This window comes from Thermostichus sp. MS-CIW-34 (genome assembly GCF_054060435.1).
On record NZ_JBSSDE010000017.1, the window covers coordinates 1 to 56,188 of the forward strand.

Consider the following 56,188-nt stretch of genomic DNA (forward strand, 5'->3'; position numbering starts at 1 on the left):
GCGGGATACCGCCATTCTGTTTGGAAACAAACAGAATGCTATCGCTGCATAGTTGAACAGTGATGTTCAGCAGTGTTCAGCGTAAATGTATCAGGACGGCAGGCCAGAACTCAGCCAAAAGAGCACCCAGGGAGCTGCGGAAAGGAGGGGAATGAAGCGGATCCCACCCTGGGGATCCCCTTGAAGACAAGTGCTCCGCACCGCTGTCGCAACTGAGGATGGCAGGGTTGTGGCTACGCAACCGGATCTCTTTCTCCCCCTTGCTCTTCATGGATCAGCAGGGATCCACTCTTGAGCAACTGCTCGGCCAAACGGTGGTGCAGGGCATGGCCCGCCTTGTAGGCCACAATGTGCCCCTGCAGTCGGCAGCCCAGGAGGCTGAGATCTCCTAGTAAATCTATCAGCTTATGGCGCACCGGCTCATCTGGGTAGCGCAATGGCCCCAACCACTCGGTTTGGCTACAGACAATGGCATTTTCCAGGCTGCCCCCCTGGATTAGCCCCCGTTCCCGGGCCAGCTCCACATCCTGCTGGCGGGCGAAGGTGCGGGCCGGCGCAATGGACTGGACAAAATCCGGCCTGTTCTCCCTCCAGCTCAGCCACTGTTCTCCAATCGGGCAATCGGCAAAATCGATGCCATAGGTAAAGCGGGCTGTAGGATGGGGGAGGGCGCTGACAAAGGCTTCCCCCGCCCAGACAGTGACCGGTTCTTGGATCACCCCCAGCAGGGCTGGCTGATCTTGGGCCTGGATCCCGGCCTGGGCAATGGCCTCTACAAAGGGCAGGGCAGAGCCATCCAGAATCGGCAGCTCCGGCCCCTCCACCTCGATGCGGCAGTTGTCAATGCCCAGGATGTAAAGGGCGGCCAGCAGGTGTTCCACCGTCTGCACTTGAACAGAGGGGGATCCCTGCTGCAACAGGGTGCAGAGATGGGCAGGGGCCAGGGATCCCAACCGAGCCGGGATCTCAGGGGATCCCGGTTGATCCACCCGCACAAAAACCCGACCGCTGCCGGCAGGAGCTGGATGCAGACTGCAGCCAATTGGCAGGCCGGTGTGCAGGCCAACGCCTTCTAGGGCAATAGAGCTGGCTAAGGTGTGTTGCCGGCCTCTCATCGTGCTCCGCAGCGCTAGTGCAAACGCTCTTGGCCCTGGTCGAAAACGCGGTAATACAGCTCCCGATAGCCCACGCGCAGGTTGCTGCTGGCATCTGCCAACTTGGCTTTGTGGCTGCGGGTGCCGTAGGCGCTGAACACCTCGTAGGTATCTCCCTCAAAGAAAAAGGAAGAGACATCGGACACCTCTTCGCCCCCCAGCAACTGCCAGCGCCCCTGGCGAAACTGCAGCCGGTAGTGGGCTTTATCCAAGCTGCCGGAAGGACGGTCGATAATGGCGTCGATGCTGCCCTCGTAGAACGGCTCGGCACCACCATTGGGGATGGATATGTCCACAGGCCACACGTCCACAGCGATATCTCGGTAGCGGCAGTTGGGCCGGTTGCACAGGCGAATTGAGCGCATGGCCTCGGCAATGGCTTCCAGCCGCTGCCGCGCTACGGTCAGGGAAAGGTGCTCTATACCCCCATCGCGAGCGAGCTGGGGCGACACCTGAGCCGCCTCTGCCACTGTGGAGGGCAACGAATGGTCAGCCAACGCCGGGGATCCCCAGCAGCATCCCACCAACACCAGACAAATCAAGCTCAGCCAACAACGGTATGCGGATCCCATGGATGCAATCTATGACAAAATCAAGCTCCTCTTCTCTACTCTAGGCACTCTGGGGGATCCCAACCTGATGCCGATATTACCCCACTCTGGCCCTGAACAACTGGCGCAGGTACGGCTTGTATTGGTGCAGCCGGCTGGGCCGCGCAACCTCGGCGCCATTGCCCGCGTGATGAAAAACATGGGCTTCAGGCAGTGGGTGCTGGTGGATCCCCAATGCGATCCCCTCGATATGGAAGCGATCACCACAGCCGTGCATGGGGCAGACCTGCTCCATCAAGCCCAGAAGGTGCAAACTTTGCCCGAAGCCCTGCAAGGGTGTGTGCAGGTTTTCGGGACAACGGGGCGCAGCCAAACCTACCCACCCGAATGGCAAATTCAGTCCCCCCGCCAAGCCTTTCCCGCTCTGCTGGCCGCCGGCCCTGCCGCCCTCGTGTTTGGCCCCGAAGATCGCGGCTTGAGCAACGAGGAGCTGGCCCTTTGCCATCGCCAGATCCAGATCCCCACCGATGCGACCTATCCCTCTTTAAACTTGGCCCAAGCCGTGGCCATTTGTTGCTATGAGCTGTACACCCTCGTCTGCCAGAGCCCTTCCCCTGCTCCTCCTATGCCCTCGCCTCAAAGGCTTGCCCCCTTCGAGCTGCTGGAGGGATTTTTCGACCACTTAGAAGCGCTGTTGCTGCAAATTGGCTACCTGCACCCCCACACAGCCCGCCGCAAAATGCTCAAGTTTCGCGCCCTGTTCCAGCGAGCCGGCCTGACCGTAGCCGAGGTGGCCTTGTTGCGCGGGATCCTGCGGCAACTGCAATGGAGCCAGGGATGCTCTCGTCAGGAACCTCTGGAAGCAAATGCAGCTCCCGTCCCGCCGACGCAACCAGATTCCAGCAGGACCCCATCTTGACCCCAAGGCTGGGCCTCCAGCCCCGCCCTACCGCTACCGGAAGCAAGCTAGAAGGGCGGCTTCCTGCTTTCAGGCGGCGCGGAGCGCTTGTCAAGAATCTTGAGGCTTTGGCCGTGGGAGAATATCGGAGAATATCAATGCTAGAGCTTAAGGGTGGCGCGGGGATCGTAGGATTGAACCCGCTGCAGCCTTTCGTAAAGTTCTCGCTCTTCTTCGGAGATCTGGGTGGGCAAATGGATCTGCACCACCACGTAAAAATCCCCCCGTTCTCCGTTGCCTTTGGGAAATCCCCTTTCCGCCAGCCGCAACTTTCGCCCCGGCTGCATGCCAGGTGGGATCCGCAGCTTCACCACCCCATCCAAGGTGGGCACCTCCACCTGGGCGCCCAAAACCGCTTCGCTGGGGCTGATGGGCAGATCGCAGTAAACGTCGAATCCCTCTAGGCGATAGAAGGGGTGGTCTTTCAGCTCAATTTTAAGGTACAGATCACCGGCACCGCCGTTGGGGTTGGGGTGGCCTTGGCCGCGCAGGCGAATCCGCTTCCCTGGCGTAATTCCCGGCGGGATGTTTACCTCGAGCACGCGATCCCCGCCCACCCGCAGACGGCGCTTGCCCCCCTCAAAAGCTTCTGGAATGCTGATCTGGATGGTGGCCTCAGCATCGTAACTGGTGTTGCCAGTGGATCCCGAAAATCCGCTGCTGCGGTCTGTGGTTTGGCTGCGCACCCGGCCCAGCAGTTGATCGATGAAGTCTTGAAAATCATCAAATTGGCTGAAATCGACGCCACTCCCCCCAAATCCGCTCCCCCCAAAGTCTTGGCTGAAGGGGCTGCTGCTGTAGGTGTAGGCATCGCGGCTGGAGCGAAACCCGCCCTGCTGATAGTATTGGCCAAATTGGTCGTATTGCCTGCGCTTGCTGGGATCCGAGAGAACTTCGTAGGCTTCGTTAATGTCTTTGAATTTCTCTTCAGCCGCTTTGTCGTTGGGGTTGACATCTGGGTGATACTTGCGGGCTAGGCGCCGATAGGCTTGTTTCACCTCATCGGCAGTGGCCGTTTTGCTGACCCCCAAAATCTTGTAGTAGTCCTTAAAGTTTTGCATGGAGGCGTCCGCAGGCAAATCGCTGAGAGTGGGCAGAAAACCACGAGGCTAGGCGTCCCCGGCAAGGGCTCCTTCCCTCCGACCTACTGAAGAAAATGAGGAGGCGGGCTAGACGCCATCGCCCATCCCGTCCCTCCTCATTATCGGCGCTACAAGTAAGGGCGGGATCCGCCCTGGGCCCGCGGCCCACGGAGGGATCCCTGAGCAGTCACTTGCTCTCGGTGAAGTCGGCATCGATCACATCATCGCTGCCGCCGGAGGTTTTCCCTGAGCCGGGAGTGGAGCCAGAGGAGGCCCCCGGCTGTTGATACAGCTCGCTGCTCATGGCGTAGAGAGCCTCTTGCAGCTCCCGCTCTTTGCTCTGGATGGCGCTGTCGTCCTCCCGCTGGATGGCCTCCCGCAGTTCTCGCACCAGAGTCTCGATTTGGCTGCGTTTGCTGGAGGAGATCTTGTCGCCCAACTCCTTCAACTGCCGCTCGGCTTGGTAGGCCAGCGAGTCGGCCTTGTTGCGGCGCTCAATTTTCTCCCGGCGGGCCCGGTCTTCGGCAGCGTATTTTTCTGCCTCAGCAATCATGCGCTCCACCTCTTTGCTATCCAAAGTAGAGGCGCCGGTGATGGAGATGCTCTGCTCTTTGCCGCTGCCTTTGTCTTTGGCCGTCACCTTGAGGATGCCGTTGGCGTCGATGTCGAAGGTGACCTCGATCTGCGGCACACCGCGGGGGGCCGGCGGGATCCCGTCCAGCTTGAAGCGGCCCAGAGATTTGTTGTCGCGGGCCAGCTCCCGCTCCCCTTGCACCACGTGGATTTCCACAGAGGTCTGCCCATCTTCGGCAGTGGAGAAGATCTCCGACTTGCGGGTGGGGATGGTGGTGTTGCGCGGGATGAGCTTGGTGGCCACGCCGCCCAGGGTTTCCACCCCCAAGGACAAGGGGGTGACATCCAGCAGCAGCACGTCTTTGACTTCGCCCGCCAGCACACCCGCTTGGATGGCCGCCCCAACCGCCACCACCTCATCGGGGTTGACACTTTGGTTGGGTTCTTTGCCCAGCAGCTCCCTCACCAGCCGCTGCACTGCCGGAATGCGGGTGGATCCCCCCACCAGCACCACTTCGTTGATGTCGGCCTTGGTGAGCTTGGCATCCCGCAGGGCTTGTTCCACCGGCCCCTTGCAGCGCTCCAGCAGGTCGGCACAGAGGTGTTCAAATTGAGCGCGGGAGAGCTTCAGCTCCAGGTGTTTGGGCCCATCGGCAGTGGCAGTGATGAAGGGCAGGTTGATGGTGGTTTCGGAAACGCTGGACAGCTCGATCTTGGCTTTTTCCGCAGCTTCCGTTAGCCGTTGCAGCGCCTGCCGGTCTTGCCGCAGGTCGATCCCTTCCATTTGCTTAAACTGCTCGGCCATCCAATCGACGATCTTCTTGTCGAAGTCATCGCCGCCCAACTGCGTATCGCCGCTGGTGGATTTCACCTCGAAAACGCCATCCCCCACTTCCAGGATGGACACGTCGAAGGTGCCGCCGCCCAGGTCGAAGACGAGGATGGTCTCGTTGTTGCGCTTGTCCAAGCCGTAGGCCAAAGAGGCTGCTGTCGGCTCGTTGATGATGCGCAGCACTTCCAAACCGGCAATGCGGCCCGCATCTTTGGTGGCCTGCCGCTGCGAGTCATTAAAGTAAGCAGGAACCGTGATCACCGCTTGGGTGACCGGTTGGCCCAGGTAGCGGCTGGCATCATCCGCTAGCTTGCGCAGCACCATGGCCGAGATCTCTTCGGGCGCAAATTCCTTGTTCAGGCGGGGGGCGTACAGTTTGACATTGCCCCGCTCATCCCGCCGTACCTGGTAGGAGACCCGCTTGGAGTCGGCATTCAGCTCATCGTACCTACGACCGATGAACCGCTTAACGGAGTAGAACGTGTTTTCCGGGTTGAGCACCGCTTGGCGGCGGGCCATTTGGCCCACCAGGCGCTCTCCATCTTTGGTGAAGGCGACCACCGAGGGTGTGGTGCGAGTACCCTCAGCATTGGCGATGACGGTGGGGACACCCCCCTCCATTACGGCGACAACCGAGTTGGTTGTGCCCAGGTCAATTCCTACAACTTTTCCCATCGGCTCCTTATTCTCCTCTTCTTGAGTACATTGCTTCGGTTACCGCCGCCAGCCTGTGTGAAGTAGCTTGGGCAGCCAATCTGTGAAAATCCGGCAGATGCTTGGTCACTTCCTGGGTCGATCCTAACCAGCTGGTTGGCGAGGCCAGGGCGAGAATGCCGCCCATTTCTCGGGGCTGAAGGGCAAACCGGTTACGGATCTCCGTACCTGCAGCAGCCTTGCTTTCGGTGCCGCTTGGGGTATGGCCTGGGTTGGCAGCTATTGGCAACTCTTGGGGGACTGCTGCCAGGCTAGCTCTGGATAAGCTGCAGCGCCTCCAGGCCGCGGTTCACAACGGTTGCGGCCAGGGGCAGGTAGCCCATCTCCTCGGCCAGGGCTTGTCCTTCGGTAAGGGCCCAGCCGAGCACAGCTTGCAGGGCGGCGGCCATGGCGGGATCCGAGTACCGGCGGTAGGTCAGGATCCAGGTGTAGGTGACGATGGGATACGCTCCAGGGCCAGCGGGATCCGGCACAAAAGCCCGCAGGTTTTCCGGCAGCTCAATTTCGCTCAAGGCCAGGGCCGAGGCTTCCGGGGAGGGGAGAATGAACTCGCCGCGGCGGTTCTCCAGAGCTGCCACCGACAGATCCAGCTCGCGGGCATAGACCGACTCCACGTAGCCGATCACCCCTTCGCTGAGGAGCATTTGGGCGCTCATGCCCTCGTTGCCTTTCACCCCAATGCCCACCGGCCACTCCAGCGACATGCCAGCACCGACTTCCGAGGCCCAAGCCGGATCGATGGCCGCCAGGTGGCGGGTAAAGGTATCGGTGGTGCCGCTGCCATCGGAGCGGTAGCAGACGGTGATGGGCAGATCGGGAATGGTTAGCTCCGGGTTCAGGGCCAGGATCTCCGGATCCCGCCACTGGTCGATTTGGCCGCGAAAGATCTTCACCAAAACGGGTCGAGACAGCTTGAGTCCAGAAGGGATCCCCGGCAGGTTGTAGCCTACGGCAATGCTGCCTGCGGTCATCGGGATCATCACCACACCCCGCTTCACCTCGGCGATCTCGGCATCGGTCATGGCCACATCACTGGCGCCAAAGTCCACTGTCTGGTCAATAAATTGCCGGATCCCAGCGGCGCTGCCCACCGGTTGGAAATTGATCTCCACCTTGGGATCCACCTGGCGGTAATCGGAAAACCAGCGCAAGTAAAGAGGAGCCGGAAAGGTGGACCCGGCTCCGTTGATCAGCAAAACTTTGTCGGCGGGCTGGCTGCGGGAGGCAGGAACAGGATCCCTGCCGCTGGGTTGGTCAGAACGGGATCCCCTTTGGCAGGCGCTCAAGGTAGCGCCGGTGGCCAATAAAGAAAGCAACACTTCTCGGCGACGGAAGCGGGGCAGTTGAGCCATGGTTCAGGTTCTCCGAGGTCACCGCCCCGATCCTTGTCTTGCCCACGGGGCCCTGTCAAGGGTTGCCGGCGAGAGCTCTTGGGATCCCGTGCGTGGCCCACTTTCCCCAGGTGGCTGTCTTTTCCCTCTGCGCCATCCCCGTATTCCTCGCTACGCTTCCCAGCAAAAGTCGGGATCCGACCCAAGCTCAGAAAGGAGAGACGGAAAACGGAGAATTCAAGAGAAAAATCAAGAAAAACAGTGAAAACAAGAGATTGAGCGAGCTGAGTTCTGCGGCAGTTGCACAGAGATCCTCAAGCCAAAGCCTTGTCTGGCAAGGCTTAGCGGTTTTTGGGCCTGAGTCCCCCCGCACCAGAAAAATCTTGACATATTCTGGAATATGGCAATATATTGTGGATTCTGTGCAGAAATCCTGCGCTGTTCACATCTCGGTATCTGGGGGACTACTATGCCGACTTTGACTCGTTCTCCCTGGACACTGCGAGACAGCGAAAAGCTCTATCGCATCTCAGGTTGGGGGGATCCCTACTTCCGTATCAACGCCGCCGGTCATGTGGAGGTGACCCCACAGGGCTTACAGCAGCAGGAACCGGGCATTGACCTGTACCACTTGGTGATGGATCTGGTGGCGCGGGGCCTGCAGTTGCCCCTCTTGATTCGCTTTCCCGAGATCGTGGCCGACCGCATGCGGCAAATTTGCGAGAGCTTTCAGCAGGCCATCCAGCGCTTTGGCTACCCCAACGTCTATCGGGGGGTTTACCCCGTTAAGGTGAACCAGCAGCGCCACCTGGTAGAAGAAGTGGTGAAACACGGTCGCGCCTACCACTTTGGCCTGGAGGCGGGATCCAAGCCGGAGCTGTTGATTGCCCTAGCTTTGCTGGATACTCCCGGGGCTTTGCTGATCTGCAACGGCTACAAAGACCGGGATTTTATGGAGACGGCTCTCTTGGCCCAGCGGCTGGGGCGCACCCCGATCATCGTTTTGGAGCGGCTGCAAGAGCTGGAGCTGGTGCTGGAGGCTGCCGACCAACTGGGCATCGACCCCATCTTGGGGGTACGGGCCAAGCTCTCCGCCCAGGGCAGTGGACGCTGGGGCACCTCGGCTGGGGATCGGGCTAAGTTCGGCCTCACGGCCACCGAGATTTTGCAAGTGGTGGAACGGCTGCGGGAAGCGGGCAAGCTGCATTGTCTACGCCTGTTGCACTACCACATCGGCTCCCAGATCTCGATGGTGAGCGTGCATGGACGGGCCGTGCGGGAGGCCAGCCAAATCTACATCGAGCTGGTCAAGCTGGGGGCCCCCATGGGCTACCTGGATATCGGCGGCGGCTTGGGGGTCGATTACGACGGATCCCAGTCCCCCAATCCTTTTTCCCAGAGCTACAGCATGGAGGACTACGCCGCCACCGTGGTGCAGACCGTGCTGACCGCCCTGGAACCCCACGGGATCCAGCCGCCGGTACTGGTGACCGAAAGCGGACGCGCCCTCATGTCCCACCAGTCGGTGCTGGTGTTTGACGTGCAAGATGTCAACGCCGCCAGCCCCTACCCCATGCCCACCCAGCTTACTTCCGATGCAGAGGTGATCCAGAAGCTAAACCAGCTCTACTACCAAATCCAGCCCGATACTCTGGTGGTCAACTATCGCCGTTGTCAGGAGCTGAAGGAGGCCGCCCTGCGTCAGTTCACCGAGGGATCCCTCAGCTTGCAGGAGCGGGCCGAGGTGGAACGCCTGTTTTGGAACTGCTCCGACAAGATCTGCACCTTGGCCTACGAGCAGCACCAAGCGGGGCATCCGGTGGCGGTGGATCTCTTGGATCTGGACGAAATGTTGGCCAGCATCTACTACGGCAATTTCTCCCTGTTCCAATCCCTGCCGGATAGCTGGGCCATCGACCAGGTCTTCCCCATCATGCCGATTCATCGTCTGGATGAGGAGCCACGCCAATGGGCCACCCTGGCGGATCTCACCTGCGACAGCGACGGCAAGATCAACCGCTTCTTCGGCGAAGATGGGCAGATCACCTCGGTCTTGCCGCTGCACGACCCCAACGGACATCCCTACCTGCTGGGGGTGTTTCTGGGGGGCGCTTACCAGGAGATTCTCGGAGATCTGCACAACCTGTTTGGCGATACCAACGCGGTGCATATCCGCTCCCGCCCCGGCGGCTACCACGTTTCCCAAGTCATCAAGGGGGACACCATTGGCGAAGTGCTGAGCTGGGTGCAGTACAACAGCGAAGATCTGGTGGAGACCCTCCACCACGCCACCGAAGCCGCCCTACAACGGGGGCAGATCACGCTGGATCAAGCCCGCGCCTTGCAGCAGCACTTTGAAGACAATCTGCGGGCCTACACCTACTTGCACTGAAGGTGGTGTTCCTCGAAAAAATCCCTAAAACCAAACAGGGATCCCGGCCTAAAACCGGGATCCTTTTTGCTTCCAGATCAAACCAAATCAAAACCAGATCAAAAATTTGTCGATCACAGATGCACCGGACTGTCCAAAGCCAAGTTAATCGTTTGGTTAGGGCGCAACACCACGACTTGAGGTGCTGTGATATTGCCCACCGCCACTCCGGCTCCGGCTCCGCCAATAACCCCTAAAGCAGAAACGCCTCCTGTGAGCAAGCCCAGCACCGTACCCCCCACAGCACCAATGGCTGCATCTTGAGCAATCGCTTCGGCAGAATAGTGGCGCGGGTCTTTCTCAGTGTGGATCAAATCAGTGGATCAAATCAGAAGACATCTGCACCGAGTAAAGTCGCCCATTGGCAATCAAAGCTGTGCCGAAGAACCTGGCCCCTCCCTGAGTCGGTCGCAAGCTGCCTCGCACCTCGCTGCCTGCTGGAATCGCCAATTGGCCGCTGCCGTTGTAGATGTCCTGGGCTACCCGCAGGGTAAGTGGGTGGGTGCTGTTGGGAGTAAACTACCCGGCTCCGACCGCTAAGCGGTACGGAGCGGGCTTTCAGTAGCCCTGAGCCTGCTCTGCTCTACCAGAGAACAAAACAAGCCCGGACCTCTAGGCTGGTTTACGACAGCCCCCAAAAGCGCAATCACATTCGCACCATTCAAATCCGCATCCCCTTCCCATCCACAGTGCCCACACTTGAACGACTTGCCACTGCGGTAGGATTGCGCAGGATCGGGATGGATATGCAAACACTTGTGGCAGGTCTGCGACGTGTAGGCGGGCGGCACAAGAATCAGAGAAACCCCTGCAACCCTTGCCTTGTACTCCAGAAACTGACGTAGTTGGTAGAACGCCCAACTGTTGGTTCTGCGCCGCTCGGCTTTGCTGCGCGGCTGTTGATTGACCCTTTCCCGGATCCCTGTCAGGTCTTCCAGAGCAATAGCGCTGTTTGTGGTCTTTGCCCTAGAGACAATAGCTTTGGAGATGCGATGATTGACCCACACTTGAAAGCGTCTCTCCTTGCCAGACAGCCGTTGCAGCAGTTCTCTGCATCTGCGCCGCGAACTGCGTGTGCCCTTACTGGCTTTGCGTTGGAGTGCCGCCCTCAACCGGGAGTAGTGGTCGCGGACTCTGTTCAACTGCTGTCCATTCCAGTTGTCCCCGTCTGACGTATGGGCAATATCTGTCCTTCCAAAGTCCACCCCGATCACCTCGTCGGTATCTTGTTGCTTGGGTGGTTTTTTCTCTACGCAAATCTGGATGTAGTAGGAGCCATCTTTGCGCTTGACCAGCGTGGCAGATTTGGGGTTGGAACCAGCCAGCATTCCCCTCTGGTAGTTACCAATGGCTAGCTCAAAGCGTTCTCTCCCTTCCACCGTGGTCAGCGACACCGTCCAGTCTTTTTGACGGAACGAAAAGATGCGAGCGTCGTAGGTAACAAAGCCGCTCTTAAACTCCTTGACGGGACGCTTTTTCTGCTTAGCCACTTTGCGGGAACCCGCTACCCGTCTGCACACCTGTTGAGCCAAGTTACTGGACAAGCCAAACCGGGCTCGAATCTCGTAGTAGCAAAGGGATTGCAGCTTGACCGCGTTGACGATCTTCTCCGGCGTGTTCTGGTTGACCCAATTCAAGGCTTGGCCAAAAGCCTCCATCGTCGCGTCCAATTTGGCGGCTTGCGACTGGGCTACCTTGAGCTTGCAGGAGACGGTCAGGACTTGGGTCATGGTTCTATTGTAACCTCGCATTCCTCCCGGCACTGACCCTACGGGTACAGTGCGGGGCTCCTGCGATTTCTAGCTGACTCTATAGAAAAGAAGATGGGAATTTCATGAATGCTAGAAAGGGATCCCCCGCTCGCTGCGACTTCACAGCCCCCAGGCCCTAAACAAAAAAAGACTGGCAGTGTGAGGTCTACCAGTCTGAGTCAGTTCCCTGTGAGTGAGCTGATGCCGTCGTTGCCAACGTCTTCAACCCGATTCCCAGTTTGTGTTGCTTTTTGCCATTTCGAAGTGATTCAGATCACTTGAAACTTGAGGAGCCCGCAGCTTTGGCGAGCACTCCTGTCCTGATTTCTTCGTACAGGGCTCCCCCATCCCCACCCCTATGAACCCTGAGGCGACAAAGAGAGCATCTCAAAACAAAGGCAACTGCTCCTCTTCCACTGGGGCAAGGCTTGAAGATCCCAGCTCCTCCCAGTTGGGGGCCCAGTCTTGTAAAGGATCCACATATTCCTCCAACAACTGACGGGCCGCGGCCAGCAAATCGTTGTGCAAGGGGGCCAGATCGCTGCGGTCGGCCAGATACTGCTCCAGAGCCGTCAGGGGCTCAAGTCGGCTGGGATCCCATCCCGGCAGACGGATGCGGCTGGGGCTGACCACTTCTGGGGCGATGGTGTAGCTAAAAGCAGGGGCAAGAGCGTTGTGCAGAGCCCGCTCATCAATGCACTCTAGCTGGTCGGGCCGTATGCGGTAGATCAACCGCAGGATGGAGCCGGCCACGGGGGCCTTGGCGATGGCGGCCAGCAGCTTGGACTGCGCCTGCTGGGGTGGATCTGCGCTCAGATCCAGGCGAATGGTGTGAAAGGTACGGGTTGGCAGGGGCAAAAATTCATAGCTGGCCCCCGTAGGGGTGACTTCCACCAGCACACAGCCTTTTTCCTCTTTTTCTTCGCCAAAATCCACCCGCTCAATGCTGCCGGGATAGAGCATCAAGGGATCCCGACACAGCACCTGGTGACGGTGTACATGCCCCAAGGCAACATATTGATAGGCAGGCCGAGCCAGCAGCGAAAGGGGCACCGTAAATCCTCTGCCCACCGAAAGATGGCGTTCTGCTCCGTAGCGGGCTGTCTCCACCATGACGTGAGCCAACAAAATCGCCGGGATCCCTGGCTGCAGGGTGCGGATCTCCCCTTCTAGGGCTAGGCGGAGGCGCTGCAGGAGCTGATGCGCGAGGATTTCCCCTTCAAGCGCCAAGCTTTCCTGTTGGGCGAGTAGAGCAGAGCGACTCAGCCAAGGTAAAGTGGTCACCTGCACCGGGCCACCGCGAGTTTCGATCCGATGAGTTTCCAGTCTGTCCCCCACAATAAAGCCTGAGACCCCCAAAGCGCGGTAGATAGCCAGGCTGTTGCCTCCCTGTCCCTGCCCGTACTGATCGTGGTTGCCCACCAACAGGACGGTTGGGATCCCTGCATCGGCCAGGCGGCGAAACTGTTGGGCAAAAAGCTCTTGATGGAGAGGGGGGGGTGTCGCATCGGGGAAAGCATCGCCCCCAAACAACACCAGATCCACCGCTTGGTTGAGAGCATGGTCAATGCACAAGCGCAAAGAAGCTACAAAATCTTCCAAACGGGTATTCAGGCCGGTAGCTGGGTTAATGTGGCCGTAGGCAAGACCACTGCCCAGATGAATGTCGGAAAGATGTAGCAACCTTACCATCTTGGGCGCTCTTGGAGACTTTGCAGCTCTCCCATCTGTTGGGATAAACCTTGCCGTTCGCGTTAGCGGGACGGAGTCCTTTGGTTGCCCAGAATGGCAAACCCAGGGTTGAACAATCTTTGCTTAGGCTTGGCGGCGGGGCCTGGCTCGATCCAAACGCAGAGGCCGGCCCATGAATTCCTGCCCGTTCGCGCTCTCGATGGCTTCGTCCTCCTCAGCTTCGGTTGCCAGATCCACAAACGCGAAGCCTCGTGTCTGACCTGTCTCTCGGTCTATCGGGATTGTAACCGACTTAACGTTCCACCTCTGCTGGAAGAAAGCTTTCAGTTCTTCTGTTGAGGCTTTATAGTTTAGGTTCCCCACAAAAATGGTCATGGCAATTCAAGCAAAGTAAGTCACCAATCAGCAAGGGTGGCAACAAAGCTCCAGAGTACTTCACTTCTATCATGGAGCCTTGCTAAGTCGCACAACGTGAAAGGATGTAAAGGGATCCCTGCCGGAAAATCTTCCCCCTTCCCCATCCAAAATGCACCTTTGTCCAACTTGACGGGCCTGTACTTTTCTGCCACTGGGTTGAGGTTCTCTGCCCTCGCCTCGGCCAAGCTCCCTTCCGGCACGTCGAGATCCGGCGTCTTGTCACGTTGTTGCGATTTGTTAAGATATGTATTATCCTGCTTGCACTACCTGGCCAGATCTGCGCTGTTGGAACTCTTTGCAGAACTCTCTACCTGAGCACTCTGAGGTGATAATGATGGATGAAACGCTAGAGCTCTCTTTGGAGCAGCAATTTCGCCAGCGGGCTTTCGAGACCTTGGTTTCTCGCATGAGCCCCGAGCAGGCCAAAGACATTTTGGTCAAACTGCACAAGCAAATGCTGTTGCAGGAGGCCACTTACCGCCAACTGCTGCGTCATTCCCTCAGCGCCTGATGCACGCCCTTTCGCTTCCCACCTGGTGGATTCACGTTGCCAGTGTTTTGGAGTGGATCGCTGCTGTTGTGCTCGTGTGGCAATTTGGGGAGCGAGTGGGCCGGCCCGAATGGCGAAGTTTGAGCTGGGCGATGCTGCCCGCTTTGTCGGGGGCAATGTGCGCAATCACCTGGCACTGGTTTGACAACGACCCCAAGTTGGACTGGGTGGTCACTGCACAGGCCAGCTTGACCTTGCTGGGCAACTGTACCCTGGCTTGGGCTGCCTACCGCATTTGGCGAGCTGAGAGAGCCGACGAGCCTGCACAGGAGGGGGATCCCGACTAGGCGATGAACAGTTTATTTGCCCTCTCTCTGTTCCCTTACTTGGTCTCTTTATTCTTTCTGTCGCGGCTGCGCCGGATCCCACGTTTGGCTTTGGTTGGATTTTGGCTGTTGTTGCTTTTTGTGGCCGTCAGCATCCCGGCAGGGCTGTACGCTCAGGTTCACTACGGCACTTCCCTGGCCAATGTGGATCCCTTGCATGGAGGGGCAGAGGCTTTTCTCACCCTCTCCAATATTTTGGTGGCCTTGGGCTTTAAGCAGGGAATTGACCAACAGGCCCAACGACTTCCAGAGGCTGGCGACGGCAACCCTGAGCCATGATCATCCCAAACAAGCCTCTACCCCCTCTCCAAAGGGAGAGGAGAGCTAGGCAACAATGGTTTCAGCACAACCAGGACTGAATGTAGAATGGGGATCCAGACCCGATACCTGCTGTTATTCTGTGAGATCTGCCGGATGGTGGCTACCCTTTCTGTTGCTGTTCCCAAAGTGAAGCTGAAGCATCCGCCCCTGCACATTTATCGCATGGGGGACAAGGTGCTGCGGCAGCCGGCCAAGCGCATCAGCCAGGTCAACGACGAGATCCGCCAGCTTGCCCGGGACATGCTGCAGACCATGTACAGCTTCGATGGGATTGGTCTGGCGGCTCCGCAGGTTGGCATTCCCAAGCGCATGATTGTGGTGGATCTTTATCCCGATAAGCCGGAGGTGCCACCGCTGGTGCTGATCAACCCGGAGATCCGGGAGTACATTGGCGAGGCCGTTGCCGGGCAGGAGGGTTGTCTAAGCATTCCGGGGGTGTTTTGCGAGGTCGTGCGCCCAGAAGGGATTGTGGTTTCGTTTAAGGATGAAACGGGGCGGCCCCGCACCCTTCGAGCGGACGATTTGCTGGCGCGGGTGATCCAGCACGAAATCGACCACCTCAACGGCGTGTTGTTTGTGGATCACGTGGAAAACGAGCTGGTGCTGGATCAAGAGCTGCGCAAACACGGCTTCCAGATGCAGGATGTGCAACGCAAAGGCAAGCCCTCTGCTGTTCCCCGCTGAAGTTTTTCCAGACCGGTCCGGACGACTGTCGGTTTGGTTTAGTGTTGCAAGCGCTGGGCCAAGAGCTGCTCTTCCAGAGCGGCAATGCGGTTGTAGGCAGCGGTTAACTGGGCACTCAGGCGCTGTATTTGGGCTTCGGGGGCCAGCTCATGCCCCATGCTGCGGTTGCTCACCACGGTGGGTTCATCATCCAGCAGGAAGTTGTGGCTGCCATCTTCCACCAAGTCTGAGATTAGAACGCTGTAACGGGAGGGGGCGGGGGTGTTTTTTTTGGCTTCCTGGGTAGCCAGGAGAACGGCCACCACCTGCTCAGGCATCCGCTCGATGGCAGCTTTTAGCTCCTGTATTTGCGACTCCAGACGCTCAAGGTAGTGCTGCACTGCTTCGCTCATAGCTGCCCCAGTTTTCGACTACCTTCATTGAAAAAGGCAAATTTCGGATCCCCCCTTCTTCCCCCAGATCATTTAACGATTGCTTCCGGGAGGTGTTCCCCGAAACTCCTGGGTTCTCTCACAAGCCACAATTGAGGTGTGCATTTTCCGGAGATTTTGGTTTTCCGGTCATCCATTTCCGAAGCAAAAAGCTGTGCAGATGCAGGATGCTGTTCAGGGATCCCGACCGCGAGGCTATACCTTGCCGGTTTTCGCCGTTGCTTCGGCCAGAGCTGCTCTTCACCACCTTCTGGGGATCCCTTTGGAGAAGGAAGGGGGGCGCTTGGCGATTGCGGTGCAGGCTGAGCCCCGGTCCCTTGAGGCTTGGATCCGGATCCCAGTGGAGCAGGTAGCTGCCTTGGAGAAGGCAACAGCTCTGGCCATTACCCGCTCGGATCCCGGCCCCCACCTGGATCTCACCCGCGACACGCCGGTCTGGGCTTGGGTGAGGTTGGAGGAGAGGGATCCCGAGGATCCCCCCTTGATCTTGGAAGCCGGGGAAGGGCTGGGGCGACGCACCGATGGCAGCCCGGCCATTTATGCCTATGCCCGCCGTTTGTTTGAGATCAATCTTTTGCCCGGGATCCCAGAGGGCTGCCGCCTGCGGGTGCGCATCATTTTGCCTGAAGGAAAGCTGCTGGCCGAGCGCACCTCCAATGCCGCTTTTGGGGTGCTGGAAGGGCTGGCCCTGTTGGGAACGCGGGCGGAGGTGGAGCCTTCCTCAAGTGTTGAGAGCTTAGAGCAAGCCCGCCAAGAGCTGCAACAAAAGTTGGAGCGGCACAAGCATTTGATCTTTTGCGTGGGCAGCCATGGGCAGCAGGTGGCGCTGCGGCAAGGGATCCCGGAAGACCAGATCCTGCGAGTAGCCAATTGGATAGGGCCGTTGCTGGTGGAAGCGGCGCTGCGGGGGGCGGAGTCCATTCATTTGATCGGCTACCACGGCAAGCTGATCAAGCTGGCAGGGGGGATCTTCACCACTTCCAGCCACGTGGCCGATGCCCGCTTGGAAATTCTGGCGGCAGCCCTGATCCGGCGTGGAGGAACAGCAGAACAGGCGCGGCAAGTGCTGGAGTTGCGGACAGTAGAGGCAGCGGTGCACTATCTGGATGGCCTTGGCTGGGCAGCACCCGTGATGCAGGAGTTGGCTCGCCAAATCCTGGAGCGAGCCACAGGCTATGTGCAAAAGTATGCCGGTCGATCCCTGCTGTTGGCGGTGACGTTGTTCGACCGACAGGGGCAAATCTGCGCCCAGGTGGGGATCCCATAATGAGGTCATTTCGATTGAGACGAGGACATTGCAATCCCCCCGGATCCTCAACCATTTTTCTCCCGAAGTGTCTTAAGCGCTCCGTGCCGCCAAAGGCAACCACCCCCGGCTCCTCTCCCTTTAGTCCGTGCTCCAAAAGTCAATCCCTCTGCTCGAAACCCGCTGAGCAACGGTGGATCCCGGCCAAGACCACATAGGAGAGCGTTACGGCTGAGGAAGCAGATCCACTTTCCCAGCCACTGCCAATCAGACTCAGGTTGGCACTAGGATCCCACACCTAGTTCCCGGAGATGTTGACACTATCCACCCGCCAGCGAGTGGCCGAGCCGGAAGCTGTACCAGAAGAGCGATAGCGGAAGGCAATGTAAACACGGTTGGAAGGCTGGATCCCAGCCAGAGAAATCGGGCCGGAGTCGACGAAGCTGCCCGTAGAGAGAGTGGGAATCGTCAGAGCAGTCCAAGTGGCTGCATTCACTGCCGCTGGAGTGCCTGCACCGCTGTAGTTGGTGGAGTAAAGAACGCTTAGTTGTTGCGAAGGAGGAAGGCCGTTATCGCTAAAAGAACTCTGATTGCGGAAGGTCAGAACTGGGTTGCTGACGGAAGCCAGGTTCAGAGGAGGAGTGATCAGCCAGTCATTACCCGGTTGCTGACCGTTGAAAGCGTTGGCCTCGGCAAGGGAGTTGACACAACGCCAGGAACGACTGGTGTCGCCGTCCACATCCACAATCTGCCAGCCGGCTGGAGCAGGGTTGCAGTTATCAAAGCCTTCAGTCAAAGGCAGGTTAACGGAAGGAGGAGTTGGTGTCGGTGTGGGCGTCGGCGTCGGTGTGGGCGTGGGCGTCGGTGTGGGCGTGGGCGTCGGTGTGGGCGTCGGCGTCGGTGTGGGCGTCGGCGTCGGTGTTGGGGCCGAAGTCAGGTTCAAGCCAACGAGCACCGGATCGTGGTCGGAAGAGCGGAAGGGATCGCTGGCGTAGAAGAGGCTCTGCTGAGAGGGACTCTTGAAGCTCAGGGTGTAGTCCAAGCTCACGGGCTCATCAGCGTTGATGTGCCACTTAGCTGAGCCTGTAACTTGGGGTCTCAGACTGCTGTTGGCCAGGGCATGATCCAGGGATCCCCACTGTCCTTGGAAGCTAAAGGAGTAGCTGTTGGAGCCATTGAGGTTGGTGAACCCGCCCGCCTCCAGAGTTTTGATCGGATCCTCCATAGCGTAGGAGTTGAGATCCCCCATAATCAACACATCCGGATCGGTGGAGCCAGTTGGATTGGTGGCGAGCCAGCTCAAGAGTTGCTGAGCGGCCCGGGTGCGGTTGCCGTTGCAATTGCCTTGGAAGGGATCGTTGTCAATAGGATCGCAGGGAGAAACCTTGGACTTGAAGTGGTTGACCACAACAGTGAAGGTGGCGTTGTTGCTCCGCTGCCGGAAGGTTACAGCCAGAGGAGGACGATGGAAGCGTCCGGGGCCTTGGGTGAATTCCCCTGTGTCCAGGAAGGCCGGGTTAGTGCCGGGGGCAATTTCAACCGTAGCTGGCTTGTAGATAAAGCCGTTGGTGATGGCATCGCCGCCCAGGTTGGGCACTCCAACATTCACAAAGGCGTAGGTTCCTGCCCCCATGACCTGGTTGAGCCCGTTCACCAAATCCTGAATGGAACTATTCGAACCGTATCCATCGTTTTCTAACTCGTTGAGGCCTACGATATCGGCATCCATGCGGCGAATAGCCTCGATGAGCTTATCCCGCTGGCGGGTGAACTCGGTGGCGTTGCTGGCTCCCCGACAGGAGGAGTTATTGGGGAAGCAGGCGTTGCCGAAGGTGTTGAAGTAGTTGAACAGGTTAAAGCTAGCTACCCTCAGGGAGCCCCCTACTGAGGGTGGGTTTTGCGGGCGAGGGTTGGTGGCTGTAAACCTGGGCAAGTTGTTGGGATCATTGGGGTGGATACGGTAGTCGATGGTCGCATCCACATCGCCACTGACATTCCGGCCTCGCAACTGGGTCATGATCCCGGTGATGTTGCTGACGCGATCGCCGCCGCGCACAGTGTTAGCCGCGCTCAGGCCACCCGGAGTGGGGTAGATAACCGGATCTGGGTTTTGGGTGAGCAGCCGGTCATCAATGCGAATCCGCTTTCGGTCGTTTTCCGCTTGAATGGCAGCTGCCTGGCTGGGAGCCGCAATTTGCGTAGGAGTGAACAACCGCTCTGTGGCCACACTCAGCTCCCCGTGGCGTCCCAGCAAGAAGGAGTCGGTTACAAACAGGGGCTGATTTCCAAATGTGACCAGCATTCCTTCCAGAGCTTCCCTTTGCTCCGCAGTCAGCGGTAGAGAGATCTGCACTGGGGCCGGCAACGGATTGTCAGAGCTACAGACAGTAAAGCTGGTGACGTTGGAGAGCTGGGTTTGCTGGCGGAACTCAGCAACTGTTCCGGTCACCTGAACCCTATCCCCAAGCCTGACGTTATTAGCTGTGCCACTGAAAACGAAGATGCCATCTGATGTGGCGGGATTCCCGTCACCATCATCTTGTAGGTAGTAGCCCTGGAGATAGGTTTGGCCAGCCACCCCCTCATTTTCAAAGTCTCCTACTACGATTCCAGAAACCGTGACTGTTTGGTTCACCAGGGGGGAAGTGAAGCCAGTGCCCTGGACAGTGCCAACTGGGATCAGGTTGGCGTTGGGATCACAGCCTCCCGGCGTGGGCGTCGGTGTTGGCGTGGCTGTGGGTGTTGAAGTCGGGGTCGGTGCTGGCACAGGTGTAAGTATTGGCAAAAGAGTTCTTCTGGAGCCGCGCCCTTGCAGAGAAACCAAAAGCACCAAACCAAAAACTAGCACCGCAATTGATTGGGCAACACGACGCGAAGTAACCCTAGACCACATCTGCTTCACTCCTCCCGAAACTTCAAAGGATCCCGTATTTTTACCGTCTGTATGGATACCATCTTCAGGAAGGAATTAAAGGGGCAGCTAAGGTACGCTTAAGAAGACAAGAAGTTACCCCCGCCTGAGTCAAAACTCAGGGGAGAACATGGGCAGGCTTTTTCCCCTAATCCCCCAATTCGGGATCCGGTCGTACCCGCACCCCCATCTGGCGCAGCAGGCGTAAAGAGTTTTCTGGCCCATCGATCATCTGCTGCTCGTTGATCCAGTAGGTGGCAATGCCCAGGTCTTCTAGAAATCGCACATAGGGATCTGGCGGTGGCCCATCGAAAACGGCGGCCTTCTGAACGGAAAAGCCCTGCTCGATCCAAGGGCCGAGGGCAAAGCGCTCATAGTAGAGCAACTGTCCCACTACTTCCTGCAAAGCCTCTGCCGCATCCTTGTGGTGCAGGAGCTTCACTTCGGCCAAAAGCAGATGCCCGTCCGCCACGGCCAAAAAGTCAAAGGTATGCTGATCCTCCCGGACTTCCAATCCTGCCAGGCGGAACCAGCGGCGAAACTGGTGCAAGATCTCGTTGTGGCGCTCGCTGCGCTCCAACTGACGTCGACGGCGGCGTTCTGCCATCAGCGGGTCTGTCCCGGCGCTGTGAGGGATCCCACTGCTGCGGAACTGGGGCGGCTCATCGGGATCCAAAACCACCTTGCCCCCAGCAGGTTGATGCAGGAGGGGCGGCATCTGGGGCAAGAGTTCTGTGGATCCCCACTCCACCTCTGGCTGCTGAGCCCAGGTAAGCAGGTGTCGATTCAAGGGGTGCTCAGGGTGGGTGTCGAACAACAGGTGCAGTTGAGACTGGCTAAACTGAAAATCCAGACGAAATTGCTCGATGGAGAGGCTGCTCCGCCCCTTTTGCAAAGTTTCCTGGCCAAAGTAAAGCATCACCAAGAGCGGGTAAATCGGCAGCGGACGATGGGAGGGAATGAGCATCGCCCACATGTCATCCGTCCAGTGGGGGAGCAGGATCTCGGCCTGTTTGCCTTTGCCCACCACCTGCAACATTTTGGGGTGTCCCGGCTGCCAGCCACAGGGGTGATCGTCAAAGCCGCAAGTCTGTCGCCCTTGATCCACGCTCAAGGGGTAGCGCCCATCATAAAGGCGGAAAGGACAGAGATCCCGGTCTTCGGCCAAAAAGCGCTCGTCTTGCCACAAGTGGGCCGCCAAGGCATGACAGCCGATCCCTTCCTGGCTGTTGCAGGCTTTGAGCCAGCGCCGCTCCGCCAGTTTCCCGCCCACTTTGCTCGGGGCCAGGGGCCGGATCAAACCGTTTTCCCCCTGGTTGAACAGAGGCCACACCAAAGGCTCGCCAGTTTCGGGTAGGGTCGGCAAAAGAGGATGGGTTTTGCTGTAAAACGGGTCGCAAATGCGCTGGGCCACTTGCTGCAAGGGCAGTCCGCGAGGGGATCCCACCCAAGGCAGCAGAGATCCCGATCCGGCCTGAGCGCGGTGATACTGGATGGCCAGAGCCACCTCTAGCCCTATGGGACGGAGTTCCGGCGTGAGCTGCCGGTAGCGCTGCAGCAGCCGGGAAGCCTGCACAAACAGGTCGTAGCGCCGAACGGGAACTGCGTCAGCCATAGTGTTGCAGGAAAAGCTCCCCACTGCCTTGGGCAAGAGCTGGCACAGACAAGCACCATGGCCTCAAGAAATGAGACCTTGGCAACTGTCTCTGCAGACCCTGACCTTGCCGAGGATATCGGGCCGACACCCCCTCCTCTTGGCACCAGGTCAGTTGTCAGTGTAGTAGAGAAACTCTAGGGCGAGAAGATGCTGCCCCTCGCTTGCAGGTTGTGGGAAGAATGCGCAGTAGGCCCTAACGCCACGGCCACCCAGGAAAGGGGCGCTCTGTCTCTGCATCACGGTCGTACTCCGTAGGTCGGCCTGTATCCCCCTGAATCACCAAGCTGCCTACGTAATCGGCCTCTCGGTAGACGCGGGCAATTTGATGGTGGATTTGGGCCATGTCCTCGGCGGAGACCACGCCATTGTCGGTGGCTTTGTAGAACTGGATCGTGACCCGAATGGGAAAGCGGGGATCCCGCTTGATGTCGAGGTTGTTGACCTCGGTGAAGGGGCCTTCCACCGGCCCATGTCCGATGACAGCGGCTTCTACATTGCTGAGGCCAGCCAGGTTGGCTGCGGGTCCGGAATTGACAGAGATATCCTCAACTTCCCTTCGCGGCGGCTGCCGCTGATGAAGAGGCACTTGGATCAGCATCACCAGATTCAGGGCTTCTTCTGCTACTTCCGCCGAATGGGGATCTCTGGGGGTTGGGTTGGCGGCTTGCTCGGCCCGAAAATCGCTGAGGCGCTGCCCGGTGAGGCTGGCCCGTTCACCGTTTTGATTGAAGAAAAGGCGCTGGCCCCAAATAGCCCCGCCCACCCTATCTTCGGTGCGGTTCTCGATCACCGTAATGCTGGTGCCCTCGCGGGTGGCCAAGATTGCCAGCACGGCTGGGTTACCGGGATAGGATTGGTAGTTGAACAACACCGGGTTGAATTGGGCAGAGCCCCCGGCAGGGATAGGCAAAAAGGCAGCTTGGGCGCTCACCAACACATGGCTATCCCGTGGAGCCAGCAGGGAGTTCCGGTTGCCGGCCCAAGAGCCGGGATCATGTAAGTAGCGGCGCAGATTCCCCAGCAGCTCTCGCAGCGACACGGGTTGCAGGGGTTTTCCTTTTTCGTTGCCCACCAGCACCTGTAGGCTATCGAGGGGCAGGTCGGCAGACAGATCGGCAAAGTTGGGGTAGCGGATCACCGGCATCAAGCTCAGCTCGTAGTGACCCGTTCTGGGGTTGAGCTGTTGTACCTGGATGGTCATGTCGCTGATGTTGGGGCCAAGGGCAGATCCCTTGTGGCGTCCGGTATCTTCCCAGGTGATGTTGACGATATCCAGCCCATACTGCTTTGCCAAGGCTCGCGCTTGCGGATCCCAGGTCATGGAGATCGTCTGGTCAATCACCTGCCTGTAGGCCAAGTATTCCGCCCACTCTGAAGGAGTGGGGGAAGAAAGGGACTGGTGGAGCGGAAAATCCATAGGGGTTGCCTGCGAGGTGGACACCATCAGTGTAGGGACGAGGGCTGCTCCGGCCAGGGAAATGCCCACCCAGCTCAGTGAACTCAGCAGCCAGGGGATGGGGGCGCGCATAGCAATATTCCTGAGGATTGGAAATTGGGGGACTATACCCTGACAATAGCTCCCAAAAGGGGAGAGGACGTGGCGGTTTCGCTTTTGGCAACCCCATGCTTTTGCCGGGATCCCAGGCTGCCTGGGCTACGATAAAAAGCTGTAGCACCCTTTCGAATCATTCCAGATCATGGCCAGTATTCGCCGGGATCCCGAGGTCAACGCTTCTGTAACTCCAGCTTCTCCAGAGCCTCAGGTGCAGGTTCAGTCTTTGCCGCTGCATGTCATGTTCCGCCTGGGCCTGTTTCAAATGGGCTTGGGAATGATGTCGCTGCTCACTTTGGGAGTGCTGAACCGCGTCATGATCGACACGGATCTGCTGGCCATCCCGGCAACGGTGGTGGGGGGATCCCTGGCCATGCACCAGTTGGTCTCCCCGGCTCGGGTTTGGTTTGGGCAGCTCTCGGATGCCAAGCCCCTGTTTGGCCTGCATCGCACCGGCTATGTGCGTCTGGGATCGGTGCTATTTGCCGTTTGTATCTTCCTGGGGGTGCAGGTGGTGTGGGGTTTGGGGGATAGCTTTGCGGCTACGGGCTGGTCTGGAGCCACCTATGGCTGGATAGGCTTGGCCTGTTTGATGTTTGCCCTTTATGGTCTCTGCCTCAGCGCCTGCTCCACGCCTTTTGCGGCTTTGCTGGTGGATGTGTCAGACGAGGACAACCGCTCTAAGTTGGTGGGGATCGTCTGGTCTATGTTGATGGTGGGGATTGCCGGCGGGGCCATTGGCTCGGCAGTTCTGCTGCGCGGCTTGGATCCGGACAACCTGCAGAGCACCATTAATCGCCTCTTCATCATCATTCCAGCCGTGGTGATCCTGCTGGGGGTGGTTGCCACCTGGGGGGTGGAAAAGCGCTATTCCCGCTACGGATCCCGTTCCACCCTGGCCGGACGGGAAGACCAAATCACCCTTGGCACGGCCATCAAGGTGCTGACCGCCAGCCGCCAAACCCTGATCTTTTTCGGCTTCTTGGTGTTGATGACCATGGGCCTGTTTATCCAACAGCCGATCCTAGAACCCTACGGCGGCGAGGTGTTTGGCATGACGGTGGCCCAGAGCACCCAGCTCAATGCCTTTTGGAGCCTGGGTATTTTGGCAGGGATTGTGCTGACCGGATTTTTCATTGTGCCCAAGCTGGGCAAACAGACAACGGCCCGTCTGGGCTGTCTGCTGGTGGCCATCTCTTTTGGGCTGACCATTGCATCAGGGTTTACAGGCAATTCACGGCTGTTGCAACTGTGCATGATCCTGTTTGGTTTGGCTTCTGGGATCACCACCAATGGCGCCATTACCCTCATGTTGGATTTGACGGCAGCGGAGACGGCAGGCACCTTTATCGGGGCTTGGGGACTGGCCCAGGCCATGTCCCAGGCGGTTTCCACCTTGCTCGGCGGGGCTTTGCTCGATCTGGGGCGCATTCTCTTCCCCACTTCTTCAGTGCTTGCCTATGCCACCGTCTTTGGGGTGGAGGCAGCGGTGATGTTGCTGGCCGTGTATTTGCTGGGACGGGTGAGCGTGGCCGAGTTTCGCGAAAAGACCAACCGTGCGCTCACCCAGGTCATGGCTCTGGAGTTGGAGGGCTAGCAACGCAGAGCTGGCTCGTAGTGGGGGCAGCCCTGACAGGGCCCGCTGGGGTTGACGGCACAACGCAGCAAGGGCGAGTGAGCATTAAACCGACAGGAGGGATCCCCCAGGAACCTTCCCACTTCCTGAGGTGGGGTGACCGAACGCACCAGGGCGCGGATCCCACACAGGTGGTATTTGCCTTGCCGGAGCCGGTAGGAATGACGCTTTTCCAGAACTAGGTAGTGCTGCTCTGCCAGTTGGACGTAGGTGCCCGGATGGGGACTGCTCTCCCAAGGACATTCCTCCACCACCTCTCCTGAATCCACATCAATCCACTGAATGGGCAGGGTCAGGTTGGGGGAAGACATAAGGTGCCAACGGAGCCAGTTTAGGGCAGCAGACTACAGGATGATGGGCTTGGTTTGACCCATGATAAGACCTGGGCAGCTTTTTCCGGCAACACTGACTAATGTTCCTAATGTTCTCTCTTCTGTGACTTGGATCCCGCTGATTTACAGAACTTCTACAAAGTCAAGCCCAGAAAAAGCTGTATCAGAAAAAGCTGTATTTAGAAAGCTGTATTCAGTGTAATGGAGTAATGGATTTTCCGCAGCGGGCGGAGAACGGGATAGGTTGGGCCTGTGGCGGCGAAAAGACGGATGCTTCGACTAGCTATTGGAATGGGCTTGGCGGGCCAGTTGGGTGAGAAAGGCCAGAGGATGACGGTTTTGGAGCTGCTGCCTAATCCGCTCTTGCAGGATTTCCTCTTGCCAGGGATCCCCAGAGGACAGCCACTCTAGGTAGCTGAGCCCCGCCACCCGTGTCAGATAGGCCCCCGTCACTGCCTGCAGGGGGATCCCCATAACCATCAAGGGGCTGGCCTTGAGCAGAGAGCCCAAAGCCTGAGTAGCCAGCTCCAGCCCCCCCAGTTGCACCACCATTTGCGCCAAACTCTGGGCAATTTGCTGGGCCCGGCGCAAGGTAATGCGTCGGTCAAACACCTGGTGCAGTTCCCCGATCATGCGCGCCTGAATGGCTACTCCTGCCAGCACATCCAAAGCAGGAAGAGGGTTTGCCGCCAGGGCAGCAGCGGTGGCCCACTGCATCCGTTCCACGATCTGGCGACCCTGTTGGCGACGTTCTTCTTGGAGGGCCTGCTGGACGGCTTCGCTGAGAGTTCGGGTTTGCAACAAGGCATTGGCCAAGCGCAGGTGGGATCCCTTCTGCTGCAGCAGGTGAGCCATTTGTTGGATGAGGGCCTCTGTCTCGGGGGGCTGCGGCTCCCAAGTTTCCCACACAGAGCCATCTTCGGAGTAGTAGCGAACCTTGAGGGGCTCTGGATCAGCGGCGATGGCCACCACCTGTTCGGCAGGGATAACACCGGCGGTGCGTCGGCGCAAATGGGCCAAGATGGTCTCTACATCCTCCGGCAGCATCTGATCGGTTTTGTTGAGGGCCAGGATGGCGGATTTGCCCAGCCGGGCCAACTCCAGCATTTCGGCATATTCCGAAGCCAGCAGGTCTCCGGCCACCACCAAGATCAGCAGATCCGCCTTCTGGGCCAGGGCGCGGGCTTCCGCTTCCCCTGCTCCCCCAATCGTCAGCAGCCCAGGTGTGTCGGTAAGGGAAATGGGGCCGTTCCAGCCCTCCAATTGGTAGGTGTGGATGGATCCCTGCTGGGTGGTGCCCAGGGTGGGGGCTGTTTCGCCCACTGGTCGGCCCATCAAGGCATTGATCAACGAGGTCTTGCCGGCGGAACTGGTGCCGAACACCACCAGATGCAATTCCTCCTGGTTAAGCCGCTGATTGATCTCTTGCAGCTTGGCACGCAGGGCACGGCGACTGATGTCATTCTGTAGCTTCTGGATCAGGCGATCGGCATCTTCCAGATCGGCTTGCACCTGATTCCGCGTTAACTTAACCCGCCGCAGCGGTTGTGTCCGCTGGTTTGGAGTACTTTGCCGTCGGCCAGCCTGCTGCCACCAATGGCGCGCTGCCAGACCTGCTGCTGCTGTCCCCCCAAGGATGGCGCCCACCACCAGCTCCGCAAGAGGCTCGGAGTGGGGAGCCACGAAGCTGTAGATCCCGCCAACCCATTGCAGATATTGGCTCAGGGCCGCCAAACCCAGCCCTGCCCACAACCACACCCAAGTGGAGCGCGACAGCACCATCCCAACCCACAGCCTGCCCAGATCTCCAGATCAAAAAGCCAAAATCGACCGGTCATCCCAGAGGACAGCCCCCGCTGTCAACTGAATCTGCAACCGCTTCTCCAGCATAGGGCTTGCTGTAGCTGAGCATACAATTTTGTCAAGAGTTTTGCTGGGGATCAGCCACCCGCAAGTAAAAGAGGAAGGGGAAGCAGGAAGTCAAAAGCGCCCTCAGCTCAACCGGCCCCATGAGCCAGGGATCCCCTCTCCCAAAATCGCCGGCGGCTCCAGCGGTGCCGGCAAAAACTCGCCCCCGCGATAATCCAACAGCTGTGCCAGCAGCAAGTAGCCCACCCCCAGAGCAATGGCCAGGATCCCTGTAACGATTGCTACCCACTTAGGCCGCTCCACGCTGAATCTCCCCAATAAAGTGCTGGATCTCGATGCTTCTATGATGCCCGAAGTGGTGGCCCAATTCCTAACGCGGCGGGATCAAGACTGCATCGATGACGTGGATGATGCCGTTAGAGGCTTGAATATCGGCGGTCAAAAGCCTTTCTCTCACGGGTGGCCCTAGAGTAGAGCAGAGAGCACCTTGGCGCAGAAACAGCTGCCGTAAAGTTCGGTATCCTGGGGCTGTGATTGCTGGAGAGGAGAAAGGCCGTCAAGTACCCCCATTCTTAGCTGGGGGCTTGTGGGAGTAGGGCCTAGCCAGCCTGAAACCCCAAGGGCAAGGAAAGACTAGCCTGCCCAAGCAACCCAGTCATGGGGGGCGTTTGAAGGAGACTGAGCCGACTGGGCGTGGCAGCCCAAAGTACGTAGCGAATGCTTCCCTAGTTTGCTACCTCTACGTCGGCCAGGGGCGAAGGGATGTACATACTCCGCAAGGAGACTTACCGCATGTTCGTGCCCGTCGTAGACCACAACCAAAACCCCCTCATGCCGACCACTCCCAGCCGGGCGAGGCGGTGGGTTAAATCCGGCAAGGCTACTCCCTTTTGGAAGAGAGGGGTGTTTTGTGTTCGTCTCAACGGGGAACCTTCTGACCGGCAAACCCAACCCATAGCCGTCGGTATTGACCCAGGAAGCAAGAAAGAAGGGTGGTCGGTCAAATCAGCCGCACACACCTACCTCAACATCCAAGCGGACGCGGTTAATTGGGTGAAGGAGCATGTTGAGCAGCGTCGAAACATGCGTCGGTTGAGGCGGTATCGCCAAACGCCCTGTCGGCAACCGAGAGCGAACCGGGCTAGAGGCGGATTGCCCCCTTCCACCAAGGCTCGGTGGCAGTGGAAGCTCTGTCTTGCCAGGTGGCTGAGCAAGTTGTTTCCCATATCCGTATTTGTGGTGGAGGACATTAAGGCGAAGACCTCAGGCCAGCGTCGCTGGGACGTGTCTTTCTCCCCCCTAGAGGTGGGTAAGCAGTGGTTTTATCAACAACTAGCGGGCTTGGGGCAAGTGTTGATCCGTTCAGGGTGGGAAACCCAGCAGATGCGGGACGCCCTTGGGCTGAAGAAAACCAACAAAAAGACAGCCGAGGTCTTTGAGGCTCACTGCGTGGATGCGTGGGTGTTGGCTAACTCCGTAACCGGTGGGCACCTGCAACCTGACAACCGGCAGATGCTCATAGTAGTTCCTCTACGGTTTCATCGTCGTCAACTGCATCGTTTGCAACCGGCCAAAGGTGGGAAAAGACTGCCCTACGGGGGGACTATCAGTCTGGGTTTGAAGCGCGGCAGTTTGGTGCGTCATCCCAGGTGGGGGCTCACTTTTGTGGGTGGCAGTTCTGGGGGGAGGTTAAGTTTGCATTGCTTACGGAGCGGGAAGAGGTTGACGCAGAGCGCCAAAAGAGAGGATGTGCGGTACTTATGCTTTTGTTCCTGGAGGTTTTATGGAGAGTAAAGCCGCCCTCAAGAGCGGGGTTTCAGACCTAGGTTGTGTTGATCTTTAGCCAGAAGAGAGCACCTGCGAAGTAGAGAAAGCTCAAGAAGTTCCTGGCCAACTTGTCAAAACGAGAAAACAAATGCCGATACTGCTTTAGCTTCTGAAAAAAAGCACTCTACTAGGTGCCTCTCTCTGTAAACATGCCGGTCGTAATCTCGCACCACCCTCCTCTTCTTCCTAGAAGGAATCACCACCCGACTCTCCCTTATCACTTTCGTGCGTTCTTTTTGCCAGCTGTATCCACCTCGACTCCTGCCCAAGGCTTGCTCCCCTCTGGCTGCACAGGGGTGAGCACGAACGATAGTTGAGTCCAGGATAAGATGCTCTCAATCGGGTTCTGTGATGAAGAACTGAAACATTCTTTCCCAGACTCCCAAGCGACTCCAGTGATGGAATCTTGGGTAAACGGTGTACCACTTTCCACATCTTTCCGGGAGGTAGCGCCAGGGGGAGCCAGAACGAGCCATCCACAGCACGCCCTCGATAAACCGCTTGCATCCTGCCTCTTTGCCAATGTGGGGTTCTGTTCGCAGAAAAGCCAGAATCTTTTGCTATTTATTGTCATCTATGACAAGGCAACTCATCAGACCTTGCCCAAAAACTATCCTCACCTCATACTAAAAGTAAACACAGCCTAGTTTTTTCGATGAACGGGATCCCGTCGTGGCTGCGGCAACTCCGCTGCTGGCTGCCCTGGGTTGCTCTGCTTCTCATTCTGGTCTTGATCGGCTACTGGGTGGGTCCTCGGCCCAGAGCCTACCCCCAAGAGCCGGAGCTGCCCACCCTGGCCCCTCTGCCGCAGCACCCCCGCATCCGGGTGGTGTTCAACCAAAGCCGGGAAAGCACCTATCGGGATCCCTACCGCCAGATCCGCCGCTACGGCTACAACCTGGAAGAGTTGATCATTTCCCAGATTCGCTCCGCTCGGCAGTCGGTGGATATTGCCGTGCAAGAGCTGAACCTACCGCTCATTGCCCAAGCTCTGGTGGAGCGGCGGCAGGCGGGGATCCCTGTGCGTTTTATTACTGAAAACACCTACGTGCGAGCCTGGCACCAGCTCACCCCTGACCAAGTGCGGGCGCTGGACGAGCGCAGCCGTCGCAAGTTCGAGGAGTACCGCAACCTGGTGGATGTGAACCGGGATGGACGGTTTTCTCCCGAGGAGATTGCCAGCCGAGATGTGTACGCCTTGCTGGATGGGGGGCGGGTGCCCTGGCTGGATGATACCGCCGATGGCTCCAAGGGCAGCGGCCTGATGCACCACAAATTTGTGGTGATCGACGGGCAGAAAGTCTTGACCGGATCGGCCAATTTCACGCTCTCTGATATTCACGGGGACTTTGATGCGCCTGGCAGTGTCGGCAATGCCAACCATCTGCTGCTGCTGGACAGCCCGGAGCTGGCCCGCCTCTACACCGAGGAATTTGATCTCATGTGGGGCGATGGCCCCGGTGGCTTGACCGATAGCCGCTTCGGCGTGCAAAAGCTCAAGCGTTCCCTGGAAACGGTGTACATTGACGATGCCATTGTGGGGGTTCACTTTTCTCCTACCAGTCGCTCCCTGCCCTACGAAGCCACCTCCAACGGCATTATTGCCGCCACCCTGGCCCAAGCCCGGCAACAGGTGGATCTGGCTCTGTTCGTCTTTACGGATCCGGGCATTGCCAACCAACTCAGGCAACTGCGCCAGGAGCGTAACGTGGAGATCCGCGGGGTGTTCGACCCTGGTTTTGCCTTCCGGGACTACAGCCGCACCCTGGAGATGTGGGGGCTGTTGCTCCCCGACGAAAAGTGCCAGGTGGAGGCGGCGCGCCTGCCCTGGACGCTGCCGGCCCAGTCTGTAGGCATACCCAACCTCGCCCCCGGCGATAAGCTGCACCATAAGTTTGCCATCATCGATCCCGGCACCGCCAACGCCACCGTGATCACCGGATCCAACAACTGGTCGGTCTCGGCCAACCACCTCAACGACGAAAACTTCCTGATCATCCGCAATAGCCGAGTGGTGGATCACTTTGTGCGGGAGTTCGACCGGCTCATTGCCGATGCCCGCTTTGGCCCCAGCCGCCGCCTGCAACAACAGGCAGAAGAGGCGTCCCGTCGCTGCCCCAACCCCGTCCCCGTTGCCGCTTCCTTGCCTGAACCGGAGCCGGAGCTGCTGGAAGTCGAGGTCGTTCTTCCTCCTGAGGCGGGATCCCCTTCCCCGTCGGTTGCTTTTCCGGTGGCGTCTCCTGGGGGATCCCCTCGCGTTAACCTGAATACGGCCACGGCGGCGGAGCTGGAACAGTTGCCCGGCATTGGCCCCGCCCTGGCGCAGCGCATTATCGAGGCCCGCCCCTTCTCCTCTTTGGAGGATCTGCAACGGGTCAATGGCATTGGCCCAGCCCGGATTGAGCAGCTGCGGGATCGGGTAACCTGGTAGGAGTTAGCCCCCTCTTGGTCAGGTTGAGGGCGCGGAGTGCTTTCGGAAGTTCATCCCAGAGCAGCTCCTAAAGGGCCTCTCCCCTCGAATAAACCCCAAATTAAACCCCAAATATAGTCATTTCAGTTCAAACCAGGACACTGCACCCACGCCTAAAATGTTGGTCGCATCGGCGTTGCAGAGCAATAATGCAGGGGGCCAAAAGGCTTTTCAAGGACTCCGTCCCGCTGGCGCGATCAATGGCCCAGGTGTCTCACCCTAATCTGAAACGACTATAAATCAGGGATGCATAAGTCTATTCAGAAAGCTCCAGAAACGCTCCCATGCGGCGAAACTTTTGGTAGCGCTCCTCGCGCAATTCTCGCCCGCTCAGGCTAGAAAGTTCCTTGAGATGCCTGAGAAGAGCCTCTTTGAGGGTTTGAGCAGCTTCCAAGGGCGCGCGGTGGGCGCCGCCAACCGGCTCTGGCAGGATCTCGTCGATCACCTCCAGTTGCAGCAGGTCTTGGGCGGTAATGCGCAGGGCTGCCGCCGCTTGGGGAGCCTTCTTGGCATCCTTCCAGAGAATAGCCGCGCAGCCTTCCGGCGAGATCACGGAGTAGACGGCGTGCTCGAACATCAGGATGCGGTTGCCCACCCCAATGGCCAAGGCTCCGCCCGATCCCCCTTCGCCGATGACAGTGCAGATGATGGGGATCTCCAGCCGGAAAAGGGTCTGCAGGTTGGTGGCAATGGCCTCTCCTTGGCCCTCGGCTTCCGCCTTAACGCCTGGGTAAGCCCCCGGCGTATCGATGAAGGTGAGCAGGGGCAGGCCGAAGCGGTGGGCATGTTCCATTAGCCGCAGGGCTTTGCGGTAGCCGGCAGGATTGGGCATCCCAAAGTTGCGGTGGATGTTGTCTTTGGTGTCGCGACCCTTTTGGTGGCCGAGGATCATCACCGGCTGATCCCCCAGCTTGGCCAACCCGCCCACAATGGCTGGATCGTCCTGGCCGTGGCGATCCCCGTGCAGCTCAAACCAGTCGTCACAGATGGTCTGTACGTAATCCAGGGTGGTGGGGCGGCGGGGGTGACGGGCCACCTGGAGCCGTTCTACTGGCGTGAGCTGGCTGAAGATCTCGCGGCGCAGCTCTTCGGCTTTGGCTTCCAATTGGCGAATCTGCTCAGAAGCATCGATGTCGTTTTCTTCTGCCAAGGCCCGAATTTCTTGAATTCGTTGCTCCAGGGCGGCAACAGGCTGCTCAAACTCCAGCAGCAGGCGGTCGGTGGACTTGGTCATGACCGGTTGGCTAAATTTCGGGAGCGTGCTGTGACCGGCAGAGGCTGCACAGATTTCGGGGTCAGGCTTTGATCTTCTCACATGTAGATCCCGTAGGCTAGAGGGAGCAATCCCCCTACTGCCCAAGAGGGATCCCTTGTCTGCTTCTGTCTCTTCTCCCCCTTCACCCCTTCCCCCCTGGCTGCGCTGGGGGGTGGTGGGATCCGTCGTCCTGGCCATTGCAGGGGGCGCCTTTTGGCACTACGGGCGGCCCGAGCGGCAAATCCGGGCCCACACCCAGAGATTGCTGCGGGCGGTGGAGCAGCGCAACTGGGATCAGGTGGAGATGTTGGTATCTGAGGCCTATAGCGATGGTTGGGGCCTGAACAAGCAGCGGGCGCTGGCCTACAGCCGCGAGATCTTCGGCCAATTTTTTCGCTTGCGCCTCCAACCCCAAGCGCTGCAGGTGCAGCTCGACCTAGGGGATCCCAGTCGCCAAGGACGGGCCACCCTCTGGTTTGTTATCGAGGGCTCCGGCGGCCCCTTGGCCAACCTGACGCGAGATCAGGTGAACGCCTTGGAGCAACCCTTCCAATTGAATTGGCAGCGACGGGGTGGGGATCCCTTTCGCTGGGAGCTAACCCGCGTGGAGAATCCAGAGCTGCAACTGCCCCTTCTCCCTTCTCAAGAACAGGCAGGCCAGAGATGAGGGTCGAACACCAACAGGGGGAGCTGACCTTCAACTGGCGGGATCCACTGCACAATACCCCTTTGGCGGGCCTGAGCTGCATAGCGGCTGGGGAGGGCTGCAACTGGGAGGATGTCAGGCGGCGCAGGCTGCCGAGTGAGGGCGTTTCCCAGGTATTGGCCAAGTCGGATGGGCCGGGCCTGCCCTAGGTCAGACTCCAGTGGACTGACCTCCCCACAGCTCTTGCAGATAAGCCTGGCAGCGGCGCAGCAGTTGCCGACTCTCTTCAAAACTGATCTGCTCCAAGGCTTCGGAGTAGGAGCACCAGCGGTAGGCGGCCACCTCCTCTGGTTGCACCTGTAGCTCAGGGGGAGGAAATTGGGGCGGCAGCAAGGCCACGTAGTAGGTAACGGTTTTGGCCACTCGGTTCCCCTCTGGATCCGTAAAGGTGTAGGCTTCCTGCAGCGTCAAAGGGTCAGACTGGCCGGGCAGGGTCAGAAGCTGGTAGTCGGTCAAGCCGGTTTCCTCTCGCAATTCTCGCTGCGCCGCCTCCAGGTCGCTTTCGGAGCTATCCTTGTGCCCTTTTGGGAAAGCCCAATGCCCCTTCTGGTGCTGGATGAGCAGATACAAATGCGAAGAGCCCAGTCTGGGAGCTTCCTGGGCGGGTGGGTGGGGCAGGATGGGGATCACCCCATAGGCAGCATCTATCAGCATTGGGGAGCTAATCTCCAAAGAGTTTGATGGCTGGCGGCTTAGGAGCGAAGACCTCGTTGGGATCCACCTGCGGGCGCTCTACCCCCTGCAGGGGCGAGAGGGGGCGACCGGTGTCGAATTGGAAGAGATAGATGGGCAACTGGCCATTCCCCAGAGGCAAAAGAGCTAAAGTATCGATTTGGGTCAGGGCGTTGCGGCTGGTGGGTCGGGTTAGGTTGAAAGCAACGATTCGGTCTTCCAAGGAATTGTCCGGGCTGGAGCGCCGGCCCAGGCCAATGCTGAACTGCTGGTTGCCCTGCTCATCCACTCCCAAGGCCCGCACATCTCCCAACTCCGCTTGAGGAGCGCTCCCCGGCAGGCCGGCTACCACCGGCGGCGCATCCACCGGCGGCTGCGAAGGCAAAAAGCGCAACTCCCCACCTTCCGGTAGGATTTGGTAGTCCTGATAGTCGTGCTGGATGGAAAGGGATCCCCTGAACACGCGGCGGTTCAGGCCCTCCAGGGTCCAAAAGCCATAGCCCAAATTGATGCGGGTGCTCTCCGGCAGCCAGTAGCGCTCCCCTCCCTCGGGAGCTGGCACCGCCGTAAACCCCATCAGGACATAGGCCTGCCCCCACACCCCCGACAAAAACAGCAACACCTGCCGCGGCAGCCCCGACTGCGGATCCAGCCACAGCTCCCGCAACTGGCCTTCCTGAATGGGCTCTAGGCGCAAGTGCTGGACAGGGGATCCAGCCAAATCCACCCGTTCTGAGGAGAGGACGCGGTAGCGGCTGGGATCCGCCTTCAAGTAAAAGCTCACCGAGGGCAAGAGGGCTTCCGGTCGGCTCACATACACCGAGTACAGCTGCAGCAGATCCGACTGGTTCACCACTTCCAATTGGCGCGAATCCAAGAGGCGGATGCGATCCCCTTCGGCTACCCAAGCCTGCCAACTGCCGTCGCGGCGGTAGAGCACATCCAACGTGGCTGTGAAGGTTTGGGATCCCTCTACCCGCACCTGCTGGCGATATTGCAAGTTGGGCAAAGGGGGCAATTGCTCTAGAGCGGCGTTGTAGCGCTCCAGCCAAGCTTGGGGATCCTGCTTAGGGCTGGCAAGAGAAGAGGGAGCCGATTGGGCCACGGCTGGATCCCCTGACGGCAGACCGACCAGTCCCGTTGCCAGGAACACCACCCCGCCGAGATAGCCCCAGCCTCGAAGGGATCCCTGCCACTTCCTAAATTGGGAGGGTTCAGGGAACATCAGCTCACCTCGCAACACCGCTCTTGCTGCCCTTCTTGCCACTGCTTCTGCCGGGATCGGAGCGCTTCCCACGACCGTGAGTAACCCTTTGGAAGGGATCCCTACTCTCTGCCCGCCGATTGAGTACGCCTATGTACGCCTATTCAATGGAAATGGATTGGGGGCCGTCGGAGCGACCGGAAGGCGGGGGCTCCTCCACCCTCAGCCCCTGGGACTCCAGCCAACTGCGCAGCGGATCTTGCTTCACATCCAAACGCAGCAGGCCGCTGAGAAAACCGCCACAGAACGGAACAGGATTGCTCAGAAAGGTCTTCCAGACCTCATTCATCTCCATAGCCGCAACACCAACCACCCCCCCAATCCTAGCAAGGCCGGCAGGTGGGGATCCCCTCCCTTGGCTAGACGGCAATCAACTTCTCTCGGTTTATGTTCTGCAGCACACTAAAAATGCTGTTGCCAATGCGCTGGAACTCTTTACTGCTTTTGTCGGCAAAGTGCAATACCCAAGGAAGCCTACAGGCTTGAAAACCACTGGCGGGATGAAGCTGGGAGAGATGGTAAGTTTGTATAGCCAGAACTTCCAAAGGAGTGTTGCCGTGTTCATGGACAACTCGCAGCGGTCTTGCGCTGCCAATTGGCACCGAGGACTTCTTAATGGGCTGGCTTGTTACGAGCATAAATGACCTTCGTTCATGGTCAAAAATGACAGTGCCCATTGCAGCGTCTCTATAGCTTCCTTTTTCCTCTCTTCCCATTCTGACTGTGCCACTTTTGCGCACTCCAACAATATCCGCAGCAATCTTTTCTTTTCTTAGTTCCTCAATTGTTTTATCAAATTCGCCTCTTTGAACTAAGCCATCCCTCATCAAAAGAACCTTTCTAGGGTAGCGATGAAATTTGTTGTAGAATCTATTGACGAGCTTGGACACGGTTTGATAAATTGCCTCGCCGGAAAAAGTTTCTCCTCTTTGTATATCGGGCAACTCCCAGCCTAAGCTTTGACCATTGGCCAGTACCGCGAAGGCAGAGGTTCCGTAGTAAAGCTCTCGATTCGTCCCCACATCAAAACCAATGGTAAGCTCGGAGCACTCAGGATGATCGAGGGGTTCAAGCAACACGGGTTGCCACGCAGCTTTACACAGAAGTCCTAGTACGACATTTAGAGCTTTGTAGGGGTCAGCTCCAGGAATCATAAACTGAGTTGCTATTCCTGCTCGAAGTGCTTGCAAGCGGATCTTTTGCTTGTGCTCATTAGGCGACAAGGGCATGACAACCAGAACGGTTTTGATCCCTTTGTCGGCCCAGCTTTGCCAAAACCTCTGTTGAGCAAGGTCGCCTTCAGGCAAATCTTGACGGGTTGCGTAAAAGTCTATTTCAACTCTTGCTCCGCTCTTTTTAGCTACTTCAAGTAGGCACTTGCGAACCTCAGTAGGATACTCACGTTTATTATCGTCAAGATTTAGAAGTCCAAACTTTGTCTCGCCAACTCTTGCACATCCTTGGTACCTAACTCTCGCGGGGTTTTGGACTTGTCTATGACCAAACCCCAATAGCCTTGGCCTTGGCATAATGTATCCTTCTGCTTTTAGGGGATCAGCCTGAAAGTCAGAAATATTGTAGACATTTTCTATAATAGTTTTTGCGGTCTCTTTAGACTCTTTCAATCTCTCTTCTAAACTTTTTCTGATGTGCTCGCTAACCAAGGAGCTAACTTTTTTGCCAGTCCATCTTTGATCTTCTATACTTGCTAGCATCTCCAAAGTTAAAACAGGCGACAGTCTCCGCGATAGATGAAGGATAGGCTCTGCCTTTTGTCTGAAATTGCGTTCTCTCGAGACCACTTGAACCACCAGAGAGCCATCAACTTCTTCTGGAGTTGCTCCGTACTTCTGTACATGATAATCCGCTAAGCTAGTGTTTAGCTCCGCTAACCATACTTCCCTTGGCGACTGATTGGAAATAATGCCTCGATACTCCCAAGTTGGGTATTTATTATTTTTTGTCCTGTATGTGTTTCGTACAATTTCAATTGAGACATCTGGGTAATTTTCCAGCCACTCATGCAGCGTCCATGGGCTGTAGAAATGGTATCGGATGTCGATCTCTAGATAGAGCTTCTTATCTTGTCTAATAACAACGTCTAGCTCTCTTCCTCTGTGAACCTCCCACCCATCTCCGCAAAGTGGTTTTACTCCTTCCGAGTCCTCAATCCGTTCTACTCCTTCCAGACCCGTAACCCACCAGATCAATCCTCCTCCTGTTGATCGCTCAATCTCTGTTCTTTTGTACTTAGATCTTAGACTCCAATCTAGTTTCTTGCGCTCGAAAGTTTCTAGAGCCTGTCTCTCTGTAGGGTCTGTACAATCTAGAGCCTTAGAACCAAGCTCTTCCAACTCCCATTCCTCTGTTTTGAGTTTACTGGCCGGAACTTTTTCTCGGGTTATGATGCGATTTCCCAGACGAACAGCCATTACACCTAGCTGATTACAAATCTTGGAGAGAGCCCTCTGCTCCTCTCCTAGATCTGGAAGAGGGTTTGGCCTGCAACTATACTCATAGAAGGTGAGCTCTTCTTGAGTTAGCTCCTTGACGAAGAAGCGATTAAGAGTAACCTCAACTTTCTTCTGGAGTAAATTCATTGGCAGACTCTAGTTTCAAGTTTCTCTCTAGGATCTCTAGGATAAGCTCTAATTCTCCTGCTCTTCACGAGGGATCTCCAAACAACCCTGGCGGAGCCAAATCTCTGCTGATCGCCTCCGCCTGAAACCGACCGCTCATGCCCACCACCTGCCACTCGGCGCTGCGATTTCCCTGGCGGAAGCGCAGCCGTCGGGCTCGCAAGGGCACCACTTCTACGACTTCTACCGGAAAGTGTTGGTATTCGCCCAAGTACTCCCGGTAATCCGGGGGTAAGTTTGAATGACTGTGGATTTGAATCCAAAACACCCGTCCCGCTTCGTTGCCATAGGCGCGGATCTGCTCTTGACCTCGGTATTGCTCCACCCCCCGCAAGCGCTGTCGCCCCACCGGCATGGGCTGTGCCCATTCGGGCAAGGGATCCCCTAAGCTCACGGCCCACCCTGGCCCACCTAGCCCCAACCAACACAACAACAGCAGTCCCCAAACCCAAGGCCATCTGCGCGGCGTGCTGTTCCCGGTTTTCAAGGCTCGACCGAACATGGCAAGTTTTTCTCCGCAATTGAACCCAACGTTAACGTTTGGGATGGTTCAAAACAACTTTGTCTCAACGCACGCGAAAGCCGATCCGCCCGCCCTCAACATCGAAGGCAACGTCGATATTGAAAAACAGCGGCATGCCCAACAGTTGCACCCCCTGGTTGCCGTTGACGAAAATCCGATCTCGACTGGGCGTAATGGGAAAGCCAACCCGAATGCGGTAGTCAAAAGCCCCCTCCAGCACAGCTCGCCATTCAGCGCCGGGGGGCAAGGTCGAGGTGGAGAAAGGAGCTGCCCCCAACAGCCTGACATTGAGAAAAATGTCGGAAGAACCACTGTCAAAAACGGTGGGGCTGAGGGCATTTTGAATGGAAGTGTTGCTAATGCTGTAGGCCACTTGCAAAGCCTCATCCCGCCAGATGGGTGTGCCATCGGGAAAGCTTCCCACCTGGGGAAACTGCCGGAAATTGAAGCCGGCGGTGTTGGCAGCCGTTAGGCCAACCGTGAACAGGCCCTGGGTGGAGTTGAAGCCCCCCGTTTGGATCATGTACCCAGAGCGAAAATTGCCCGGAAGACGGGTGAGCGGGCTAAACAGCTCCCGGTTGGGGCTGCGCTCATCCAAGGACGTGCCTAGGATCCCGGCGAAGGGCCGCCCTTCTCCAAACAAGTTCTCTGAACAACTGGCCACCAGGGCGTCCACACAGGTGATCCGGTCGATCAACTGAATTGTTACCGGCTCTCGACTGGGGATCCCTCCTATGCTGAAGGGGGCGCGGGCCAACACGCCGATAAATTGCGTGCCATCTCCAAACGTCACGGTGGAAGGGATCCCCGTCCGCTCCAGGCCAAAGCGACCTGCTGCTGTCGCTATGATGCGCAAACCTGCCGAGCCGGTATCCAGTAACACCTCAGCTCCGCTCCCGGCCACCCCCACTGTCAGGCCCAGGAGCTTGAAGCGGCTGTTGCCCAGGGTACGCACCGGCATGGGAATCGACTCGGTTCCCGGTTGAGGTGGGAGAGGGATCAACGCAGGGGGGGAAGCCACAGATTCCCCCTGGCCAGAACAGCCGGCACCGAGCAGCAGCAAGGCCAAGATCCCAACTAGGGCGATTGCCATTCCCCAAGGGCTGTGCCAAGCCCACCCAGACCGTGGCTCATCCTTTGGGCCCGACCTCGCCTGCATTGAATACCCACACTGAATTAAAAGGAGCCTAGCCCGGTTGCAACCGGTAAACAGCACGCTCAAACCTGGGGGATTTGGATCCCGGCCAAAGACAGTGTACACAAAGCTGGCTGAGGGAGAGTGCGCAATAGCGCTGTCAACTGTGGAGTTGTGGGGCTGGATGGGCTGCAGCCTACAGCATTAGCTCCGCCTGCCAATCGACCACTTTTTGGAAGCGAAAAGCGCCCGCCAGGGCTCCCCAAACCTGCTGGTGGGTGATGGGATCCATCCCTCGGTCATGGCTGCAAAACTCGCTCTCGCTCAGGTGCAAGGTGGTCTGCAGATAAGTGGTTTGGCCGTTGCGCACCACGCAACACCGGCACCCCGGCTCCGTCACGCCGACAAAGAGGGATCCCTGCCTCTTCACCTGCACATCACACCCCTCTAGATAGGCTAGGTCGGCAGCCTGCAGTTGACTCAGTTGGTCTGCCCTCTCCCGAGCACAGCCCCGCCACCGCTGCGGCTCCAAAGGGCGATAGTTGCGAATCAGGATCCCAGCGCTTGCCTGAGTCAATTCCACCACCGCCTGCCGATAGGGATCTTCCAAATGGCCACTGTAGGCTTGCTCCACATAAAAGCCGATCCCGCCCAAAACGTGGGCCGGCAAGGGGCGGTAGGCCACCCGGATCTGGGCAAAAAACGGTGGATTTTCCCAGGCTTGCTCTTGGTTGCTGAAGTCTCCTGCAAGCCAACGCGCCATCTGCAGCAGCTCTGGGGAAGGAGTGCGATCCAACCCAATAGGCATAAGCGGGCATCCAGAACTTCTGTAAAAGGTGTGTACCGAAAATCTTAGGGAATCAAGTGTTAAATTATGTATCCTTTATGAGAATGTTCGCTCTGACACTGAAATGGCTCCCTTCCAAGCCGCAAAGCCGCGATTGAGGCTGACATCTTTCTTCACATTGTAAAGCTAGGTCAAGAAACGTTCTCTTTTGTAAAAAACTGCCGCTACGAAAGATAGGGAGCATTGGCCGGGATCCCAGATGGGAAACAGATTGAAAACCGATCTAAGCCTTTTTGCGCGAGGTAAAGCCGATTTACATTTTTTGATTTCATCGCTTCTTGCCTTCGCGGTAGAAAAAGACTGGAAACAAGGCGAGCCAACTTCTTCTCGTCTGCCAGTTGAGGTTGCCAGCAGCGGCTGAGGCTTCTTGTCCAAGTCCGATCCTGTAGATGGTGGCCTGGCTCTGGGGGCGAGCTTCGCTTGCTCATCTTGGTTCTATCGGCTTTGATCCCGTCGGCGGTTCTGTGAGTTAAACAGCACCTCTCGGCACTGGGGATCCAAGCGGTGTTGCATTCCTGGCCGGCAGGTGCTCTCTTGTCCGCTGCAGGGAATGTGGATTCATAACCTCTTTTACTTTCGCTAGGGAGATTCAAAACCATGAACGATGTATTTGGCAAAGTGGTTGCCCAAGCTGACTCCAAAGGCGCTTTTTTGGGGGAGAACGAGTTTGCCGCTCTCCAGCAGGTAATTGCTGAGGGGAACAAGCGTTTGGATGCTGTGAACCGCCTCACCAGCAATGCCTCCAAGATCGTGACCGATGCCATCCGTCAGTTGTTCGCCGAGGAGCCCAATTTGAACGCTCCCGGTGGCCCTGCCTACCCCAGTCGTAACGTAGCCGCCTGTATGCGGGACATGGACATTATTCTCCGCTACATCACCTACGCAGTGGCAGCCGGAGATGCCAGTGTGCTGAACGAGCGCTGCTTGAACGGCCTGCGGGAAACCTATCAAGCCTTGGGCACCCCCGGCAGCTCAGTGGCCAACGGCATCCAAAAGATGAAAAAGGCTGCGGTGGCGGTGGTAAACGACCCCAACGGCATCACCCGGGGTGACTGCAGCGCTCTGATTGCCGAAATCGAATCCTACTTCGATCGCGCTGCCGCTGCTGTGGTTTGATCCCTTGTGGACTGAAGTTTCTGTTGTGTCCGGATCCAGTTATGAAGACCTCTCTGGGATCTAAGACAACTCGGGTTGGCAGGGGATCCCTGGAAAAGTAACCTGTTTTGCAGCGATTTTGCAGTTGAGACTTTGAATCTTTTGCTTTGTTTTTTGCATTGAGCTTGAGTTAAGTAAAGGAGCGTTTTGAATCATGCAAACCCCAATTGTTGACGCCATCGCCACTGCCGACAGCCAAGGGCGCTACCTGAGCAACAGCGAATTGCAGGCCATCAATGGCCGTTTTCAGCGGGCTGCCGCCAGCATGGAAGCCGCCCGAGTTCTGAGCAGCCGTGCCGACGAGCTGGTGCGCGGTGCCACCGAAGCCGTTTACGCCAAGTTCCCCTACACCACCCAACCCGGTGGGCAGTGCCACACCCAAGCTGGCAAGGACAAGTGCGCCCGTGACGTGCGCCACTACCTGCGCTACATCACCTACTGCTTGGTAGCCGGTGGCACCGGTCCTCTGGACGAGTATCAGTTGGCCGGGATCCGCGAAATCAACGCCGCTTTTGAGCTCTCCCCCAGTTGGTTCATCGAAGCCCTGCGCTACATCAAAGCCAACCACGGCCTGACCGGGCAAGCGGCCACCGAGGCCAACACCTACATCGACTACGCCATCAACGCGCTCAGCTAAACCCTTGGCTTGGGATCCCTCTAAAAGGGCGACGCCGGCTAGCCAGTTGGCTCATCCCATAAACCAGGGGGGATGGCGAGGGAAGGTTGTTGAGGGCAACGGTGGTGAGCCTGCTACGTTGCGGAGAGATACGTTTGACCACGTGGGTTTGCGGATCAGTCTCCCCAATAGGAAGGCGCCACTGTTGCTCTTCTGCAGCTTGGGGCTGCCGATTTTTGATTTCTAATTTTAGTTTTCGATTTCTACAGTCGTTTCAGGCTAGGGTGAGACGCCTGGGCTATTGATCGCGCCAGCGGGACGGAGTCCTTGAAAAGCCTTTTGGCCCCCTGCATTATTGCTCCGCAACGCCGACGCGACGACGCAACCAACACTTTAGGTGTGGGTGCAATGTCCTAGCTTGAATCGAAATGACCCTAAACGCAAGCTTGTTCTCAATCTGTGTCCATTCAGTTCAATCGGGGGAATTAGCATGAGTGCAATTACAGCGGCAAGCCGGATGGGGATCCGGGGCATTACGGAGACCACCCCACTGGAGTTGCGCCCCAACGCCAGCCAGGATCAGCTCAATGCGGTGCTGCGGGCCATCTACCGTCAGGTGCTGGGCAACGACCATTTGTTTGGGGCCGATAGGAAGGAGCTAGCCAGTGCGGAATCGCTGCTGCGCCAGGGCAGCCTGACGGTGCGGGAGTTTGTGCGATTGATCGCCAAGTCCGAAGCCTACAAAAAGCGGTTTTTCTACCCCAACTCGCAAACCCGGGCCATCGAGCTCAATTTCAAGCATCTGCTGGGACGCGCTCCCACCAGCCCCAAAGACATCGCCCGCCATTTGGACATCTACCAATCTGGCGGCCACAGCGCGGAGATCGATTCCTACATCGACAGCCCAGAATACCTAGAAGCTTTTGGAGACAACATCGTCCCCTACCCGCGTGGGTTTGAATACCGCAAGGCTCATTCCACCCGCGACTTTACCAATCTCTTCGCTCTCTACGGGGGCTACGCCAACAACGATCGCTCCCAAGGGCCCAGACCCCGTTTGATGATGCCTTTGGCCACCGGGTTTACCCCGGCCATTCGCCGCATTGGGGTGCGGGGCCTGCTGCCGCCCAGCCCCATTTCCAAACACCTGGGGCCGCCAACGGGCCAGTCGGATCGCATGTTCTGTGTGGAAGTGACCCGACTGCTGAATCCGCCTTCGGCGCTGGCCACTTCCAGCCGAGTGCGCAAATCCAACCAGCAGATTTTCGTCTCTGCCGATCAACTGTCGGCAACAATGCAGCGGTTGCTCAAATCGGGCGCCAAGATCGTCAGTGTCCGCAGCGCTTAATCCCTTCTCGGTGTCCTCTCCGTTGTTGATTCCATGACCACTGCTGTTCCTCTGGATCCCAATCCGTCGGTGGATCTCACCCCGGCTGGACAAATCGCCAAGCTGCGCCACGGGGATCCGGGGGAACGCTACTATGCCGCTTGGTGGCTGGGACGCATGCGCATTGCCGAAGGGATCCCGGCCCTGATCGAGGCCCTGGCCGATGAAACGGATCGCACCGCTCAAGGGGGATATCCGCTGCGGCGCAACGCTGCTCGTGCTTTGGGTAAACTGGGATCCCTCGCCGGGATCCCTCCCCTGAAGGCGGCTTTGTCTTGCTCTGATGGCCAAGTGGTGGCAGCGGCTGCCCAGGCGCTGGTTGAGATTGCCCTTGCCAACAACCTCAATAGGGATCCCGACGAAGTGGAAAAGCTGGGATCCGCTTTGCTAGAAGGGCTGCGCTTTGTGGAGCGAGGACTGCAGACGGAAGCCCAGGCCGCCCTAGAGGCCATTATCGAGGCTCTTGGACAACTGCAGGTGACCGCTGCTCTGGAGCCAATCTGTCCCTACCTAGAGCACACTTCCATTCGCTTGCAATGTGCGGCGGCGCGGGCCTGCTATCGTCTCACCGGGGATCCGGCCTTTGCCCAGCGCCTGCTGTCGGTGTTGGATCACGACAACATCCATCTGCGGCGGGCTGCCCTTTTGGATTTGGGGGCCAGTGGCTATTTGCCGGCAGCACAAGCCATTGCGGTGGCGGCGGTGGAGGTCAACCTGAAGCTCCTCGCCCTCAAACAGTTGGTGGAGATCAACCTGGAACAACATCAAAGGATCCCCGGTGCTGAGCTGCAGCAGGTGCTCCGGCTGATCGACGAGCTGCTGTGAGCGGTGGTGCTTCTGGGCCCTTGCTGTTCACATTAGCGGGACGGAGTCCTTTGCAACTGACCTATCAAGGCATTGCCCATGAGTTTGTGCATCCCTCTGCAGCGATTCAAAGCCGTCAGAATCTGTCCGCTCGGCACCAGGGTTGGTCTCCGTGGCTGTAGCACTGCCTCAGTCTTTCCCCCTCACCTATCGAGGTATTGCCCTCGATCCTGGAGCAAGGGCAACAGCAAGGATCCCTGAGGTGCAAGGGAGCCCGGCAGCGGCTGTCTCCTCTCGGAAGCACTTCATGACCTTGGTCGAGGAAACCCATCGGCGGAACCTGCTGCACCGGCTGCAGGAGCGCATCCGTTCTGCTCAAGCCCGTGGGGATGAGCATCTGTTGCAGCAACTGGAACAGGAACGGCAACTGTTGGCCTGACAAGCTCGCTGCCTGCCCAAGGGATCCAGCTAATGCCCGACAATTGCCCAGAAGGGTTCGATATTCCCGATAATGGGAAGCGGCTCCTGGGATTCAAAGAGGGATCCGGGATCAGTTTGTTGTGTTGTTGAGGCAGTGGTTGGGGTGCAGGACACAAGGTAATGGAGGAGTCTGCCACTCAGGAAGAGATCCCTGGGGGATCTCCTTCAGCAGGGCCATCCCGTTCGTTGATGTCGGTGGCGGGCTTGGTGGCCGGGGCGACCTTGCTCAGTAAGGGCATAGGCTTTATTCGCCAAGCTTTGATTGCAGCAGTGTATGGCTCGGGGCCGGAGTACAGCGCCTTCGGGGTAGCCTACATCCTGCCCGGTTTTCTGTTGATTCTGCTGGGAGGGATCAACGGCCCTTTTCACAGCGCCATCGTCAGTGTCCTCAAAAAGCAGCGGGATCGGGACAGGGAGGATGCGGCTGCCTGGCTGGAATCCATTTCCACCTTGGTAGGCTGCCTGCTCCTGCTGGTCAGCTTGGGCCTTTGGTGGGGAGCGGACTGGGTGGTGCGCCTGAATGCGCCGGGAGCCAGCCCCGAAGTCCATGCTCTGGCCGCTGCGCAACTGCGGATCATGGCCCCTTTGGCCTTGCTCTCGGGGTGGATTGGCATCGGCTTTGGAGCGCTGAATGCTGCCGAACACTACGCCTTGCCTGCCCTTAGCCCGCTGATCTCCAGCTTGGCGGTGATCGGGATCCTGGTCACGCTGGGATGGACGGGGATCCCAACTTTGCTGGCCTGGGGCGTGCTCATCGGGGCCATTGCCCAATGGTTGGCCCAAGTTCCGCTCCAGATGCGGTTAGGGCTGGGGCGACCGCGCCTGCGCTTTGAGTGGGGATCCCCGCAGGTACGGGCGGTGGGCTTGCTGATGTTGCCGGCGGTGATCTCCTCCGGGATGATCCACATCAATGTTTATGTGGATCTGTTTTTTGCCTCTTTCGTACCTGGGGATCGCACCATCGGCAACTTGGGATATGCCCAGCTTCTGGTACAAACGCCGCTGGGGATCCTCTCCAACATGGTGCTGGTGCCCTTGATGCCTCTCTATGCCCAGTTGGCAGGGGATGGATCCCGTTGGCCGGAGCTGCGCCAGCGTATCCGCCAAGGGCTGATGCTTACGGCAATTGTGACCCTGCCCCTGTCGATGCTGTTGGTGGCTTTGGCCGAGCCCATTGTCCAAGTGGCCTACCAGCGGGGGCGCTTTACGCCGGAGGTGACACAAGAGGTGGCAGCCCTGCTCATGGCCTATGGTCTGGGGATGACCGGTTACCTGCTGCGGGATGTGCTGGTGCGGATCTTCTATGCCCTGGAGGATGGGGCTACGCCTCTGCGCATCAGCAGCATGGCCATTGGCCTGAATGCCCTACTGGACTTTCTATTTTTGCAGGCTTTTGGAGCGCCGGGCATTGCCCTGGCCACGGCGGGGGTTAATCTGGTGGCGCTGATCGGTTTGGGAATCCGGCTGCACCGGCACCTGCCAGGGATCCCTTGGCAGGAGATGGGACAAGCCCTGCTGCCGTTGCTGGGGAGCACCGTCCTGGCCGGGGGACTGAGCCATTGGCTGTGGACCCAACTGCGCTCCTACGAGATTGTGGGGTCTCCCCTGCTCACCGCCATCATTTGGGCCGGGCTGGCCGCGGGTTTAGGTCTAAGCTTGTTCGCCGCCGGAGCTCTCTACCTGCGGATCCCAGAAGTGGAGTGGGCAGCAGCCCGACTGCGGAAACGGGTAGGACGCTGGGGGAGCCAGTGGGCAAGCCGGAACTAGCTGATGGCTTCCAGGTAATCTCGCACGCGGTTGCGTCGCTTCGGCTGACGCAGCTTCTGCAGGGCTTTGGCCTCAATTTGCCGCACCCGCTCTCGCGACAGATCCAAGGCGCGACCGATTTCCGCCAGCGAATAGGTGCGCCCATCCCCCAAGCCGAAACGCATGCGGATCACATCCCGCTCGCGGCTGGTCAGATCCGAGAGCAACTGCTGTAGATCGCGATGCAGGGCTTCCCGCATCATGGTCTCTTCTGGAGAAATGTCGTCAGTTTCCAGCAAATCCCCCAGTTCGGTGTCCTTGTCTTTGCCCACCTTGGTTTCCAGAGAAACCGAGCGGGGCACCCGTACCAACAGCTCGCGTACTTGAGGCGGCGTCATCTCCAACTCGGAGGCGATGTCTTCGATGGTGGGGGTGCGGCCCTTTTCCTGGGAGAGCTTGCGCTGCGCTTTTTTGATCTTGTTCAGCTTCTCGGTGATGTGAACGGGCAGGCGGATGGTGCGGCTTTGGGTGGCAATGGCACGGGTAATGCCCTGCCGGATCCACCAGTAGGCGTAGGTGCTGAAGCGGTATCCCTTTTTCGGGTCGAACTTTTCCACCGCTCGCTCCAGGCCCAGCGTACCCTCTTGGATCAGATCTAGCAGCTCCAAGCCGCGGTTTTGGTACTTTTTCGCCACCGACACCACCAGGCGCAGGTTGGCCTTGATCATGTGTTCTTTGGCACGCTTGCCAATCCGCTGAATCTGCTGCAGCTTTTCAGGGGTCAGTTGCGCCCACTCGGGGTACTGGTTGGCCTTAGCCACCCATTCCGCAAGAGTGGGATCCCGTCCCAACTCTTTCTGCAAACGCAGACGCAAATCCAAGAGCTTCATGTAGTCTTGGACTTTTTGGGCCAGGGCCACCTCTTCATCGCGCCCCAACAGAGGAACACGACCGATCTCTTGTAAATAGAGGCGCACCAGATCGGTGGAGCGGCGGGTTGGCTCCTCTTCCAGAAACTCGCCATCGGCCAGATCCACCTCTGCTTCTTCGGCAGCCTCGAGGAGATCGGCGGGGCCATCCAACAAAATGTCGTTGAGTTCAGGTTCGTAGTTAGACATGTAGGGTGTTGCTGATGTAGCGACAGGGGTAGGCAGTTCAGTGGGCTGAGAGAGGAATGGTCAGTGATGTGGAGCAAGTTAAGCTTAAGTGTTCCCCAGCGGTAACTTCGCGCCTGCTCAACGCCTTACAGCAGTCAGAGGAAATCATACATTGACCTCTTCCTCAACCCGACCTCCTGCCCATGCCCCATAGGGAAAGGCTGAAGTAGTAGCGGAGGGGTCACACGGAGAGCGTGAGCCCCTTATCATAACTTAATTATAGTTGCATTTCTCAGCCCAGAGACATGAGAGCCAGCGTAGGATCCCCCCAGTTCAACCGTCACCGCCACTGCGAAAAAGCGCATTGCCCTCAGGGTGAACCCAGCAGCTCGTCTTTGGGGGAAGTAACCCATCCATCCTAGAGGGTCTAAACTTCAAAGGTAGCGTGTAAATTGCTTTGCCTATTCCAATCTGTTCGATTCTATTCGATGAACTGTTCCCATTCACCTATCCCACCCAGCTGTGGGGGAGCCAGACTCCCCGAACAGGTCAACCCCCTTCCTCTGGGCGGACTGGGCTCTGCTCAGGCACTTGGGTTGGCCATAGCCCCGCTGACGGGGGAAAAGGTTTCAACCTTGGCGTTGACGACTCTATTGGCCATCGGTCTATTCTTTTTCCTGCGAGCTTCGGGCAAAGATCGCGTTGAGACTCGCGTCTATCTCAGCAGTCGCAGCCTGGAGGAAATGGGATCCGCTCTACGGGAGCACTTGGAAAGGCGTGGCTATCGTCTCCAGTCCGCCGATGCCGAGGGGATCGCCACCTTTGCAGGGCAGGGTCAGGCTAGCGTGGGGCTGGCCCTTTTTTTGACGGGGCTGGCGGGGACGGGACTGGCCTGTTTGGCCTTGGTGCTGCAGACCCTTGAGCCGGGGTGGGGAGCTTGGCCCTGGATGGTGGTGCTGGCTTCTCCTTGGGCGGGTTGGTACTACCGGCAGCGCAACCAACGCCCGGAACAAATCCGCCTGAAACTGCAGGAAGCCGACGAGGACTCCGTCCCGCTCCCCTTCTGTGGACAGCACGGTTCCCCCACAGCACCAACGCGAACGGCCCCTGGATCCCATCTGTGGGTGGAGGGGCATCGGGATGAGCTGGATGGGCTGGCTGCAGCCCTGAGGTTGCAAGAACGGGATCCCGACAGGGGTAGGGGAGTCTAAGGCCAATCGGGAAAGAGAGGCGCTGGGATCAAAGACAGTTGATCCCCAACGGCAGGGTCGGGGATCCCATTGGGAGCGGGCTCTTTTTTGGAGTTCTTTTGGGCGAGGCGGCTTTTCCCTTGGTTTCTCAAGCCCAGGCCGATGCGGCTGTGTTTTTCCACCAAGGCCAGCACCTGTTCGGCTCGCTGGATTACCGGCTGCGGCAGGCCAGCCATGCGCCCCACCTCAATGCCATAGGAGCGATCTGCCCCCCCAGGCTGTACCTGGTGCAGGAAGACAATGCGATCCGGCAGCTCTTTGACCACCACCTGAAAGTTGGCCACGTTGGGCAGCAAGGTCTCCAGTTGGTTGAGCTCGTGGTAGTGGGTGGCAAAGACCGTACGGGCGCGCACCTGAGTGGCCAGGTATTCCGCCACCGCCCAGGCAATGGAAAGGCCATCGAAGGTAGCGGTGCCTCGGCCAATCTCGTCCAGCAGCACCAAGGAGCGCTCGCCGGCGTGGTTGAGGATGTTGGCGGTCTCGTTCATTTCCACCATGAAGGTGGACTGGCCGGTAGCCAGATCGTCCACAGCGCCAATGCGGGTAAATACGCGGTCGCAGAGGCCCAACTCTGCCCGCCGCGCGGGGACAAAGCTGCCCATCTGGGCCAGGATTTGGATGAGCCCAATTTGCCGCAGGTAAGTGGACTTGCCGGACATGTTGGGCCCGGTGAGGACGATCAAATCGGGGCCGTGGGGGGATCCCAGTTGCACCGAATTGGGCACGAAGAGGCCCTGGGGCAGGGATTTTTCCACCACCGGGTGGCGACCCTCCTCGATGATCAGCCGGCGGTCTTCGGTGATTACGGGACGGGTGTATCCCTGCTGCACGGCCACTTCCGCCAGGCCAAACAGGGCATCGACAGCAGCCAGGGTCTGGGCCACTTGGCGGATGGCTTCGGCCCGGGATCCTGCCTCTTGGCGCAACTGCACAAACAGCTCGTATTCCCGCTGGTTGATGTCGGTCTGGGCGGTGAGAATGCGGGCCTCTTTTTCTTTCAGCTCAGGGGTAATGAAGCGCTCTTCGTTAGTCAGGGTTTGCTTGCGGATGTACTCTTTGGGGACTTGGTGGGCCTTGGCGCGGCTGATGCTGAGGTAGTAGCCGAAGGCCTTGTTGAAGCCCACCTTGAGAGTGGGGATCCCGGTGCGGTCGCGCTCGCTTTTTTCCAACTGGGCAACCCACTGGCGGTCTTGCTCCACCTGCTGCCGCAGCCTGTCCAGCTCGGGATCCACGCCGGCTCGGATGAGGCCCCCCTCGGTGAGCACAGGGGGAGGGGAGGGCAGGAGGGTGTGCTCGATGCGTTGGCCCAGCTCAACCAGGGCGGGATCCACCTGTTGCAGGCTTTGCAAGAGGGGAGTCTTGGCTTCCTCCACCAGCTCGGCCAACTGGGGCAGTTTGCCCAAGGAGGATCCCAGGGCCACCAGCTCGCGCGGGTTGGCGGTGCCCGATCCGACGCGGTTGGCCAGCCGCTCCAGGTCGTACAGAGAGTCCAGAAGGGATCCCAGGCGGGCCCGCAGAGAAGGGTTTTCCAAAAGCTCTTGGATGGTGTCTTGGCGAAGGCGAATTTGCTCCGAATCCCGCAAAGGCTGCAGCAACCAGCGCCGCAAAGTGCGCCCCCCCATGGCTGTACGGCTGTGATCCAGCACCCAGAGCAGGGATCCCACAAAAGCCCCCTCTCGGATGGTCTGGGTGAGCTCCAAGTTACGCCGGGTTTGGGCATCCAAGATGAGGTAGTCCGTGAGCTGGTAGGTGCGCGGGGGAGGCAGGAGCGGGTGGCCTCCCTGGGGAGAAGGCTGCAGCAGGGTCTTTGGTGCTACGCACCGCTGAGGCGAATGGGTTTCTTCTAAGTAGTGCAAAAGCCCTCCCGCTGCTCGCACCGCCAGAGGCAATCCCTCACAGCCCAATCCTTCCAGAGAGCGCAGGCCGTAGGTTTGCATGAGGTTCTCCCGCGCCACCGCCAGTTCAAAAGGTTCGGCTGGGCGCAGGGTATAGGCGTATTGGTTGGGGAGACCCAGGGGCTTCTGGGGATCCCCTGGACGGATGAGGCCTAGTCCCAGCCCCTCCTCGGTGGGCAGCAAAACCTCTGCCGGCTGCAGCCGGGCCAGTTCCTGCTCCAGTTGCTCTTGCCCCTCGCTCTGACACACCCAGAACTCGCCGGTGGAGATATCCGCATAGGCTAGGCCCCAGCGGCAGGGAGCCTGCTTCGATCCTTTGAGCCGCACGACGGCTGCCAGGTAGTTGTTTTGCCGCGCCTGCAGCAGCTCCTCTTCGAGGACGGTGCCAGGGGTGATCACCCGCGTCACTTCCCGCCGCACCAAGCCCTTGGCCTGATCTGCCGGCTCCATCTGGTCGCAGACGGCCAGGGCATAGCCTTTGGCCACCAACTGGGCGGCATAGCGGTCAAAGGCGTGGTAAGGGATCCCGCACATGGGCACCCGCCCTATGGCCCCTGCTTCCCGCCCGGTGAGCACCAGCTCCAGCTCCCGCGACACCACTTGCGCATCCTGGAAAAACATCTCGTAGAAATCCCCCAGGCGGTAGAGCAAGATGGCGTGGGGATACTGCCGCTTCAGCTCTACGTAGTGCTGCATCATGGGGGTGAGGAGGGTGGGATCCACCTCTAAGGCATCCCAAGTAGGCTCGGCGGAAGAACTCATGGCATCAAAACGTGGGCAAGCAATGGGCTGAAGGTTCGGAGTCTAGCCAACTCGGGCCGACCAGCTTGGGCCATTCTAGATCCAGGTCTAGATGAAGTTTGAGACGTTTCCCCAGCCCTTCTCCCCTGATTCCCATTTCGCGGTTGGTTGCCATGACCTCGCTCAGGGTAGTTGGATCCCCCCTGAGGTAAGTCTGAATGGCTGGGCAGAGGCGCTGCCCGGTCTTGTCCAAAAGCCCTGAAGCGCAAGAGGGAGAAATTTAGGCACAAGCTATTGAAACTGACTTGCAACATCCAAGAAGCCTTGCTATTCTAGCGACTACGTTTTGTTGAGTTTGACTTTCAATAAAGCTCGGGAGGGAGGCCTGGCCAACTTGGCTGAGTTTTCCATCCCGCCCTTGCGGGCGGAGGGGGTTTCTTGGCCTCAGAAGGCTCTCTTCCTGGGCAAAGCTCGAGAGGTTTTCCCGGTGCTGGTCGATCGCGAGTGTCCGTATACAGAGGTTGAGGGGGGCAGAGGCTGGGGGCAAAGAAAGCGGCTGCTCTCGCCAATCGGTTTGACCTGTTTGCTATTGAGTTTCATTTTCCTAGTACTTTTGGTCTCGATGGCTTTGGGATCCGTTCCCATGACTTTCCCAGAACTCTGGCAAGCCCTGTGGGGGCAGGGGGATCCCATTCGGCAGACGATTGTTTGGCAGTTGCGGCTGCCGCGGGCGCTCTTGGCCCAGTTGCTGGGGGCGGCTCTGGGGATGGCAGGGGCCCTGTTGCAGGGGATGCTGGGCAATGGGCTGGCGGATCCCTACCTGTTGGGCATCTCGGCAGGGGCGGGCCTGGCGGCGGTGGGGCTGCTCACCTTGGGGGAGTGGACGGCTTGGGTGCCTCTGGCCGCTTGGGTGGGCGGGGTGCTGACTACCGTGTTGGTGTACGGGTTGGCGCGTACTCCCTCGGGACTGGCGGTGGAGCGGCTGATCTTGGCGGGGGTGGCCGTCAGCGCCCTGTTTGGGGCCATTAGCTCCACCTTGTTGTTGATGGCAGATGACCGGGTGCAGGTGGCTCTCACCTGGTTGATCGGCAGCTTGAGCGGGCGGGGCTGGCCAGAGGTGCAGGTGGCCGGGGCGTATATCCTGGTCGGCTTGGGATTGGGATGGGGGCAGGCGCGGGCTTTAAACCTGCTGAGCTTGGGGGAAGAGATGGCGGTGAGTTTGGGGATCCCTCTGGCGCGGACGCGGGTGGTGATTGGTCTGGTGGCGGCTTGGCTGGCGGCAACCGCTGTCAGTGTGGGGGGGGTGATCGGCTTTGTCGGTTTGGTGGTGCCCCACATGGTGCGGCAGGGGGTGGGATCCGATTACCGCTGGCTGTTGCCCCTTTCTGCCTTGGCAGGGGCGACCCTGCTGAGCGGTGCCGACATCCTGAGCCGTTTGGGCCCGATAGAGCTGCCGGTGGGGATTGTCACCGCTGTGATGGGGGCTCCCTTTTTCGGCTGGCTGCTGCGGCAGCAGGGGGCGGGGCGATGAGAGAGCCCATCCTGCAGGTCGAGGACTTGAGCGGGGGCTACGGATCCCGGACGGTGGTGCGACAGGTGAGCTTCAGCGTGCAACAGGGGGAATGGCTGAGCATTGTCGGCCCCAATGGTTCGGGCAAATCGACGGTGCTGCGGCTGTTGAGTCGGGTTCTGACTCCCCAAGCTGGGCGCGTGTACCTGGACGGTCGGGATCTGCACACTCAACTCACTCCCCAGCAGGTGGCCCGGCAGTTGGCTCTTTTGCCCCAGCAGCCGAGGATCCCGGCAGGGCTGACGGTGCGGCAATTGGTGAGTCTGGGGCGTTCTCCCCACCAGCCCTGGTGGGCGTGGCAGTTGACGCCGGCGGATCGGCAGCGGGTGGAGTGGGCTCTGGAGCAAGCAGGACTGGGATCCCTGGCGCTGCGGCGGGTGGAAACCCTCTCGGGGGGCGAGCGGCAACGGGCTTTTCTGGCGTTGGCTTTGGTGCAGGAGCCGCAGGTGTTGCTGTTGGATGAGCCCACCACCTTTTTGGATCTGCGCTACCAACTGGAGCTGCTGGAGCTGTTGCAACGGCTGAAGCAGGAGCAGGGGCTGACGGTAGTTACGGTGCTGCACGACCTGAACTTGGCCATTCGCTACAGCGAGCAGATTGCCTTGCTGGGATCCGGCCAGATGCAGGCCCTGGGGTCTCCCTTGGCGGTGTTGACCCCCAGCCGGGTGCGACAGGTGTTTGGCCTGGAGGTGGAGTGGATCTCGACTCCGGTAGGGCCACAGCTTTGCCCCCTGCGCAGCACAGCTCCAGCGGCAGCAAGGCTCCTCTCCCTGCCGGTGTCAGGGTGCTGAGGGAGGGTTTGTCCGGTTTTGCAGTGAATTTTCCCTGTTGTGGATTTCGAGGAGCATGAGAGGTTATGCGCGTGAACGGTCGTTGGTGGCGGGTGGTGAGTTTGGGGTTGAGTTTGGGAGTGGGCTGGGGATCCCTGTCCCAGGCTCAGCCCAATGCCCGGATCCCTGATTCGACAACTCCGCCGCTGTTGGCCCAGGCCACCCCTGCACCGACCACCCTGCCAGAGCAGATTAGGGAGCTGAAGGCGCAAATCGAAGCTGCCCGCCAGCGGGGGGATCAGGCAGAGGTGGAGCGGCTACAGGCCGAGCTTCGGGCTCTCCAGCAGGAAGGCACGCCGATCTTTAACCTGCAACAGGTCACCGTAACCGGTACTCGCACCGAGCGCACCTTGGCCGACTCGCCCGCCAGCATTACCGTCATCGACCGGGAGCGGTTGCGGCGGGAGCTGGTTCAAAACATTCAGGATCTGGTGCGCTACGAGCCGGGGGTGAGCGTGCGGCGCAGCGTTCGCTACGGCCTGCAGGACTTCAACATCCGCGGCCTCGACGCCAACCGGGTGTTGATCCAGGTGGATGGGATCCGCCAGCCGGAGCGATTTTCCTTCGGCCCCTTCACCATTGGCCGGGATACCTTTGAGCTGGAGACCCTGAAAACTGTAGAAATTATCCGCGGCCCCGCCTCCACCCTCTACGGCAGCGACGCGCTGGGGGGTGTGGTGACCTATACCACCCTGGATCCAGCCGATCTGCTGGGGGAACGGGACAGCCATGTGGGCCTGTCCAGCCAGTACGACAGCAAAAACCAAGGGTACGTCAACACCCTCAGCTTGGCGGGTCGGCAGGATAACTTAGAGGCCCTGCTCATCTACACTCGCCGCGACGCCAGAGAGCCGGATATCCAGGCGGATCCCAGTTTCAAGGATCGGCAGACGGTGGAGGGAGACAATGTTCTGGCCAAGCTGGTCTATCGCTTCAGTCCCTTTGACAGCCTCACCCTGACGGCGGAATACTTCCACAACCGCACCACCACCACCTTTTCGCCCCGCAACCTGGATCCCGGCATCCGCCTTTTCAGGGAGACCATTGAGACCGAGCGCAGCCGCCTCAGCTTGGAATATCGCTACGCCAACCCCGATACCCCCGCTTTTGAGCTGGCCACCGTCCAGATCTACTACCAGCCGGCCCGCACCCAGGAGCCCAGCGTGGAAGAACGCACCCTCACGGTACAAGGTCGGCCCGTGCCCGTGCGCCGGGATACCTTCAACGAGCTGGTCAGCAACATTCTGGGAGCCAGCGTGCAGGCCCAGAGCCGCTTTCAAACCGGGGACATCTCCCACCGCTTGGTGTATGGAATGGAGATCTCCACCACCCGCAACGAACGTCCCCGCAACCGCTTCCAAACCAACCTGCTGACCGGAGCGGTAACCCAAAACATCCCCCCGGACACTTTTCCCACCAAAGATTTTCCCGACTCCGATACCGTGCGCTTTGGGCTGTATTTGCAAGATGAGATCGACTTTGGGGGCGGCAACTTTACCCTCATCCCCGGCATCCGCTACGACACCTACCGCCTCACCCCCAGCCCTGACGAAGCCTTCTTGAAAAGTGGGGCAGAAGCCGCCAGCCTGTTTGCCGATGCCATTTCTCCCAAGGTGGGCCTGGTGTGGAGGATTAATCCCAACCTCACCTTTACGGCCCAGTACAACACCGGTTTTCGGGCCCCTCAGTACAACGAAATCAACAGCGGCTTCACCAACCTGGTCAGCCCCTTCTTCCGCTACCGCACCCTTTCCAATCCCAACTTGCGACCGGAAACCAGCCAAGGCTTTGAAGTGGGGTTGCGGGGGATCTACCCCCAGGCCAGCTTTAGCTTGGCCGCCTACTACAACACCTACAACGACTTTATCGAGGCTTTCCGGGAGGTGGGATCCGAGCCTTCACCCCCCGGCCCGCCAGGGAGCCCGCCACCTCCACCGGTGACTCTCTTTCAGAGCCAGAACGTCAGTCGGGCCCGCATCTATGGTGTAGAAGCCACCGGGCAGTACTTCTTCAGCCCCGATTTGACCGGCTGGAGCCTCAATGGCAGCTTTGCCTGGGCGGTGGGGGATAACCTCACCGAAAACAAACCCCTCCTTTCCATTGAGCCACTGACGGCAGTACTGGGACTGCACTACGACGATCCCAGCCAGATCTGGGGAGCCAGGTTGGTGGCCACGCTGGTGGCGGATCCCCGCGACCCGCAACGGGAGGTAGTGCAACCGAACCCCAACGCTCCACCTCAAATTCCGTTTGTGCCCAAGGGCTACACCGTGGTGGA

General features: G+C 58.7%; 50 protein-coding genes and 1 pseudogene (1 of these 51 cut by a window edge). 23 read left to right on the forward strand and 28 right to left on the reverse strand.

What is annotated here, in order from left to right; genetic code table 11:
• Positions 1 to 233 precede the first annotated feature (233 nt).
• Both lpxC and ACVWYY_RS07560 read right to left on the reverse strand, forming a co-directional pair.
• Positions 234 to 1,115 (reverse strand): UDP-3-O-acyl-N-acetylglucosamine deacetylase, encoded by an 882-nt coding sequence (gene lpxC / locus ACVWYY_RS07555; RefSeq protein WP_457403693.1) that lies wholly within the window; start codon positions 1,113 to 1,115, stop codon positions 234 to 236.
• A 14-nt stretch (positions 1,116 to 1,129) separates the two neighbouring features.
• Positions 1,130 to 1,726: a hypothetical protein gene (locus ACVWYY_RS07560; protein ID WP_457403694.1), complete on the reverse strand. Its 597-nt coding sequence runs from the start codon at positions 1,724 to 1,726 to the stop codon at positions 1,130 to 1,132.
• A 67-nt stretch (positions 1,727 to 1,793) separates the two neighbouring features.
• Here ACVWYY_RS07560 and ACVWYY_RS07565 point away from each other — a divergent pair, with 67 nt between their 5' ends.
• Positions 1,794 to 2,624: an RNA methyltransferase gene (locus tag ACVWYY_RS07565; RefSeq protein ID WP_457403705.1), complete on the forward strand. Its 831-nt coding sequence runs from the start codon at positions 1,794 to 1,796 to the stop codon at positions 2,622 to 2,624.
• Positions 2,625 to 2,764: 140 nt separating this feature from the next.
• Here the strand turns inward: ACVWYY_RS07565 and ACVWYY_RS07570 are convergent, their stop codons facing one another.
• The 3 genes from ACVWYY_RS07570 to pstS all read right to left on the reverse strand — a co-directional run bounded on the left by ACVWYY_RS07570 (position 2,765) and on the right by pstS (position 7,216).
• The gene (locus tag ACVWYY_RS07570) at positions 2,765 to 3,724 is read right to left on the reverse strand and encodes a DnaJ C-terminal domain-containing protein (RefSeq protein WP_414382310.1); all 960 of its coding nucleotides are present in this window, start codon (positions 3,722 to 3,724) and stop codon (positions 2,765 to 2,767) included.
• 208 nt (positions 3,725 to 3,932) lie between these two features.
• On the reverse strand, positions 3,933 to 5,825 hold the full coding sequence (gene dnaK, locus ACVWYY_RS07575) for a molecular chaperone DnaK (RefSeq protein WP_457403695.1): 1,893 nt from the start codon (positions 5,823 to 5,825) through the stop codon (positions 3,933 to 3,935).
• A gap of 290 nt (positions 5,826 to 6,115) precedes the next feature.
• Positions 6,116 to 7,216 (reverse strand): phosphate ABC transporter substrate-binding protein PstS, encoded by a 1,101-nt coding sequence (gene pstS, locus ACVWYY_RS07580; protein ID WP_457403697.1) that lies wholly within the window; start codon positions 7,214 to 7,216, stop codon positions 6,116 to 6,118.
• A gap of 448 nt (positions 7,217 to 7,664) precedes the next feature.
• Here pstS and speA point away from each other — a divergent pair, with 448 nt between their 5' ends.
• Positions 7,665 to 9,587 (forward strand): biosynthetic arginine decarboxylase, encoded by a 1,923-nt coding sequence (gene speA / locus ACVWYY_RS07585; protein ID WP_457403698.1) that lies wholly within the window; start codon positions 7,665 to 7,667, stop codon positions 9,585 to 9,587.
• Positions 9,588 to 9,700: 113 nt separating this feature from the next.
• Here speA and ACVWYY_RS07590 read toward each other — a convergent pair whose 3' ends face one another.
• From ACVWYY_RS07590 to ACVWYY_RS07605, 4 genes are all read right to left on the reverse strand, one after another.
• Entirely contained in the window at positions 9,701 to 9,940 is a 240-nt protein-coding gene (locus ACVWYY_RS07590) for a hypothetical protein (protein ID WP_457440087.1), read from the reverse strand.
• Positions 9,941 to 10,162: 222 nt separating this feature from the next.
• Entirely contained in the window at positions 10,163 to 11,356 is a 1,194-nt protein-coding gene (locus ACVWYY_RS07595) for an RNA-guided endonuclease InsQ/TnpB family protein (protein WP_457440089.1), read from the reverse strand.
• A gap of 408 nt (positions 11,357 to 11,764) precedes the next feature.
• Positions 11,765 to 13,069, reverse strand: coding sequence for a metallophosphoesterase family protein (locus ACVWYY_RS07600; RefSeq protein ID WP_414417917.1), 1,305 nt, complete (start codon positions 13,067 to 13,069; stop codon positions 11,765 to 11,767).
• Between the two features lie 123 nt (positions 13,070 to 13,192).
• A complete protein-coding gene (locus tag ACVWYY_RS07605; RefSeq protein ID WP_011434316.1) occupies positions 13,193 to 13,444 on the reverse strand; it encodes an RNA recognition motif domain-containing protein in 252 nt (83 codons plus the stop codon).
• 376 nt (positions 13,445 to 13,820) lie between these two features.
• Here ACVWYY_RS07605 and ACVWYY_RS07610 point away from each other — a divergent pair, with 376 nt between their 5' ends.
• From ACVWYY_RS07610 to def, 4 genes are all read left to right on the forward strand, one after another.
• Positions 13,821 to 13,997 carry an NblA/ycf18 family protein gene (locus tag ACVWYY_RS07610; RefSeq protein ID WP_041437678.1) on the forward strand — a complete coding sequence of 59 codons (177 nt, stop codon included), beginning with the start codon at positions 13,821 to 13,823 and terminating at the stop codon, positions 13,995 to 13,997.
• Entirely contained in the window at positions 13,997 to 14,323 is a 327-nt protein-coding gene (locus ACVWYY_RS07615) for a DUF2499 domain-containing protein (RefSeq protein WP_457440091.1), read from the forward strand. Before ACVWYY_RS07610 ends, ACVWYY_RS07615 begins: the two co-directional genes overlap by 1 nt.
• Positions 14,324 to 14,326: 3 nt before the next feature.
• Positions 14,327 to 14,641, forward strand: coding sequence for a DUF3593 domain-containing protein (locus ACVWYY_RS07620; RefSeq protein WP_457440093.1), 315 nt, complete (start codon positions 14,327 to 14,329; stop codon positions 14,639 to 14,641).
• A gap of 135 nt (positions 14,642 to 14,776) precedes the next feature.
• Positions 14,777 to 15,367 (forward strand): peptide deformylase, encoded by a 591-nt coding sequence (gene def / locus ACVWYY_RS07625; RefSeq protein ID WP_414350211.1) that lies wholly within the window; start codon positions 14,777 to 14,779, stop codon positions 15,365 to 15,367.
• A gap of 38 nt (positions 15,368 to 15,405) precedes the next feature.
• Here def and ACVWYY_RS07630 read toward each other — a convergent pair whose 3' ends face one another.
• Positions 15,406 to 15,759, reverse strand: coding sequence for a hypothetical protein (locus ACVWYY_RS07630; RefSeq protein ID WP_414350209.1), 354 nt, complete (start codon positions 15,757 to 15,759; stop codon positions 15,406 to 15,408).
• A 199-nt stretch (positions 15,760 to 15,958) separates the two neighbouring features.
• Here ACVWYY_RS07630 and cbiD point away from each other — a divergent pair, with 199 nt between their 5' ends.
• A complete protein-coding gene (cbiD, locus tag ACVWYY_RS07635) occupies positions 15,959 to 17,065 on the forward strand; it encodes a cobalt-precorrin-5B (C(1))-methyltransferase CbiD (RefSeq protein WP_457440096.1) in 1,107 nt (368 codons plus the stop codon).
• Positions 17,066 to 17,342: 277 nt separating this feature from the next.
• Here the strand turns inward: cbiD and ACVWYY_RS07640 are convergent, their stop codons facing one another.
• The 3 genes from ACVWYY_RS07640 to ACVWYY_RS07650 form a co-directional block, all read right to left on the reverse strand.
• Complete coding sequence (locus tag ACVWYY_RS07640; protein WP_457440098.1) at positions 17,343 to 19,937, reverse strand: ExeM/NucH family extracellular endonuclease; 2,595 nt, start codon at positions 19,935 to 19,937, stop codon at positions 17,343 to 17,345.
• Between the two features lie 166 nt (positions 19,938 to 20,103).
• Complete coding sequence (locus tag ACVWYY_RS07645) at positions 20,104 to 21,570, reverse strand: hypothetical protein (protein WP_414349737.1); 1,467 nt, start codon at positions 21,568 to 21,570, stop codon at positions 20,104 to 20,106.
• 235 nt (positions 21,571 to 21,805) lie between these two features.
• Complete coding sequence (locus ACVWYY_RS07650; protein ID WP_457440101.1) at positions 21,806 to 23,140, reverse strand: hypothetical protein; 1,335 nt, start codon at positions 23,138 to 23,140, stop codon at positions 21,806 to 21,808.
• Between the two features lie 169 nt (positions 23,141 to 23,309).
• Here ACVWYY_RS07650 and ACVWYY_RS07655 point away from each other — a divergent pair, with 169 nt between their 5' ends.
• A complete protein-coding gene (locus ACVWYY_RS07655; RefSeq protein ID WP_457440103.1) occupies positions 23,310 to 24,761 on the forward strand; it encodes a BCD family MFS transporter in 1,452 nt (483 codons plus the stop codon).
• On the opposite strand, the gene ACVWYY_RS07660 is transcribed toward ACVWYY_RS07655, so the two are convergent.
• From ACVWYY_RS07660 to ACVWYY_RS07675, 4 genes are all read right to left on the reverse strand, one after another.
• Positions 24,758 to 25,111 (reverse strand): DUF6464 family protein, encoded by a 354-nt coding sequence (locus tag ACVWYY_RS07660; RefSeq protein ID WP_457440105.1) that lies wholly within the window; start codon positions 25,109 to 25,111, stop codon positions 24,758 to 24,760. The genes ACVWYY_RS07655 and ACVWYY_RS07660 overlap by 4 nt on opposite strands.
• Before the next feature lie 300 nt (positions 25,112 to 25,411).
• Complete coding sequence (locus ACVWYY_RS07665; RefSeq protein WP_457440107.1) at positions 25,412 to 26,914, reverse strand: DUF697 domain-containing protein; 1,503 nt, start codon at positions 26,912 to 26,914, stop codon at positions 25,412 to 25,414.
• 210 nt (positions 26,915 to 27,124) lie between these two features.
• Positions 27,125 to 27,304: a hypothetical protein gene (locus ACVWYY_RS07670; RefSeq protein ID WP_414341967.1), complete on the reverse strand. Its 180-nt coding sequence runs from the start codon at positions 27,302 to 27,304 to the stop codon at positions 27,125 to 27,127.
• 67 nt (positions 27,305 to 27,371) lie between these two features.
• Entirely contained in the window at positions 27,372 to 27,458 is an 87-nt protein-coding gene (locus tag ACVWYY_RS07675; RefSeq protein WP_457384026.1) for a fasciclin domain-containing protein, read from the reverse strand.
• 335 nt (positions 27,459 to 27,793) lie between these two features.
• Between ACVWYY_RS07675 and ACVWYY_RS07680 the strand changes: the two genes are divergently transcribed.
• A complete protein-coding gene (locus ACVWYY_RS07680) occupies positions 27,794 to 28,795 on the forward strand; it encodes an RRXRR domain-containing protein (protein ID WP_414413128.1) in 1,002 nt (333 codons plus the stop codon).
• Positions 28,796 to 28,823: 28 nt separating this feature from the next.
• Here ACVWYY_RS07680 and ACVWYY_RS07685 read toward each other — a convergent pair.
• Positions 28,824 to 29,382: pseudogene (locus ACVWYY_RS07685) on the reverse strand (transposase).
• A 101-nt stretch (positions 29,383 to 29,483) separates the two neighbouring features.
• Between ACVWYY_RS07685 and ACVWYY_RS07690 the strand changes: the two are divergent.
• Complete coding sequence (locus tag ACVWYY_RS07690; protein WP_457440110.1) at positions 29,484 to 31,259, forward strand: phospholipase D-like domain-containing protein; 1,776 nt, start codon at positions 29,484 to 29,486, stop codon at positions 31,257 to 31,259.
• A 295-nt stretch (positions 31,260 to 31,554) separates the two neighbouring features.
• Here ACVWYY_RS07690 and ACVWYY_RS07695 read toward each other — a convergent pair whose 3' ends face one another.
• Positions 31,555 to 32,532, reverse strand: coding sequence for an acetyl-CoA carboxylase carboxyltransferase subunit alpha (locus ACVWYY_RS07695; protein ID WP_414399575.1), 978 nt, complete (start codon positions 32,530 to 32,532; stop codon positions 31,555 to 31,557).
• A 136-nt stretch (positions 32,533 to 32,668) separates the two neighbouring features.
• Between ACVWYY_RS07695 and ACVWYY_RS07700 the strand changes: the two genes are divergently transcribed.
• The gene (locus tag ACVWYY_RS07700; RefSeq protein WP_414383228.1) at positions 32,669 to 33,220 is read left to right on the forward strand and encodes a hypothetical protein; all 552 of its coding nucleotides are present in this window, start codon (positions 32,669 to 32,671) and stop codon (positions 33,218 to 33,220) included.
• Complete coding sequence (locus ACVWYY_RS07705; protein WP_457403893.1) at positions 33,217 to 33,408, forward strand: hypothetical protein; 192 nt, start codon at positions 33,217 to 33,219, stop codon at positions 33,406 to 33,408. Before ACVWYY_RS07700 ends, ACVWYY_RS07705 begins: the two co-directional genes overlap by 4 nt.
• A gap of 1 nt (position 33,409) precedes the next feature.
• Here the strand turns inward: ACVWYY_RS07705 and ACVWYY_RS07710 are convergent, their stop codons facing one another.
• From ACVWYY_RS07710 to ACVWYY_RS07740, 7 genes are all read right to left on the reverse strand, one after another.
• Positions 33,410 to 33,913 carry a bis(5'-nucleosyl)-tetraphosphatase gene (locus tag ACVWYY_RS07710; protein ID WP_457403895.1) on the reverse strand — a complete coding sequence of 168 codons (504 nt, stop codon included), beginning with the start codon at positions 33,911 to 33,913 and terminating at the stop codon, positions 33,410 to 33,412.
• Positions 33,914 to 33,920: 7 nt separating this feature from the next.
• On the reverse strand, positions 33,921 to 35,228 hold the full coding sequence (locus tag ACVWYY_RS07715; protein ID WP_457403896.1) for a hypothetical protein: 1,308 nt from the start codon (positions 35,226 to 35,228) through the stop codon (positions 33,921 to 33,923).
• 67 nt (positions 35,229 to 35,295) lie between these two features.
• Positions 35,296 to 35,508 carry a hypothetical protein gene (locus ACVWYY_RS07720; RefSeq protein WP_238376814.1) on the reverse strand — a complete coding sequence of 71 codons (213 nt, stop codon included), beginning with the start codon at positions 35,506 to 35,508 and terminating at the stop codon, positions 35,296 to 35,298.
• Positions 35,509 to 35,554: 46 nt separating this feature from the next.
• On the reverse strand, positions 35,555 to 37,795 hold the full coding sequence (locus ACVWYY_RS07725; protein WP_457403897.1) for an argonaute PAZ domain-containing protein: 2,241 nt from the start codon (positions 37,793 to 37,795) through the stop codon (positions 35,555 to 35,557).
• Positions 37,796 to 37,859: 64 nt separating this feature from the next.
• Positions 37,860 to 38,336 carry a hypothetical protein gene (locus ACVWYY_RS07730; RefSeq protein WP_457403898.1) on the reverse strand — a complete coding sequence of 159 codons (477 nt, stop codon included), beginning with the start codon at positions 38,334 to 38,336 and terminating at the stop codon, positions 37,860 to 37,862.
• Between the two features lie 64 nt (positions 38,337 to 38,400).
• Positions 38,401 to 39,378: a hypothetical protein gene (locus ACVWYY_RS07735; RefSeq protein WP_457440112.1), complete on the reverse strand. Its 978-nt coding sequence runs from the start codon at positions 39,376 to 39,378 to the stop codon at positions 38,401 to 38,403.
• A gap of 310 nt (positions 39,379 to 39,688) precedes the next feature.
• Positions 39,689 to 40,300 carry a chromophore lyase CpcT/CpeT gene (locus tag ACVWYY_RS07740; RefSeq protein WP_457440114.1) on the reverse strand — a complete coding sequence of 204 codons (612 nt, stop codon included), beginning with the start codon at positions 40,298 to 40,300 and terminating at the stop codon, positions 39,689 to 39,691.
• Between the two features lie 238 nt (positions 40,301 to 40,538).
• On the opposite strand from ACVWYY_RS07740, the gene ACVWYY_RS07745 reads away from it, so the two are divergent.
• The 7 genes from ACVWYY_RS07745 (at position 40,539) to murJ (ending at position 46,548) form a co-directional block, all read left to right on the forward strand.
• Entirely contained in the window at positions 40,539 to 40,700 is a 162-nt protein-coding gene (locus ACVWYY_RS07745) for a hypothetical protein (RefSeq protein WP_187147243.1), read from the forward strand.
• Between the two features lie 236 nt (positions 40,701 to 40,936).
• Positions 40,937 to 41,455 carry a globin family protein gene (locus ACVWYY_RS07750; RefSeq protein WP_011434282.1) on the forward strand — a complete coding sequence of 173 codons (519 nt, stop codon included), beginning with the start codon at positions 40,937 to 40,939 and terminating at the stop codon, positions 41,453 to 41,455.
• 193 nt (positions 41,456 to 41,648) lie between these two features.
• A complete protein-coding gene (locus ACVWYY_RS07755) occupies positions 41,649 to 42,131 on the forward strand; it encodes a globin family protein (RefSeq protein WP_011434281.1) in 483 nt (160 codons plus the stop codon).
• A 469-nt stretch (positions 42,132 to 42,600) separates the two neighbouring features.
• Complete coding sequence (locus ACVWYY_RS07760; RefSeq protein WP_011434279.1) at positions 42,601 to 43,458, forward strand: phycobilisome rod-core linker polypeptide; 858 nt, start codon at positions 42,601 to 42,603, stop codon at positions 43,456 to 43,458.
• A gap of 33 nt (positions 43,459 to 43,491) precedes the next feature.
• Complete coding sequence (locus ACVWYY_RS07765) at positions 43,492 to 44,322, forward strand: HEAT repeat domain-containing protein (RefSeq protein WP_457440116.1); 831 nt, start codon at positions 43,492 to 43,494, stop codon at positions 44,320 to 44,322.
• Positions 44,323 to 44,473: 151 nt separating this feature from the next.
• Positions 44,474 to 44,740: a hypothetical protein gene (locus ACVWYY_RS07770; protein ID WP_457403902.1), complete on the forward strand. Its 267-nt coding sequence runs from the start codon at positions 44,474 to 44,476 to the stop codon at positions 44,738 to 44,740.
• 161 nt (positions 44,741 to 44,901) lie between these two features.
• Complete coding sequence (gene murJ, locus ACVWYY_RS07775; RefSeq protein ID WP_457403903.1) at positions 44,902 to 46,548, forward strand: murein biosynthesis integral membrane protein MurJ; 1,647 nt, start codon at positions 44,902 to 44,904, stop codon at positions 46,546 to 46,548.
• Here murJ and sigC read toward each other — a convergent pair.
• Positions 46,545 to 47,645: an RNA polymerase sigma factor SigC gene (sigC, locus tag ACVWYY_RS07780; RefSeq protein WP_011434275.1), complete on the reverse strand. Its 1,101-nt coding sequence runs from the start codon at positions 47,643 to 47,645 to the stop codon at positions 46,545 to 46,547. The genes murJ and sigC overlap by 4 nt on opposite strands.
• 614 nt (positions 47,646 to 48,259) lie before the next feature.
• Here sigC and ACVWYY_RS07785 point away from each other — a divergent pair.
• Positions 48,260 to 48,835, forward strand: coding sequence for a cofactor assembly of complex C subunit B (locus ACVWYY_RS07785; protein WP_457440118.1), 576 nt, complete (start codon positions 48,260 to 48,262; stop codon positions 48,833 to 48,835).
• Here ACVWYY_RS07785 and mutS read toward each other — a convergent pair.
• Positions 48,832 to 51,531: a DNA mismatch repair protein MutS gene (gene mutS, locus ACVWYY_RS07790; RefSeq protein ID WP_457440121.1), complete on the reverse strand. Its 2,700-nt coding sequence runs from the start codon at positions 51,529 to 51,531 to the stop codon at positions 48,832 to 48,834. The two genes, ACVWYY_RS07785 and mutS, sit on opposite strands and share 4 nt — an antisense overlap.
• A gap of 466 nt (positions 51,532 to 51,997) precedes the next feature.
• Between mutS and ACVWYY_RS07795 the strand changes: the two genes are divergently transcribed.
• The 3 genes from ACVWYY_RS07795 to ACVWYY_RS07805 form a co-directional block, all read left to right on the forward strand.
• On the forward strand, positions 51,998 to 53,041 hold the full coding sequence (locus ACVWYY_RS07795) for a FecCD family ABC transporter permease (protein WP_457440129.1): 1,044 nt from the start codon (positions 51,998 to 52,000) through the stop codon (positions 53,039 to 53,041).
• On the forward strand, positions 53,038 to 53,871 hold the full coding sequence (locus tag ACVWYY_RS07800) for an ABC transporter ATP-binding protein (protein WP_457405093.1): 834 nt from the start codon (positions 53,038 to 53,040) through the stop codon (positions 53,869 to 53,871). Before ACVWYY_RS07795 ends, ACVWYY_RS07800 begins: the two co-directional genes overlap by 4 nt.
• 65 nt (positions 53,872 to 53,936) lie before the next feature.
• Positions 53,937 to 56,188 carry the 5' portion of a TonB-dependent hemoglobin/transferrin/lactoferrin family receptor gene (locus ACVWYY_RS07805; protein ID WP_457440123.1) on the forward strand. It continues 178 nt past the right edge of the window, so 2,252 of the gene's 2,430 nt are visible here — the first part of the coding sequence; it begins with the start codon at positions 53,937 to 53,939; its stop codon lies off the right edge, out of view.

Excerpts from the sequence above, each read along its gene's own strand:
- lpxC (WP_457403693.1), bottom strand. The coding sequence starts at position 1,115 with ATGAGAGGCCGGCAACACACCTTAGCCAGCTCTATTGCCCTAGAAGGC.
- ACVWYY_RS07560 (WP_457403694.1), bottom strand. The coding sequence starts at position 1,726 with ATGGGATCCGCATACCGTTGTTGGCTGAGCTTGATTTGTCTGGTGTTG.
- ACVWYY_RS07565 (WP_457403705.1), top strand. The coding sequence starts at position 1,794 with ATGCCGATATTACCCCACTCTGGCCCTGAACAACTGGCGCAGGTACGG.
- ACVWYY_RS07570 (WP_414382310.1), bottom strand. The coding sequence starts at position 3,724 with ATGCAAAACTTTAAGGACTACTACAAGATTTTGGGGGTCAGCAAAACG.
- dnaK (WP_457403695.1), bottom strand. The coding sequence starts at position 5,825 with ATGGGAAAAGTTGTAGGAATTGACCTGGGCACAACCAACTCGGTTGTC.
- pstS (WP_457403697.1), bottom strand. The coding sequence starts at position 7,216 with ATGGCTCAACTGCCCCGCTTCCGTCGCCGAGAAGTGTTGCTTTCTTTA.
- speA (WP_457403698.1), top strand. The coding sequence starts at position 7,665 with ATGCCGACTTTGACTCGTTCTCCCTGGACACTGCGAGACAGCGAAAAG.
- ACVWYY_RS07595 (WP_457440089.1), bottom strand. The coding sequence starts at position 11,356 with ATGACCCAAGTCCTGACCGTCTCCTGCAAGCTCAAGGTAGCCCAGTCG.
- ACVWYY_RS07600 (WP_414417917.1), bottom strand. The coding sequence starts at position 13,069 with ATGGTAAGGTTGCTACATCTTTCCGACATTCATCTGGGCAGTGGTCTT.
- ACVWYY_RS07605 (WP_011434316.1), bottom strand. The coding sequence starts at position 13,444 with ATGACCATTTTTGTGGGGAACCTAAACTATAAAGCCTCAACAGAAGAA.
- ACVWYY_RS07610 (WP_041437678.1), top strand. The coding sequence starts at position 13,821 with ATGGATGAAACGCTAGAGCTCTCTTTGGAGCAGCAATTTCGCCAGCGG.
- ACVWYY_RS07615 (WP_457440091.1), top strand. The coding sequence starts at position 13,997 with ATGCACGCCCTTTCGCTTCCCACCTGGTGGATTCACGTTGCCAGTGTT.
- ACVWYY_RS07620 (WP_457440093.1), top strand. The coding sequence starts at position 14,327 with ATGAACAGTTTATTTGCCCTCTCTCTGTTCCCTTACTTGGTCTCTTTA.
- def (WP_414350211.1), top strand. The coding sequence starts at position 14,777 with ATGGTGGCTACCCTTTCTGTTGCTGTTCCCAAAGTGAAGCTGAAGCAT.
- ACVWYY_RS07630 (WP_414350209.1), bottom strand. The coding sequence starts at position 15,759 with ATGAGCGAAGCAGTGCAGCACTACCTTGAGCGTCTGGAGTCGCAAATA.
- cbiD (WP_457440096.1), top strand. The coding sequence starts at position 15,959 with ATGCAGGATGCTGTTCAGGGATCCCGACCGCGAGGCTATACCTTGCCG.
- ACVWYY_RS07640 (WP_457440098.1), bottom strand. The coding sequence starts at position 19,937 with ATGTGGTCTAGGGTTACTTCGCGTCGTGTTGCCCAATCAATTGCGGTG.
- ACVWYY_RS07645 (WP_414349737.1), bottom strand. The coding sequence starts at position 21,570 with ATGGCTGACGCAGTTCCCGTTCGGCGCTACGACCTGTTTGTGCAGGCT.
- ACVWYY_RS07650 (WP_457440101.1), bottom strand. The coding sequence starts at position 23,140 with ATGCGCGCCCCCATCCCCTGGCTGCTGAGTTCACTGAGCTGGGTGGGC.
- ACVWYY_RS07655 (WP_457440103.1), top strand. The coding sequence starts at position 23,310 with ATGGCCAGTATTCGCCGGGATCCCGAGGTCAACGCTTCTGTAACTCCA.
- ACVWYY_RS07660 (WP_457440105.1), bottom strand. The coding sequence starts at position 25,111 with ATGTCTTCCCCCAACCTGACCCTGCCCATTCAGTGGATTGATGTGGAT.
- ACVWYY_RS07665 (WP_457440107.1), bottom strand. The coding sequence starts at position 26,914 with ATGGTGCTGTCGCGCTCCACTTGGGTGTGGTTGTGGGCAGGGCTGGGT.
- ACVWYY_RS07680 (WP_414413128.1), top strand. The coding sequence starts at position 27,794 with ATGTTCGTGCCCGTCGTAGACCACAACCAAAACCCCCTCATGCCGACC.
- ACVWYY_RS07690 (WP_457440110.1), top strand. The coding sequence starts at position 29,484 with ATGAACGGGATCCCGTCGTGGCTGCGGCAACTCCGCTGCTGGCTGCCC.
- ACVWYY_RS07695 (WP_414399575.1), bottom strand. The coding sequence starts at position 32,532 with ATGACCAAGTCCACCGACCGCCTGCTGCTGGAGTTTGAGCAGCCTGTT.
- ACVWYY_RS07705 (WP_457403893.1), top strand. The coding sequence starts at position 33,217 with ATGAGGGTCGAACACCAACAGGGGGAGCTGACCTTCAACTGGCGGGAT.
- ACVWYY_RS07710 (WP_457403895.1), bottom strand. The coding sequence starts at position 33,913 with ATGCTGATAGATGCTGCCTATGGGGTGATCCCCATCCTGCCCCACCCA.
- ACVWYY_RS07725 (WP_457403897.1), bottom strand. The coding sequence starts at position 37,795 with ATGAATTTACTCCAGAAGAAAGTTGAGGTTACTCTTAATCGCTTCTTC.
- ACVWYY_RS07730 (WP_457403898.1), bottom strand. The coding sequence starts at position 38,336 with ATGTTCGGTCGAGCCTTGAAAACCGGGAACAGCACGCCGCGCAGATGG.
- ACVWYY_RS07740 (WP_457440114.1), bottom strand. The coding sequence starts at position 40,300 with ATGCCTATTGGGTTGGATCGCACTCCTTCCCCAGAGCTGCTGCAGATG.
- ACVWYY_RS07745 (WP_187147243.1), top strand. The coding sequence starts at position 40,539 with ATGGGAAACAGATTGAAAACCGATCTAAGCCTTTTTGCGCGAGGTAAA.
- ACVWYY_RS07750 (WP_011434282.1), top strand. The coding sequence starts at position 40,937 with ATGAACGATGTATTTGGCAAAGTGGTTGCCCAAGCTGACTCCAAAGGC.
- ACVWYY_RS07755 (WP_011434281.1), top strand. The coding sequence starts at position 41,649 with ATGCAAACCCCAATTGTTGACGCCATCGCCACTGCCGACAGCCAAGGG.
- ACVWYY_RS07760 (WP_011434279.1), top strand. The coding sequence starts at position 42,601 with ATGAGTGCAATTACAGCGGCAAGCCGGATGGGGATCCGGGGCATTACG.
- ACVWYY_RS07765 (WP_457440116.1), top strand. The coding sequence starts at position 43,492 with ATGACCACTGCTGTTCCTCTGGATCCCAATCCGTCGGTGGATCTCACC.
- murJ (WP_457403903.1), top strand. The coding sequence starts at position 44,902 with ATGGAGGAGTCTGCCACTCAGGAAGAGATCCCTGGGGGATCTCCTTCA.
- sigC (WP_011434275.1), bottom strand. The coding sequence starts at position 47,645 with ATGTCTAACTACGAACCTGAACTCAACGACATTTTGTTGGATGGCCCC.
- mutS (WP_457440121.1), bottom strand. The coding sequence starts at position 51,531 with ATGAGTTCTTCCGCCGAGCCTACTTGGGATGCCTTAGAGGTGGATCCC.
- ACVWYY_RS07800 (WP_457405093.1), top strand. The coding sequence starts at position 53,038 with ATGAGAGAGCCCATCCTGCAGGTCGAGGACTTGAGCGGGGGCTACGGA.